The 57,671-nt window shown below is 69.8% G+C and carries 50 protein-coding genes (2 of these 50 running past the window's edge); 35 read left to right on the top strand and 15 right to left on the bottom strand.

Annotated elements, in window-relative coordinates:
• On the top strand, positions 1-768 hold the 3' portion of the coding sequence (locus tag ABKA17_RS31300) for an ABC transporter permease (RefSeq protein ID WP_353695654.1). The gene continues 303 nt to the left of window position 1, outside the view; the window shows 768 of its 1,071 coding nt (coding positions 304-1,071); its start codon lies beyond the left edge, outside the window; its stop codon occupies positions 766-768.
• A 13-nt stretch (positions 769-781) separates the two neighbouring features.
• Positions 782-1,954 carry an S-methyl-5-thioribose kinase gene (gene mtnK / locus ABKA17_RS31295; protein ID WP_353695653.1) on the top strand — a complete coding sequence of 391 codons (1,173 nt, stop codon included), beginning with the start codon at positions 782-784 and terminating at the stop codon, positions 1,952-1,954.
• Here mtnK and ABKA17_RS31290 read toward each other — a convergent pair.
• The 5 genes from ABKA17_RS31290 to ABKA17_RS31270 form a co-directional block, all read right to left on the bottom strand.
• Positions 1,943-2,512: an SMI1/KNR4 family protein gene (locus tag ABKA17_RS31290; RefSeq protein ID WP_353695652.1), complete on the bottom strand. Its 570-nt coding sequence runs from the start codon at positions 2,510-2,512 to the stop codon at positions 1,943-1,945. The genes mtnK and ABKA17_RS31290 overlap by 12 nt on opposite strands.
• A 117-nt stretch (positions 2,513-2,629) precedes the next feature.
• Complete coding sequence (locus tag ABKA17_RS31285) at positions 2,630-4,246, bottom strand: glycerol-3-phosphate dehydrogenase/oxidase (protein WP_353695651.1); 1,617 nt, start codon at positions 4,244-4,246, stop codon at positions 2,630-2,632.
• 8 nt (positions 4,247-4,254) lie between these two features.
• Positions 4,255-5,793 carry a glycerol kinase GlpK gene (gene glpK / locus ABKA17_RS31280; protein WP_353695650.1) on the bottom strand — a complete coding sequence of 513 codons (1,539 nt, stop codon included), beginning with the start codon at positions 5,791-5,793 and terminating at the stop codon, positions 4,255-4,257.
• A gap of 59 nt (positions 5,794-5,852) precedes the next feature.
• A complete protein-coding gene (locus ABKA17_RS31275; protein ID WP_353695649.1) occupies positions 5,853-6,653 on the bottom strand; it encodes an MIP/aquaporin family protein in 801 nt (266 codons plus the stop codon).
• A gap of 337 nt (positions 6,654-6,990) precedes the next feature.
• Positions 6,991-7,764, bottom strand: coding sequence for an IclR family transcriptional regulator (locus ABKA17_RS31270; RefSeq protein ID WP_353695648.1), 774 nt, complete (start codon positions 7,762-7,764; stop codon positions 6,991-6,993).
• Between the two features lie 306 nt (positions 7,765-8,070).
• Between ABKA17_RS31270 and metH the strand changes: the two genes are divergently transcribed.
• The 4 genes from metH to ABKA17_RS31250 all read left to right on the top strand — a co-directional run bounded on the left by metH (position 8,071) and on the right by ABKA17_RS31250 (position 16,109).
• Positions 8,071-11,586 carry a methionine synthase gene (gene metH / locus ABKA17_RS31265; protein ID WP_353695647.1) on the top strand — a complete coding sequence of 1,172 codons (3,516 nt, stop codon included), beginning with the start codon at positions 8,071-8,073 and terminating at the stop codon, positions 11,584-11,586.
• 149 nt (positions 11,587-11,735) lie between these two features.
• Positions 11,736-12,437 carry an HAD family hydrolase gene (locus tag ABKA17_RS31260; protein ID WP_353695646.1) on the top strand — a complete coding sequence of 234 codons (702 nt, stop codon included), beginning with the start codon at positions 11,736-11,738 and terminating at the stop codon, positions 12,435-12,437.
• Between the two features lie 421 nt (positions 12,438-12,858).
• Complete coding sequence (locus ABKA17_RS31255) at positions 12,859-14,460, top strand: ABC transporter substrate-binding protein (protein WP_353695645.1); 1,602 nt, start codon at positions 12,859-12,861, stop codon at positions 14,458-14,460.
• 68 nt (positions 14,461-14,528) lie between these two features.
• Positions 14,529-16,109 (top strand): ABC transporter substrate-binding protein, encoded by a 1,581-nt coding sequence (locus ABKA17_RS31250; protein WP_353695644.1) that lies wholly within the window; start codon positions 14,529-14,531, stop codon positions 16,107-16,109.
• 121 nt (positions 16,110-16,230) lie between these two features.
• On the opposite strand, the gene ABKA17_RS31245 is transcribed toward ABKA17_RS31250, so the two are convergent.
• A complete protein-coding gene (locus ABKA17_RS31245; RefSeq protein ID WP_046263744.1) occupies positions 16,231-16,902 on the bottom strand; it encodes a response regulator in 672 nt (223 codons plus the stop codon).
• Positions 16,903-16,916: 14 nt separating this feature from the next.
• Positions 16,917-17,951, bottom strand: coding sequence for a RecB family exonuclease (locus ABKA17_RS31240; RefSeq protein ID WP_353695643.1), 1,035 nt, complete (start codon positions 17,949-17,951; stop codon positions 16,917-16,919).
• A 174-nt stretch (positions 17,952-18,125) separates the two neighbouring features.
• On the opposite strand from ABKA17_RS31240, the gene ABKA17_RS31235 reads away from it, so the two are divergent.
• The 3 genes from ABKA17_RS31235 (at position 18,126) to ABKA17_RS31225 (ending at position 21,555) form a co-directional block, all read left to right on the top strand.
• On the top strand, positions 18,126-19,784 hold the full coding sequence (locus tag ABKA17_RS31235) for a site-2 protease family protein (RefSeq protein WP_353695642.1): 1,659 nt from the start codon (positions 18,126-18,128) through the stop codon (positions 19,782-19,784).
• Between the two features lie 77 nt (positions 19,785-19,861).
• Positions 19,862-20,764, top strand: coding sequence for a tRNA (adenine-N1)-methyltransferase (locus ABKA17_RS31230; RefSeq protein ID WP_353695641.1), 903 nt, complete (start codon positions 19,862-19,864; stop codon positions 20,762-20,764).
• Between the two features lie 212 nt (positions 20,765-20,976).
• A complete protein-coding gene (locus ABKA17_RS31225) occupies positions 20,977-21,555 on the top strand; it encodes a hypothetical protein (protein ID WP_353695640.1) in 579 nt (192 codons plus the stop codon).
• Positions 21,556-21,581: 26 nt separating this feature from the next.
• Here ABKA17_RS31225 and ABKA17_RS31220 read toward each other — a convergent pair whose 3' ends face one another.
• Entirely contained in the window at positions 21,582-21,887 is a 306-nt protein-coding gene (locus tag ABKA17_RS31220) for a ferredoxin (protein WP_353695639.1), read from the bottom strand.
• Between the two features lie 433 nt (positions 21,888-22,320).
• Between ABKA17_RS31220 and arc the strand changes: the two genes are divergently transcribed.
• The 6 genes from arc to prcA all read left to right on the top strand — a co-directional run bounded on the left by arc (position 22,321) and on the right by prcA (position 28,478).
• On the top strand, positions 22,321-24,087 hold the full coding sequence (gene arc, locus ABKA17_RS31215) for a proteasome ATPase (protein WP_353695638.1): 1,767 nt from the start codon (positions 22,321-22,323) through the stop codon (positions 24,085-24,087).
• 245 nt (positions 24,088-24,332) lie between these two features.
• Positions 24,333-25,844: a depupylase/deamidase Dop gene (gene dop / locus ABKA17_RS31210; RefSeq protein WP_353695637.1), complete on the top strand. Its 1,512-nt coding sequence runs from the start codon at positions 24,333-24,335 to the stop codon at positions 25,842-25,844.
• Positions 25,845-26,033: 189 nt separating this feature from the next.
• Positions 26,034-26,252 carry a ubiquitin-like protein Pup gene (locus ABKA17_RS31205; RefSeq protein ID WP_353695636.1) on the top strand — a complete coding sequence of 73 codons (219 nt, stop codon included), beginning with the start codon at positions 26,034-26,036 and terminating at the stop codon, positions 26,250-26,252.
• 118 nt (positions 26,253-26,370) lie between these two features.
• Positions 26,371-26,883, top strand: coding sequence for an endonuclease VII domain-containing protein (locus ABKA17_RS31200; protein WP_353695635.1), 513 nt, complete (start codon positions 26,371-26,373; stop codon positions 26,881-26,883).
• On the top strand, positions 26,835-27,680 hold the full coding sequence (gene prcB, locus ABKA17_RS31195) for a proteasome subunit beta (RefSeq protein WP_353695634.1): 846 nt from the start codon (positions 26,835-26,837) through the stop codon (positions 27,678-27,680). Before ABKA17_RS31200 ends, prcB begins: the two co-directional genes overlap by 49 nt.
• A 60-nt stretch (positions 27,681-27,740) precedes the next feature.
• Positions 27,741-28,478, top strand: coding sequence for a proteasome subunit alpha (prcA, locus tag ABKA17_RS31190; RefSeq protein WP_353695633.1), 738 nt, complete (start codon positions 27,741-27,743; stop codon positions 28,476-28,478).
• A gap of 64 nt (positions 28,479-28,542) precedes the next feature.
• Here prcA and ABKA17_RS31185 read toward each other — a convergent pair whose 3' ends face one another.
• Entirely contained in the window at positions 28,543-29,559 is a 1,017-nt protein-coding gene (locus tag ABKA17_RS31185) for a LacI family DNA-binding transcriptional regulator (RefSeq protein WP_353695632.1), read from the bottom strand.
• A 119-nt stretch (positions 29,560-29,678) separates the two neighbouring features.
• Here ABKA17_RS31185 and ABKA17_RS31180 point away from each other — a divergent pair, with 119 nt between their 5' ends.
• From ABKA17_RS31180 to ABKA17_RS31125, 12 genes are all read left to right on the top strand, one after another.
• Complete coding sequence (locus ABKA17_RS31180; RefSeq protein WP_353695631.1) at positions 29,679-30,938, top strand: MFS transporter; 1,260 nt, start codon at positions 29,679-29,681, stop codon at positions 30,936-30,938.
• A 9-nt stretch (positions 30,939-30,947) separates the two neighbouring features.
• Positions 30,948-32,309: a Pup--protein ligase gene (gene pafA, locus ABKA17_RS31175; RefSeq protein WP_046261820.1), complete on the top strand. Its 1,362-nt coding sequence runs from the start codon at positions 30,948-30,950 to the stop codon at positions 32,307-32,309.
• 144 nt (positions 32,310-32,453) lie between these two features.
• Entirely contained in the window at positions 32,454-33,434 is a 981-nt protein-coding gene (locus ABKA17_RS31170; RefSeq protein WP_353695630.1) for an FKBP-type peptidyl-prolyl cis-trans isomerase, read from the top strand.
• Positions 33,435-33,490: 56 nt separating this feature from the next.
• A complete protein-coding gene (locus ABKA17_RS31165) occupies positions 33,491-33,862 on the top strand; it encodes an FKBP-type peptidyl-prolyl cis-trans isomerase (RefSeq protein ID WP_353695629.1) in 372 nt (123 codons plus the stop codon).
• A gap of 129 nt (positions 33,863-33,991) precedes the next feature.
• Complete coding sequence (locus tag ABKA17_RS31160) at positions 33,992-34,945, top strand: helix-turn-helix transcriptional regulator (RefSeq protein ID WP_353695628.1); 954 nt, start codon at positions 33,992-33,994, stop codon at positions 34,943-34,945.
• Between the two features lie 19 nt (positions 34,946-34,964).
• The gene (locus ABKA17_RS31155) at positions 34,965-36,017 is read left to right on the top strand and encodes a helix-turn-helix transcriptional regulator (RefSeq protein ID WP_353695627.1); all 1,053 of its coding nucleotides are present in this window, start codon (positions 34,965-34,967) and stop codon (positions 36,015-36,017) included.
• Positions 36,014-36,307, top strand: coding sequence for a hypothetical protein (locus ABKA17_RS31150; protein ID WP_353695626.1), 294 nt, complete (start codon positions 36,014-36,016; stop codon positions 36,305-36,307). Before ABKA17_RS31155 ends, ABKA17_RS31150 begins: the two co-directional genes overlap by 4 nt.
• A 10-nt stretch (positions 36,308-36,317) precedes the next feature.
• Entirely contained in the window at positions 36,318-36,512 is a 195-nt protein-coding gene (locus tag ABKA17_RS31145; RefSeq protein WP_353695625.1) for a hypothetical protein, read from the top strand.
• A 261-nt stretch (positions 36,513-36,773) separates the two neighbouring features.
• On the top strand, positions 36,774-37,064 hold the full coding sequence (gene tatA, locus ABKA17_RS31140; RefSeq protein WP_353695624.1) for a Sec-independent protein translocase subunit TatA: 291 nt from the start codon (positions 36,774-36,776) through the stop codon (positions 37,062-37,064).
• A gap of 47 nt (positions 37,065-37,111) precedes the next feature.
• Positions 37,112-38,065 (top strand): twin-arginine translocase subunit TatC, encoded by a 954-nt coding sequence (gene tatC, locus ABKA17_RS31135; protein WP_353695623.1) that lies wholly within the window; start codon positions 37,112-37,114, stop codon positions 38,063-38,065.
• 31 nt (positions 38,066-38,096) lie between these two features.
• Complete coding sequence (locus ABKA17_RS31130; RefSeq protein ID WP_353695622.1) at positions 38,097-38,987, top strand: diacylglycerol kinase; 891 nt, start codon at positions 38,097-38,099, stop codon at positions 38,985-38,987.
• 40 nt (positions 38,988-39,027) lie between these two features.
• Positions 39,028-41,889: a DEAD/DEAH box helicase gene (locus tag ABKA17_RS31125; RefSeq protein WP_353695621.1), complete on the top strand. Its 2,862-nt coding sequence runs from the start codon at positions 39,028-39,030 to the stop codon at positions 41,887-41,889.
• A 95-nt stretch (positions 41,890-41,984) separates the two neighbouring features.
• Here ABKA17_RS31125 and atzF read toward each other — a convergent pair whose 3' ends face one another.
• Genes atzF through ABKA17_RS31105 form a run of 4 tightly spaced genes read right to left on the bottom strand, consistent with a single transcriptional unit; the run spans position 41,985 to position 48,560 of the window.
• Positions 41,985-43,628, bottom strand: a complete 1,644-nt coding sequence (gene atzF / locus ABKA17_RS31120; RefSeq protein WP_353695620.1) for an allophanate hydrolase — start codon at positions 43,626-43,628, stop codon at positions 41,985-41,987.
• 2 nt (positions 43,629-43,630) lie between these two features.
• Positions 43,631-47,140 carry a 5-oxoprolinase/urea amidolyase family protein gene (locus ABKA17_RS31115; protein WP_353695619.1) on the bottom strand — a complete coding sequence of 1,170 codons (3,510 nt, stop codon included), beginning with the start codon at positions 47,138-47,140 and terminating at the stop codon, positions 43,631-43,633.
• Complete coding sequence (locus tag ABKA17_RS31110; protein ID WP_353695618.1) at positions 47,137-47,739, bottom strand: urea amidolyase associated protein UAAP2; 603 nt, start codon at positions 47,737-47,739, stop codon at positions 47,137-47,139. Before ABKA17_RS31110 ends, ABKA17_RS31115 begins: the two co-directional genes overlap by 4 nt.
• Positions 47,736-48,560: an urea amidolyase associated protein UAAP1 gene (locus tag ABKA17_RS31105; RefSeq protein ID WP_353695617.1), complete on the bottom strand. Its 825-nt coding sequence runs from the start codon at positions 48,558-48,560 to the stop codon at positions 47,736-47,738. The genes ABKA17_RS31110 and ABKA17_RS31105 overlap by 4 nt, the downstream gene beginning before the upstream one ends.
• A gap of 199 nt (positions 48,561-48,759) precedes the next feature.
• Here ABKA17_RS31105 and ABKA17_RS31100 point away from each other — a divergent pair, with 199 nt between their 5' ends.
• From ABKA17_RS31100 to ABKA17_RS31075, 6 genes are all read left to right on the top strand, one after another.
• Complete coding sequence (locus ABKA17_RS31100; RefSeq protein ID WP_353695616.1) at positions 48,760-49,386, top strand: TetR/AcrR family transcriptional regulator; 627 nt, start codon at positions 48,760-48,762, stop codon at positions 49,384-49,386.
• A gap of 283 nt (positions 49,387-49,669) precedes the next feature.
• The gene (locus ABKA17_RS31095) at positions 49,670-51,253 is read left to right on the top strand and encodes a sensor histidine kinase (protein ID WP_353695615.1); all 1,584 of its coding nucleotides are present in this window, start codon (positions 49,670-49,672) and stop codon (positions 51,251-51,253) included.
• Positions 51,250-51,657, top strand: coding sequence for a roadblock/LC7 domain-containing protein (locus tag ABKA17_RS31090; protein WP_353695614.1), 408 nt, complete (start codon positions 51,250-51,252; stop codon positions 51,655-51,657). Before ABKA17_RS31095 ends, ABKA17_RS31090 begins: the two co-directional genes overlap by 4 nt.
• Positions 51,654-52,061 carry a DUF742 domain-containing protein gene (locus tag ABKA17_RS31085; RefSeq protein ID WP_353695613.1) on the top strand — a complete coding sequence of 136 codons (408 nt, stop codon included), beginning with the start codon at positions 51,654-51,656 and terminating at the stop codon, positions 52,059-52,061. The genes ABKA17_RS31090 and ABKA17_RS31085 overlap by 4 nt, the downstream gene beginning before the upstream one ends.
• A complete protein-coding gene (locus ABKA17_RS31080; protein WP_353695612.1) occupies positions 52,042-52,662 on the top strand; it encodes a GTP-binding protein in 621 nt (206 codons plus the stop codon). The genes ABKA17_RS31085 and ABKA17_RS31080 overlap by 20 nt, the downstream gene beginning before the upstream one ends.
• A 42-nt stretch (positions 52,663-52,704) precedes the next feature.
• Positions 52,705-54,204 carry a cytochrome P450 gene (locus ABKA17_RS31075; RefSeq protein WP_353695611.1) on the top strand — a complete coding sequence of 500 codons (1,500 nt, stop codon included), beginning with the start codon at positions 52,705-52,707 and terminating at the stop codon, positions 54,202-54,204.
• Here the strand turns inward: ABKA17_RS31075 and ABKA17_RS31070 are convergent.
• Complete coding sequence (locus tag ABKA17_RS31070) at positions 54,198-55,154, bottom strand: pseudouridine synthase (protein ID WP_353695610.1); 957 nt, start codon at positions 55,152-55,154, stop codon at positions 54,198-54,200. The two genes, ABKA17_RS31075 and ABKA17_RS31070, sit on opposite strands and share 7 nt — an antisense overlap.
• A 47-nt stretch (positions 55,155-55,201) precedes the next feature.
• Here ABKA17_RS31070 and ABKA17_RS31065 point away from each other — a divergent pair, with 47 nt between their 5' ends.
• Positions 55,202-55,783: a GNAT family N-acetyltransferase gene (locus tag ABKA17_RS31065; protein WP_353695609.1), complete on the top strand. Its 582-nt coding sequence runs from the start codon at positions 55,202-55,204 to the stop codon at positions 55,781-55,783.
• Between the two features lies 1 nt (position 55,784).
• Here the strand turns inward: ABKA17_RS31065 and ABKA17_RS31060 are convergent, their stop codons facing one another.
• Positions 55,785-57,311, bottom strand: a complete 1,527-nt coding sequence (locus ABKA17_RS31060; RefSeq protein ID WP_353695608.1) for an amino acid permease — start codon at positions 57,309-57,311, stop codon at positions 55,785-55,787.
• A gap of 211 nt (positions 57,312-57,522) precedes the next feature.
• Between ABKA17_RS31060 and ABKA17_RS31055 the strand changes: the two genes are divergently transcribed.
• On the top strand, positions 57,523-57,671 hold the start of the coding sequence (locus tag ABKA17_RS31055) for a PadR family transcriptional regulator (RefSeq protein ID WP_353695607.1). 442 nt of this gene lie beyond the right edge of the window; 149 of the gene's 591 nt are visible here — the first part of the coding sequence; its start codon is at positions 57,523-57,525; its stop codon lies off the right edge, out of view.

The following is a 57,671-nucleotide window of genomic DNA, read 5'->3' as shown; positions in this document are numbered from 1 at the left end:
CTCGGTGTCTCGGTCGCCGCCCAGACGATGGTGGTCCACAACCAGGTCGGCACGGTCGCGATCCTCGCGGTGCTGGCAGCGGGCGCCCTGGTCGGTCTGCTCAACGCGCTCCTCATCGTCGTCCTGAAGATCCCCGACATGCTGGCCACGCTCGGCACGCTCTTCGTCATCCAGGGCCTCAAGCTCGTCCTGGTCGACGGCCAGTCCATCACCCCCGGCATGACGCTGGAGGACGGCACCACCGCCCCCGGCAAGTTCACCGACGGCTTCCTGAAGATCGACCGCGGCACGGTGCTCGGCATCCCGATCTCCGTGCTGATCTTCGGTGGTCTGACGATCGCCGCCTGGGTCTTCCTCGCCCGCACCCGCTGGGGCCGCGTCCTGTACGCCATCGGCGCCAACCCCGAGGCCTCCCGCCTGGCGGGCATCCGCGTCGGGGCGTACCGCTCCCTGGCGTACGTCCTGTCCGGCGTCCTCGCCTCGATCGGCGGCCTGATCCTGGCCTCCCGCATCGGACAGGGCGATGTGAGCGCCGGAACCTCCCAGCTCCTGGAGGCGGTCGCGGTCGCGCTGGTCGGCACCTCGGTGCTCGGCCGCGGGCGCCCGAACGTCTGGGGCACGGCCCTCGGCGCGGTGCTGATCGGCATCATCACCACCGGCCTCACCATCAAGGGCCTGCCCTACTACACGCAGGACGTCGTCGAGGGCGCGGTCCTCATCCTCGCCCTGGTCTTCAGCTTCACCCTGTCCAAGCGCCGCACCGCATAAGGAAGTTCACGACATGGGCTACCGCATCCTGGAGACCGACGACATCCCGGCGTACCTGCGCGAACGCGGCCACTGGGTCGGCACGGCCGATCCGGCGGTCCGCGAGGTCTCCGACGGCAACATGAACCGCGTCTTCCTCGCCTCCGCCACCGACGGCACCCGCAGCCTCGCGGTGAAGCAGGCCCTGCCCTGGGTGCGGGTCGCGGGCCCCTCCTGGCCGATGAACCCGGACCGCGCCGACGCGGAGGCCCGGGCCTACGAGCAGCTCGCCCGGGTCGCCCCGGACAAGATCCCGGCGGTCCACGGCTACGACCCCGAGAACTACGCCCTCGTCATGGAGGACATGTCCGACCTGGAGGTGCTGCGGACCCTGCTCAACGAAGGCGCCTCGTACGGCCCGGACACCTCGGCGCGGATCGGCGAGTTCGTCGCCCAGTTCTCCTTCGCGACCAGCGACTTCGGCATGCCGTCCGCCGACCGCAAGGCGCTGATCGCGGCCTCGGTGAGCCCGGAGCTCTGCAAGATCACGGAGGATGTCGTCCTGTCCGAGCCGTACCTCGAGCACGAGCACAACCACTGGCACGAGGGCCTGGACGACCTGGCGACCGAGTTCCGCGCGGACACCCGCCTGCGCACCGAGGTGGCCGACCTCCGCCACACCTTCATGACCAGCGCCCAGGCACTCCTCCACGGCGACCTGCACACCGGCAGCGTCATGGTCGGCGCACGCGAAGGCACGCCCGTGGTGCGGGTCTTCGACCCGGAGTTCTCCTTCGTCGGCCCGATCGGCTACGACCTCGGCCTGTACTGGGCCAACGTGCTGGTGTCGGAGGAGCGGGCACGCGCGCTCGGCACCCTGTCCGACCACGCCGGGCAACTCGGCCTGTCCTGGGAGGCGTTCGAGAGGGAGTTCCGCCGGCTGTGGCCGACCCGGGTGGACACCTTCTTCGACGACGCCTACCTGGACCGCTTCCTGCGCCGGATATGGACGGAGTCGGTGGGCTACGCCGGCACGGAGATCATCCGCCGCATCATCGGCTTCGCCCATCTGACCGACCTCACGACCCTGCCCGACCCGGTCCCGGCCTCCCGACGGGCACTGCTGCTCGGCCGCGAACTGATCGTGCGGCGCGAGGAGCTGCCCTCCCCGCACGCGGTACGCGAGGTCGTCGCCTCACTGCGCTGACTCGGCGTCGAACCACTCCTTGCCGGCGCCCCAGTGCGCGACCCAGCCGGCGAAGCCGGGCGCGGAGGTCGTATGACCGAACTCCGCGCCGAACGGCATGGCACCCACGTCGGTGACGTGCCATATGTGCCCTCGGTGCGGGCCGGTCACGACCAGGTGCCAGTTCATCGCGCACCCGTCCGTGCCGAGCACGATCGAACCGTGGCGCAGCACCTGGTCGACAACGGCCTCGGGGTCCTCGTAGGGGCTCTCGCCCTCTTCCCAGACCCAGGCCTCGGTCAGCGGGAACGGCTTGCTCAAGTCCCGGTCCGAACCGTCGCCGCCCCAGTCCGACGGCAGCTCGGCCAGCCCCACCAGCCCGAACTCCGGCGGCCCCTGGAACGATCCGTCGGTCAACTCCGCCACGAACGTCCGATACGGCTCCGGCAGCACCACGCCGTGCTCCGCCTCGAAGGCCCGCACCGCCTCCCAGCCGAGGGCCGACGCACCGTCGTCGTCCACGCCGAAAGCCTCCCGCAGGGCCGCCAGATCCTTCGGAGTGGCCTGATCAAGTTCCATGCGTTCATGAAAGCACCCGGCACTGACAAGCCCGCCGACCGCCAGCCAGGGCAGGTGAAAGGGGCGGCTCCATCGGCGTGGAGCCGCCCCTTTCACGTCGTGACAGACCCGTGAGGCCTACTTCTTGTCGAGCAGGTCCTGCACCTTCGCGCGGACGTCGTCCGTGGCCAGGCCGCGGATCGTCAGCGTCGTACGGCGGCGCAGCACGTCGTCCTGGGTCTCTGCCCACTCGTTGTCCCGGGCGTAGACGACCTGCGCCCAGATCTCCGGGGCGTCCGGGTGGACGCGCTCGCCCAGCTCCGGGTTCTCGTTCGCCAGACGCGCGATGTCGAAGGCGAGCGAACCGTAGTGCGTGGCAAGGTGCCTGGCCGTGTCGGCCGCCATCCGCGGACCCGGCGCCGGGTTGTCGACCAGCAACCGGTGCGCCACCGCGCGCGGGTTGGCGACACCCGGCAGCGGGAGCTTCTTCGGCAGGGACGAGATGGGCTCGAAGTCGTCGCCCAGCGGGTGGCCCGGCAGCGCCTCCAGCTTCTGCATGACCGTACGGCCGATGTGGCGGAACGTCGTCCACTTGCCGCCGGCCACCGACAGCATGCCGCCCCGGCCCTCCGTCACGACCGTCTCGCGCTTGGCCTTCGCCGTGTCGCCGGGGCCACCCGGCAGCACCCTGAGGCCCGCGAAGGCGTACGTGATGAGGTCACGGTCGAGCTGCTGGTCGCGGATGGAGAACGCGGCCTCGTCGAGTATCTGGGCCGTGTCCTTCTCGGTGACCGAGACATCCGCCGGGTCGCCCTCGAACTCCTCGTCCGTGGTGCCGAGCAGCAGCATGTCCTCCCAGGGCAGGGCGAACGTGATGCGGTACTTGTCGATCGGGGTCGCCAGCGCGGCCTTCCACGGCGCCGTCCGCTTCAGGACCAGGTGCGCGCCCTTGGAGAGCCGGATGGACGGGGCCGCGTTCGGGTCCTCCATCTTGCGCAGGTGGTCGACCCACGGCCCGGTCGCGTTGAGCACGAGACGGGCGTTCACCCCGAACTCGTCGCCGGACTGGCGGTCACGCAGCTCTGCACCCGTGACCCGGCCCTTGGTGAACCGCAGCCCGGTCACCTCGGCGTGGTTCAGGACCACCGCGCCCGCCTCGACGGCCGCCCGGACCGTCATCAGCGCCATACGCGCGTCGTTCATCTGGTCGTCGCCGTAGACGGCGACGGCCTTGAGGTTGTCGGTACGCAGCTCGGGCACGTCCTGCGCCGCCTTCGCGGGGGACAGGAGGTGACCGACACCGTCACCGAACGCGGAGAGCGCGGAGTAGGCGAAGACGCCCGCCCCGAGCTTCGCGGCGCCGTGCGGCCCGCCCTTGTACACGGGGAGGTAGAACGTGAGCGGGTTCGCCAGGTGGGGAGCCACCTGGCGGGAGACCGCACGGCGCTCGAAGTGGTTCTCCGCCACCAGCTTCACCGCGCCGGTCTGCAGATAGCGCAGACCGCCGTGGAGCAGCTTGGACGAGGCGGAGGAGGTGGCACCGGCGAAGTCGCCGGAGTCGACCAGAGCCACCCTGAGGCCGGACTGCGCGGCGTGCCAGGCGGTGGAGATGCCCAGGATGCCGCCGCCGATCACGAGAAGGTCGTACGACGCCTTGGAGAGCTGCTCCCGGGTCTCGGCGCGGCTCGGGTTGGAGGCGGAGGCCGGGCGCGTACCGAGGGCAGGCACGGACTGCAGGGTGGACTGACTGGTCATGCGGTTTCTTACTCCTCGTCCTCGAGCCAGCCCATGGTCCGCTCGACGGCCTTGAGCCAGCTCTTGTACTCACGGTCGCGGGTGTCCGCGTCCATGCGGGGGGTCCACTCGGCGGCCCGGCGCCAGTTGGCACGCAGGTCGTCGGTGCTGGTCCAGAAGCCGACGGCGAGACCGGCGGCGTAGGCGGCGCCGAGGCAGGTCGTCTCGGCGACCATCGGGCGCACCACGGGCGCGTCGACGAAGTCGGAGAGGGTCTGCATCAGCAGGTTGTTGGAGGTCATGCCACCGTCGACCTTGAGGGCCGCGAGCTCGACGCCCGAGTCCTTGGTCATGGCGTCCGTGATCTCACGGGTCTGCCAGGCGGTGGCCTCCAGGACGGCACGCGCCAGGTGCGCCTTGGTGACGTACCGGGTCAGACCGGCGATCACACCGCGGGCGTCGGAGCGCCAGTACGGGGCGAACAGACCGGAGAAGGCCGGCACGAAGTAGGCGCCGCCGTTGTCCTCGACCGAGAGCGCGAGCGTCTCGATCTCGGCGGCGGTGGAGATCAGGCCCATCTGGTCGCGCATCCACTGCACCAGCGAACCGGTGACCGCGATCGAACCCTCGAGGGCGTAGACCGGGGCCTCGTCGCCGATGCGGTAGCCGACGGTGGTGAGCAGACCGGAGTACGAGTTGATGATCTTCTCGCCGGTGTTCATCAGCATGAACGTGCCGGTGCCGTACGTCGACTTCGCCTCGCCCTCGGCGAAACAGGTCTGGCCGAACAGGGCCGCCTGCTGGTCACCGAGCGCCGAGGCGACCGGGATGCCGCCGAGCAGCTCGCCCAGCTTGCCGCCCGTGACCTCGCCGTAGACCTCGGCGGAGGAGCGGATCTCCGGGAGCATCGACAGCGGCACGCCGATGGACTCGGCGATCTTCTCGTCCCACTCCAGCGTGTGGAGGTTCATCAGCATGGTGCGGGAGGCGTTGGTGACGTCGGTGTAGTGCTTGCCGCCGTTGACGCCACCGGTCAGGTTCCAGATGACCCAGGTGTCCATGGTGCCGAAGAGGATGTCGCCGGCCTCGGCGCGCTCGCGCAGGCCATCGACGTTGTCCAGCAGCCAGCGGGCCTTGGGACCGGCGAAGTACGACGCGAGCGGCAGGCCGGTCTCGCGGCGGAAGCGGTCCTGGCCGACGTTGCGGCCGAGCTCCTTGCAGAGCGCGTCGGTGCGGGTGTCCTGCCAGACGATGGCGTTGTGGACGGGCTCACCGGTGTTCTTGTCCCACAGCAGCGTGGTCTCACGCTGGTTGGTGATGCCGATGGCCTTGATGTCGTCGCGGGTGATGCCGGCCTTCTGGATGGCTCCGGCGACGACTTCCTGGACGTTGGTCCAGATCTCGTTGGCGTTGTGCTCGACCCAGCCCGGCTTCGGGAAGATCTGCTCGTGCTCCTTCTGGTCGACGGAGACGATACGCCCGTCGCGGTCGAAGACGATGCAGCGGCTCGAGGTGGTGCCCTGATCGATGGCGGCGATGAAGGGGCCGGCGGTGTGCGCGTCGGTCACTGTGTGCTCCTGGTTCCGTAAGTAAGGGGACTGTCTACGACTGCTTGCTACGGCTGCTTCTAAGCGAAAGCGACGTTGTAGATGCCCGCAGCGATCGCGGCGCCGATCAGGGGACCGACGACCGGGACCCAGGCGTAGCTCCAGTCGGAGCCACCCTTGTTGGGCAGGGGCAGGAGGGCGTGCACGATACGCGGACCGAGGTCACGGGCCGGGTTGATGGCGTAACCGGTCGGGCCACCGAGGGACAGACCGATCGAGACGACGACCAGGGCGGTGATCAGGGCGCCCAGGGTGCCCAGGCCGTTGCCACCGTCGTTGAGACCCTGCGTGAGAACCGCGAGCACCAGCACGATGGTGCCGATGACCTCCGTGGCGACGTTCTGCCAGGCGACCCGGATCTCGGGGCCGGTGGAGAAGATGCCCAGGACCGGGCCCGCGCCCTTCTCCTGCGCCTCGACGGCCTTGGCCGTGGTGGCCTGTGCGCCGGGCGCGCCGACGATCTCCTTGTCGGTCAGGTGCGCGAGGAACTGGCCGTAGTAGGCGATCCAGACCAGGGCCGCGCCGATCATGGCGCCGAGCAGCTGCCCGCCCCAGTAGATCGGGACGTCACTCCAGGAGATGCCGTCCTTCTTGAGCGCGAGCGCGAGGGTGACGGCCGGGTTCAGGTGCGCGCCGGAGAGCGGCGCGGAGGTGTAGACGGCCGTCAGTACGGCGAAACCCCACCCGAAGGTGATGGCCAGCCAGCCGGCGTTGCGGGCCTTGGAGGCCTTCAGCGTGACGGCCGCGCAGACGCCGCCGCCGAGCAGGATGAGTATGGCGGTACCGATGGTCTCGCCGATGAAGATGTCGGAGCTGGACACCCGCGACTCCTTTGTCCTTCGTCCAGGGGACCGAACCCCGGGTCCCTCCGGAGGTTCGAGCTGCTCTCGGATGAGAGCGATACCGGCCCTTGGCGTTGTCACACTCTAGCGCGTATTGCCGGTAGGTGTTCGACAATGTCGACCGATGGACGGGAGTCTCGCTCCGGCGTTACACGTGCGTCAAGGGTTCTGTTGTCGAAAACACGATCGTTATTGACTGCTGTGAGTTGTCGATCTTCGGGTGGGGCGCCAGTGGGGACTCGCCCGATATGTCCACATCAGGGTATGGCGAAGACCGGAACGCCGTCGCAGCGTCCCGGCCTGCTCTTACCCAGTTCTAGAACCGCCCGGCGCCCAGATCCCGCGACACCGCGCGGGCACAGTCCCGTACTGCCGCGATCAGCTCGGGACGCAGCGCACCCTCTTCGTCGGGCCGGCACAGCCGCTCCACGGCCCCGGTGATGCACACCGCGCCCACCGGCATCCGCCGCCGGTCGTGGATGGGCGCGGCCACCCCGGCGACGCCCTCCCAGGTCTCCTCCACGTCCGCGGCGTAACCACGCGCGCGGGTGATGTCGAGGATGTTCTCGAAGGCGTCCAGCTCACACACCGTGCGGTCGGTGAAAGCCTTGCGGTCCGCCTCGATCGCCTCACTGTGGGCCACCGGGTCGTACGCCGACAGCACCTTGCCCAGAGCGGTGGAGTGCAGCGGCTGCATGGCCCCGATCTCCAGCACCTGCCGGCTGTCGTCCGGCCTGAAGACGTGGTGCACGATCAGCACGCCCTGCTGGTGCAGGACCCCCAGATAGACGCTCTCGCCGCTGGAACGGGCCAGATCGTCGGTCCACACCAGCGCGCGTGCCCGCAGCTCGTGCACGTCCAGATAGGTCGTGCCCAGGCGCAGCAACTCGGCGCCCAGCTGGTAGCGCCCGGAGGCCTCGTCCTGCTCGACGAACCCCTCCAGCTGGAGGGTGCGCAGGATGCCGTGCGCGGTGCCCTTGGCGAGGCCCAGGGCCGAGGCGATGTCCGACAGGCCGAGCCGACGCTCGCCGCCCGCGAGCAGCCGCAGCATCGCGGCCGCCCGTTCGAGCGACTGGATGTTCCGTGCCATCGCCGTCCTGCCTCCGTCCCCTTCGACCGTCGACCCGCGACGTCGCTGCCGCTGTTCGGCAATGTCGAACACTACTAGCCCATGCCGACCGACCGCCAATGGTCGTACGACACCTTTGCGTCACTCGTGATCCGCACGCGCGTCACTCGTATCCCGCAAGCGACCCGCCCGTCATCCTCGTCCGTCCCGTGGACGCCCTGACCGTCCGGGGCTGGTCCCGGCTACCCTGACGGCGTGCGCCCGCTGTGGGAAGTCCCACGGCAGGAAGCAAAGCCGACAGCCGTCGCACCCAAAGGGAGCCCTTTCATGGCCTCGTTGCCACCGACCCCTTCCGCCGACAGCCGGACCCGTGCGTCCGCGCTCCGTGAGGCCCTCGCCACCCGGGTGGTGGTCGCCGACGGGGCGATGGGCACCATGCTCCAGGCGCAGGACCCCACCTTGGAGGACTTCCAGCAGCTCGAGGGCTGCAACGAGATCCTCAACGTGACCCGCCCCGACATCGTGCGCTCGGTGCACGCCGAGTACTTCGACGCGGGCGTCGACTGCGTCGAGACCAACACCTTCGGCGCCAACCTCACCGCCCTCGGCGAGTACGACATCCCCGAACGCATCGTCGAGCTGTCCGAGGCCGGCGCCCGTATCGCCCGCGAGACGGCCGACGAGTACGCCGCCCGCGACGGCCGGCAGCGCTGGGTCCTCGGTTCCGTGGGCCCCGGCACCAAACTGCCCACGCTCGGACACACCACCTTCGGCGCCATCCGTGACGCCTACCAGCAGAACGCCGAGGGCCTCCTCGCCGGCGGCGCCGACGCGCTCCTGGTGGAGACCACCCAGGACCTGCTCCAGACCAAGGCCTCCGTCATCGCCGCCCGCCGGGCCATGGAAACGGCCGGCTACGACGTCCCCCTGATCGTCTCCGTGACGGTGGAGACGACCGGCACGATGCTCCTCGGTTCCGAGATCGGCGCCGCGCTCACCGCGCTGGAGCCGCTCGGCATCGACATGATCGGCCTGAACTGCGCGACCGGTCCGGCCGAGATGAGCGAGCACCTGCGCTACCTGGCCCGCCACTCCCGCATCCAGCTGTCCTGCATGCCCAACGCAGGCCTCCCGGTCCTCACCAAGGACGGCGCCCACTACCCCCTGACCGCGCCGGAGCTCGCCGACGCGCAGGAGAACTTCGTCCGCGACTACGGCCTCTCCCTCATCGGCGGCTGCTGCGGCACCACCCCCGAACACCTCCGCCAGGTCGTCGAGCGCGTCCGCGACCTCGCGCCCACCGAGCGCGACCCGCGCCCCGAGCCGGGCGCCGCCTCCCTCTACCAGACCGTGCCCTTCCGGCAGGACACGTCGTACATGGCGATCGGTGAGCGGACGAACGCCAACGGGTCGAAGAAGTTCCGTGAGGCCATGCTGGAGGCCCGCTGGGACGACTGTGTGGAGATGGCCCGGGACCAGATCCGCGAGGGCGCGCACATGCTCGACCTGTGCGTGGACTACGTCGGCCGCGACGGCGTCGCCGACATGGAGGAACTGGCCGGCCGCTTCGCCACCGCCTCCACCCTGCCGATCGTGCTGGACTCCACCGAGGTCGACGTCATCAAGGCCGGCCTGGAGAAGCTCGGCGGCCGTGCGGTCATCAACTCGGTCAACTACGAGGACGGCGACGGCCCCGAGTCCCGCTTCGCGAAGGTCACCCGGCTCGCCCAGGAACACGGCGCCGCGCTGATCGCGCTGACCATCGACGAGGAGGGCCAGGCCCGGACCCCGGAGCACAAGGTCGCCATCGCCGAGCGGCTCATCGACGACCTGACCGGCAACTGGGGCATCCACGAGTCGGACATCCTCATCGACACCCTGACCTTCACCATCTGCACCGGTCAGGAGGAGTCGCGCAAGGACGGCATCGCCACCATCGAGGCGATCCGTGAGCTCAAGCGCCGCCACCCGGACGTGCAGACCACCCTCGGCCTGTCGAACATCTCCTTCGGACTGAACCCGGCCGCCCGGATCCTGCTGAACTCGGTCTTCCTGGACGAGTGCGTGAAGGCGGGCCTGGACTCGGCGATCGTGCACGCCTCGAAGATCCTGCCCATCGCCCGGTTCAGCGAGGAAGAGGTGCAGACGGCCCTCGACCTCGTCTACGACCGGCGTGCCGAGGGCTACGACCCGTTGCAGAAGCTGATGGCGCTGTTCGAGGGCGCCACGACGAAGTCGCTGAAGGCCGGCAAGGCCGAGGAGCTCGCCGCCCTCCCGCTGGAGGAGCGCCTCAAGCGCCGCATCATCGACGGCGAGAAGAACGGCCTGGAGGCCGACCTCGACGAGGCCCTCCAGACCACGCCCGCCCTGGACATCGTCAACGACACGCTGCTGGACGGCATGAAGGTCGTCGGTGAGCTGTTCGGCTCCGGGCAGATGCAGCTGCCGTTCGTCCTCCAGTCCGCCGAGGTCATGAAGACCGCGGTGGCCCATCTCGAGCCGCACATGGAGAAGTCGGACGCCGAGGGCAAGGGCACGATCGTGCTCGCGACCGTGCGTGGGGACGTGCACGACATCGGCAAGAACCTCGTCGACATCATCCTGTCCAACAACGGCTACAACGTGGTCAACCTGGGCATCAAGCAGCCCGTCTCCGCGATCCTGGAAGCCGCCGCGGAGCACCGCGCCGACGTCATCGGGATGTCCGGGCTGCTGGTGAAGTCCACGGTGATCATGAAGGAGAACCTCGAGGAGCTCAACCAGCGCGGGCTGGCGGCCGACTTCCCGGTGATCCTCGGCGGAGCCGCCCTCACCCGGGCGTACGTCGAACAGGACCTGCACGAGATCTACGAGGGAGAAGTCCGCTACGCCCGCGACGCCTTCGAGGGCCTGCGCCTCATGGACGCCCTGATCGGCGTCAAGCGCGGCGTGCCCGGGGTGAAGCTCCCCGAGCTGAAGCAGCGAAGGGTGCGTGCGACCGCCGCCGTCGAGGTCGAGGAACGCCCGGAGGAGGGCCACGTCCGTTCCGACGTCGCCGTCGACAACCCCCTGCCCACGCCGCCGTTCTGGGACACCCGCGTCATCAAGGGCATCCAGCTCAAGGAGTACGCGACCTGGCTCGACGAGGGCGCCCTCTTCAAGGGGCAGTGGGGCCTCAAGCAGGCCCGCACCGGTGAGGGCCCCACGTACGAGGAGCTCGTCGAGACCGAGGGGCGGCCCCGGCTGCGCGGTCTGCTGGACAAGCTCCAGACGGAGAACCTGCTGGAAGCGGCCGTCGTCTACGGCTACTTCCCGTGTGTGTCCAAGGACGACGACCTGATCATCCTCGACGACCAGGGCAACGAGCGCACCCGCTTCACCTTCCCGCGCCAGCGCCGCGGCCGCCGACTGTGCCTCGCGGACTACTTCCGCCCGGAGGAGTCGGGGGAGACGGACGTCGTCGGCCTCCAGGTCGTCACCGTGGGCTCCCGGATCGGGGAGGAGACCGCGAAGCTGTTCGAGGCGAACGCCTACCGCGACTACCTCGAACTGCACGGACTGTCCGTGCAGTTGGCCGAAGCCCTCGCCGAGTACTGGCACGCGCGCGTGCGTTCGGAGCTGGGCTTCGCGGGCGAGGACCCGAGCGACATCGAGGACATGTTCGCCCTGAAGTACCGGGGCGCCCGCTTCTCCCTCGGCTACGGCGCCTGCCCGAACCTGGAGGACCGCGCCAAGATCGCCGACCTGCTCCAGCCGGAGCGCATCGGCGTCCACCTGTCCGAGGAGTTCCAGCTGCACCCCGAGCAGTCCACGGACGCGATCGTGATCCACCACCCCGAGGCGAAGTACTTCAACGCACGCTGAAGCGCCCCTCGACCGTGACTCCGGTGTGCCCCGGGGCACATGGGTTAAACAAGGCATGTCGTCGTACCGCGACGTACACTGGTCGGTCCACCGCAGGCCGGTTCCCACGTGGGAACCGGCCTGATCGTCCCTCAAGGAGGTGCGCCAGGATGACCAGCACGGTCCCCGCGCCAGCAACCCGTACGGCCGAAGGCTCAGCCCTTCAGGCGGTGCTCCTCGACATGGACGGCACCCTCGTGGACACCGAGGGTTTCTGGTGGGACGTCGAGGTCGAGATCTTCGCCGCCCTCGGGCACACCCTGGACGAGTCCTGGCGCCATGTCGTGGTCGGCGGCCCCATGACCCGCAGCGCGGGCTTCCTCATCGAGGCCACCGGCGCCGACATCACCTTCGCCGAGCTGTCGGTCCTGCTCAACCAGGGGTTCGAGGACCGTATCGGCCGCGCCCTGCCGATGATGCCGGGCGCCGCCCGGCTGCTGGCCGAGCTCTCCGAGTACGAGATCCCGACGGCCCTGGTCTCCGCCTCGCACCGGCGCATCATCGACCGGGTGCTCACTTCGCTCGGCCCCCAGCACTTCGCGCTCACGGTGGCGGGCGACGAGGTGGCCCGGACCAAGCCGTACCCCGACCCGTATCTCTTCGCCGCCGCGGGTCTCGGCGTGGATCCGGCCAGATGCGCGGTCGTCGAGGACACCGCGACCGGTGTCGCGGCCGCGGAGGCCGCCGGCTGCCATGTCGTGGCCGTGCCCTCGGTGGCCCCCATCGCCCCGGCCGACCGGCGCACCGTCGTGACCTCGCTCGAGGAGGTCGACCTGGCTTTTCTGCGCGGCCTGATGACGGAAATGCGCTGACCGTTCACCCAGCGTGCGACGCCGATAGCGGCCGCATTTCCCGGGCCCGTACGCAAAGGAATTCGAACCCTGCTGGATGGCCGAATTCCGGTACGGGTGCATAGCGTTGACGGTGTGACGTTCCCCACGCGGCAGGGGATCGACAGTCGATGAGGTGTGTGCTTCGACGTCCGGTTCGGGGGACTTGGGCGTGCCCTTGTGTCCCGATTGATGGGACCCTGCACGAATCCTTCCCCTGTCGGGTTTTCAATGCGTCCGCACCCGGTTTCGCTGCGTGATGGCGGCCCAACTCCGGTGGCCGTCAACGGGCCTGCAGGTGCGGACTAATCTCGACGCGAGAACATCGCCGTACCCCCCGTGATCCGCCGCACCACCCATGCATGCCGGGTACACGGACCAACAGCTCTGGAGAAACTCGAGCATGAACCGCAAGACTTTGGTGCTGTCGGCCGTCATCGGTCTGCTCGCGCCGGTACTCGCCGCGTGCGGCGGGACCGACAGCGGCAGTGGCGGAGACGCGATCGTCGTCGGCACCACGGACCGGTTCACCGCCTCGAAGGAGGCTCCGGCGCCCCTCGACCCGGCGTACGCCTACGACGTCGGCACCTGGAACATCCTGCGCCAGACCGTGCAGACCCTGATGATCCAGCCGCGCGGCGAGGGCGAACCCGTGCCCGAGGCCGCCGAGAGCTGCCGCTTCACCGACACCGGCAACGAGCGCTACGCCTGCACCCTGCGCAAGGACATGAAGTTCGCCAACGGCGACGCCGTCACCGCCGAGGACGTCAAGTACTCCATCGACCGCGCCCGTTCCCTCAAGGCCGACAGCGGTGTCTTCGCCCTGCTGTCCACCATCGACACCGTCGAGACCAAGGGCGACCGCGAGGTGATCTTCCACCTCAAGACGGCCGACGCCACGTTCCCGTACAAGCTGTCGACCCCGGTCGCCGGCATCGTCAACCCCGACGACTACCAGCGCAACAGCCTGCGCGACGGCTTCGACGTCGACGGCTCCGGCCCGTACACCATGTCGGCCGAGGTCAAGGACAACGAGCTGGTCGACGCCGTGTTCACCAAGAACCCCAACTACAAGGGGACGCTGAAGGTGAACAACGACAAGGTCGAGCTGCGCTCCTTCGAGGACGCCGACGCCATGGGCACCGCCATCAACGACGGTGACATCGACGTCATGTCCCGCACCATGTCGCCGGAGCAGATCGAGAAGCTCTCCGTCTCCTCGGGCGGCGAGGTCGACCTCGTCGAGATGCCCGGCCTGGAGATCCGCTACCTCGCCTTCAACACCGACGCCGCGACCGTGAAGACCAAGGCCGTGCGCCAGGCGATGGCCCAGCTCATCAACCGCAGCGAACTGGTCTCCAAGGTCTACGGCTCCGAGGCCGAGCCGCTGTTCTCGCTGGTCCCGGCGAGCATCACCGGCCACTCCAACGCGTTCTTCAACAAGTACGGCGACCCCAGCGTCGCCAAGGCGAAGGCCCTGCTGGCGAAGGCGAGCATCACCGCCCCGGTCAAGCTGACCCTGCACTACACGACCGACCACTACGGCGCGGCCACCAAGCAGGAGTTCGAGCAGCTCCAGAAGCAGCTCAACGACAGCGGCCTCTTCGACGTCGACATCAAGGGCACGCCCTGGTCGACCTTCCGGCCCGCCGAGCAGAAGGGCGAGTACGACGTCTACGGCATGGGCTGGTTCCCCGACTTCCCGGACGCCGACAACTACCTCGCGCCCTTCCTCGACAAGGACAACTTCCTCGGCTCGCCGTACGTCAACAGCGAGATCCGCAACACCCTGATCCCGGAGTCCCGCCGCGAGGCCGACCGGCTGTCCGCCTCCACCAGCCTGACGGACATCCAGGACATCGTCGCCGACGACGTCCCGGTGCTGCCGCTGTGGCAGGGCAAGCAGTACGTCGCCGCCCGCGACGACGTCACCGGCACCGCCTACGCCCTCAACTCCTCCTCCACCCTTCAGCTGTGGGAGCTCAGCCGTGGCGTGAGCGGCTGATCCGTCCCCTGCCCGGGGCCTGGGACGAGGGCCCCGGGAACTCACCACCGACGACAAGGCACTCGCACGTGAATATGCGTAACCAGTGGCCAGTCCTGCCCCTCGTGGCGGGGCTGGCCTCCGGCCTGCTGACCGGCTGCGGTACCGAGGGCGGCGATTCCGGGGGCAGCGGCTCCAGCGTGGTCATGGGGATGTCCGACGACGTCCTGGCCACCGACCCCGCCTCCGGCTACGACCCCGGGTCCTGGCTGTTGTTCAACAACGTGTTCCAGTCGCTGCTGAGCTTCCCCAAGGGCGGCACGGAGCCGGAGCCCGAGGCCGCCGAGAGCTGCGAGTTCAGCGACACCGCGACCAAGGTCTACAAGTGCACGCTCAAGGACGGCCTGAAGTTCAGCAACGGTGACTCGCTCACCTCGGAGGACGTCAAGTTCTCCTTCGACCGCATGCTGAAGATCAACGACGACGCCGGCCCCGCGATCATGTTCCCCATGCTCGACAAGGTCGAGACGCCGGACGAGAAGACGGTCGTCTTCCGGCTGAACACGCCCGACGCCACCTTCCCCAGCAAGATCGCCTCCGGCGCCGGCTCCATCGTGGACCACCGGCAGTACGACGCGAAGGGGCTGCGCGAGGATGGCGAGGCGGTCGGCTCCGGCCCCTACAAGCTCGACTCGTTCAGCGAGGACGAGGCCGTCTTCTCCGTCAACGAGAACTACGAGGGCACCGCCGACGTAAAGAACTCCGGCGTCACCCTGAAGTTCTTCCACGGTGACCAGGACGAGCTGAAGCGGTCGCTGACCGACAACGAGATCGACATCGCCTACCGAGGGCTCAGCGCCGGCGACATCGCCGACATCGAGGCCGCCGGCACCGACGCCGGCGTCGAGCTCGTCGAGGGCACCAGCGCCGAGGTCCAGCACCTGGTCTTCAACATGAACGACCCGGTCGCCGGACAGCTCGGGGTACGCAAGGCCATCGCCTACCTGCTCGACCGCGACGCCCTCATCAAGGACGTCTACCAGGGCACGGCCACCTCGCTGTACTCGATCGTCCCGGCCGGCATCACCGCCCACAACACGGCCTTCTTCGACACCTACGGCGCCCGCCCGTCCAAGGCCAAGGCCGCCGCGGCCCTGGACGCCGACGGCATCACCGGCAAGGTGAAGCTGACCCTGTGGTCGACGCCCACCCGCTACGGCCCGGCCACCGACCAGGAGCTCCAGGCGATCGCCGGACAGCTCAACAAGAGCGGTCTGTTCGACGCCGACGTCAAGTCCGTCGACTTCAAGCAGTACGAGAAGGACATAGCCGCCGGCAAGTACGGCGTCTACGTGAAGGGCTGGGTGCCCGACTACCCGGACCCCGACAACTTCACCGCCCCGTTCTTCGGCAAGGGCAACGTGCTGAACAACAACTACGACAACAGCACGATCACCGGCACCCTCATCCCGCGCACGGCCGCCCAGAGCGACCGCTCCGCGACCGACGACGACTACGGCCGCCTCCAGGACACCGTCGCCGCCGAGGTCCCGGTCATCCCGGTCTGGCAGGCCAAGCAGTACGCGGTCGTCCACGAGGACGTCTACGGCCTGGAGTACTGCCTCGACGCCTCGACCGTCTTCCGCTTCTGGGAGATCAGCAAGGGCTGAGGTCGGCGAGCTGAGGTCTGACGCTTGCAGCATGGCGCCTGAGGCCTGGCGTCTGGCGACGCGACCGAGGGCGCCCCTTCCCGAGAAGGGGCGCCCTCGTCGTCGTACTCCCGCCGCCGCGTCACTGCGCGCCGGGGCGCACCAGACCGCTCTCGTACGCGTACACCGCGGCCTGCACCCGGTCGCGCAGCCCCAGCTTCGTCAGGACGTGACCCACGTGCGTCTTCACGGTGGTCTCGCTGACGAACAGGTCCGCGGCGATCTCGGCGTTGGACAGCCCGCGCGCCACGAGCTTCAGCACCTCGACCTCACGGTCGGTGAGCGTGTGCAGGGTGTCCGGCACGGGGTCGTCGCCGGACGGCAGATGCGTGGCGTACTTGTCGAGCAGCCGACGGGTGATGCTCGGCGCGAGCATCGCCTCACCGGCGGCCACCACCCGGATGGCCTGGACGAGCTCGTTGGCCGGGGCGTCCTTCAGCAGGAAGCCGCTGGCCCCCGCCCGCAGCGCCTCCACCACGTACTCGTCGAGGTCGAAGGTGGTCAGCACCAGGACCTTCGCCGGGCCGTCCCGCCCGGGACCGGTGATCTGCCGGGTCGCCTCCACTCCGTCCATCCGCGGCATGCGGATGTCCATCAGGACCACGTCGGGCTGCAACGCCCGCACCTGATCGAGCGCCTGGAGCCCGTCGCCGGCCTCGCCGACGACAGCGATGTCCTGCTCCGCCTCCAGAATCATCCGGAAGCCGGTGCGCAGCAGCGGCTGGTCGTCGACCAGTAGGACGCGGATGGCCACGTAAGTCTCCTTCGCTAGTCCGGCCCCATTCTGCCCTGCGACGCCTCGCCGGACTCGGCCGCCCTCACCGGCAGCGGATACGGCGGGGGAGTGCCGCCGAACTCCGGGCAGTGGGCCTGGTGGTCGCACCAGCCGCACAGCTTGGTGGGACGGGGGCGCCACTCGCCCGTCTCCGTCGCCAGCCGGATCGCCTCCCACAGTGCGAGGAGCTTGCGCTCGACGCGCTCCAGATCGGCGAGGACCGGGTCGTACGTCAGGACGTCGCCACTGCCGAGGTAGACCAGCTGGAGACGGCGCGGGATCACGTTCTTCAGCCGCCACACCACCAGGGCGTAGAACTTCATCTGGAACAGGGCGCCCTCGGCGTACTCCGGCCGGGGGGCCTTGCCCGTCTTGTAGTCGACGATACGGACCTCACCCGTCGGCGCCACGTCCACCCGGTCGATGATCCCGCGCAGCTTCAGCCCCGAGTCCAGCTCGGCCTCCACGAACAGCTCGCGCTCGGCGGGCTCCAGCCGGGTCGGGTCCTCCAGACCGAACCACCGCTCGACGAGCCGCTCGGCCTCACCCAGCCAGCGCGTCAGCCGCTCGCCCTCCGGGTCGTCCGCGAACAGCTCCACGACCTCCGGCCGGGTCTCCCGCAACCGGTCCCACTGACCGGGGACCAGCGACTTGGCCCGCGGCGGCGTCCGCTCGGCCGCCGGGGCGTCGAACAGCCGCTCGAGCACCGCGTGCACCAGGGTCCCCCGGGTCGCCGCCTCACTCGGCTTCTCCGGCAACCGGTCGATCACCCGGAACCGGTAGAGCAAAGGGCACTGCATGAAGTCACTGGCACGCGAGGGCGACAGCGAGGCGGGCGCCGTGGCGACGGGCGCGACGGGGACAGGGGCTACGGGGACAGAGGCTGCGGGGACAGGAGCTATGGCTGCGGGCGCCTCCGCGACGGTCGCCGGGTCCGGTGTCGTCGCCTGCTCGTCCGTGACCGGCGGATCCACTTCCGCGATCCCGCCGCCGGGTGCCTCGGCCGCGCCCTCTGTGCTCGTCTCCATGACCCCAGACCTTACGGCCCACCACTGACAGTGACCCAGTCGCGGCCAAGACCCCTGCGACAACAGAGAAAACAGAGGGGGTGCCGGGGCGGAACGCGTGACGACCGCCGCATACCATCGTCCCGAGACCCTTCCGCCGGCAGGCGCGGAAGACGCTTCGAACGAGGGGACACCGTGGACGAGAGCGGCGGGAGCGGGCAGCCGCGGTCCGGCAACGACGAGCCGGCCCAGCACCACGCGGACCCGGCGGCTCCGACTCCCGACCCCGCACCCTCCGACGGGGACATCCCTACGTCCGCCCGCTCCGAGTCCGAGTCCAAGTCCGTGTCCGCGTCCGAGGAAGTCCCCGCGGAAACGAACGCGCAGGACACCGACGCCCCGGCGACCCCCCGTCCCGAGAGCGACGCCACGCAGGCCCCGCAAGCCGACACCGCTCCCGAGACCACGGACACCACCCCCGCAGCGGACGCCACCACCGAGCAGGCGGCCGACACAGACCCGCCCGCGCAGAAACCCGGCCCGGTCCAAACTCCGGCCCCCGCAGACGCCCAGGACGCCCAGCACCCCGCAGACGCCCGGACCGCCCCGCCCTTCGCCGACCCCCAGGACGACCGCACCCCCGACGACCGCACCCTCGCCCACGCCGGCACGACCAAGGGCCGCCCCCCGCGGCGCCCCAAGGACCCCGGCGGCGGGCTGCTCATGGGGCGCCCCTTCGGCGTGCCCGTGTACGTCGCGCCCAGCTGGTTCCTCGTCGCGGCGCTGATCACCTGGGTGTTCGGCGGCCAGCTCGACCGGGTGCTCCCCGAACTCGGAGCCGCCCGATACCTCGTGTCGCTCTTCTTCGCGGTCGCCTTCTACGCCTCCGTACTCGTGCACGAGCTGGCCCACACCGTCGCCGCCCTGCGCTTCAAACTGCCCGTGCGCCGCATCCAGCTCCAGTTCTTCGGCGGCGTCTCCGAGATCGAGAAGGAGGCGGAGACCCCGGGCCGCGAGTTCTGGCTGGCCTTCGTCGGCCCCCTCCTCTCCCTCGTCCTCGCCGGCCTCTTCTACGTCGCCATGCAGCCCGTCGAACCCGGCACCGTCCCCGGCGTCCTGCTGGCCGGCCTGATGATCTCCAACCTCATCGTGGCCGCCTTCAACCTCCTGCCCGGCCTCCCCCTCGACGGCGGCCGGATGCTCCGCGCGGTCGTCTGGAAGATCACCGGCAAGCCCATGAGCGGCACCATCGCCGCCGCCTGGGTCGGCCGCGCCCTCGCCGTCTCCGTCCTGATCGGGCTCCCGCTGCTCACCCAGTCCGGCGCCCTCGGCTCCAACGCCGAGGACAACGTCGGCATGGACACCGTCATGGACGCCCTGCTCGCCGCGATCCTCGCCGCGATCATCTGGACCGGCGCCGGCAACAGCCTCCGCATGGCCCGCCTGCGCGAACACCTCCCCGAACTGCGCGCCCGCAACCTCACCCGCCGCGCCGTCCCCGTCGAGACCGACACCCCGCTCTCCGAGGCCCTGCGCCGCGCCAACGAGGCCGGCGCCCGCGCCCTGGTCGTCGTCGACGCCGACGGCGAACCCCTCTCCCTCGTCCGCGAGGCCGCCATCGTCGGCGTACCCGAACACCGCCGCCCCTGGGTCGCCGTCAGCGGCCTCGCCCAGGACCTCACCGACGGCATGCGCATCTCCGCCGAACTCGCCGGCGAGGACCTCCTGGACACCCTGCGCGCCACCCCCGCCACCGAGTACCTGGTCGTCGAGGACAGCGGCGAGATCTACGGCGTCCTGTCCGCCGCAGACGTGGAACGAGCCTTCGTGAAGGCCATGGCCCGCCCCAACTGAAAGCACCGCTCTCCCAAAGAGGTGCTCCACCCTTCCCCGTGGTCGGAGGGCTCCACAAACCCCGGTAGTCTGTTCACATGTCCGAACCGACCGGTGCCGCCCGCAGGCGCGGGCCCTTCAAGGTCGGGGACCAGGTTCAGCTGACCGACCCCAAGGGCCGCCACTACACGTTCACGCTCGAGGCCGGGAAGAACTTCCACACCCACAAGGGTTCCTTCCCCCACGACGAACTGATCGGTGCTCCCGAGGGCAGCGTTGTCCGCACCACCGGGAACGTCGCCTACCTCGCGCTGCGCCCCCTGCTCCCCGACTACGTCCTGTCCATGCCCCGCGGCGCCGCCGTGGTCTACCCCAAGGACGCGGGGCAGATCCTGGCCTTCGCCGACATCTTCCCCGGCGCACGCGTCGTCGAAGCGGGCGTCGGCTCCGGCTCGCTCAGCAGCTTCCTGCTGCGCGCCATCGGCGACCAGGGCATGCTGCACAGCTACGAGCGCCGCGAGGACTTCGCGGAGATCGCCCAGCAGAACGTCGAGCGCTACTTCGGCGGCCCGCACCCCGCCTGGCAGCTCACCGTCGGCGACCTCCAGGACAACCTGTCCGACGCCGACGTCGACCGCGTCATCCTCGACATGCTCGCCCCCTGGGAATGTTTGGAGGCCGTCTCCAAGGCCCTCGTCCCCGGCGGCATCCTCTGCTGCTACGTCGCCACCACCACCCAGCTCGCCCGGACCGTCGAGTCCATCCGCGAGATCGGCTGCTTCAACGAGCCGACCGCCTGGGAATCGATGATCCGCAACTGGCACATCGAGGGCCTCGCCGTCCGCCCCGACCACCGGATGATCGGCCACACCGGCTTCCTCCTCACCGCCCGCCGCCTCGCGGACGGCGTCGAGCCGCCCATGCGCCGCCGCCGCCCCGCCAAGGGCGCCTACGGCGAGGACTACGCCGGCCCCAACGCCGACGGAGGCTCCGGCCGCTGAGGCGGCCCCGTGCCGCGTACAACGCAACCACGCCGTGGCCGAGTTCCCGACACCGATCCGGAACTCGGCCACGGCGCCTTTTCATTGACACGACACCAGAAAACGCAAGGCCGGGAGCCGACAACCACCGACCCCGCCGTTCCGTCCCACTGTGACGTGTGGCACCATGCTGGCCACCCCCACCGCCACAGCCCTCTCGGGAGTCACCCCTAGTGCAGCAATCCGCGGTCCCGGAACTCGCTCACACCCACACCCGCCCCATCCACTGGGTCGCCACCGCCACAGCCGTCGCCGGCGTCGTGGCGCTCTCCTCGGTCCTCCAGCCCAACCCGGCCACCGCAGCCCAGGCCGCGGGACCCCAGTCGCACAGCGCCCCCACGGCCGCCACCGCACCGGACCCCGCCCACGTCGACTTCCCGATCGAGTGCGGCCCAGTCAAGGCGCTCGTGGTGAAAAAAACCTCCGGAGACCTCGACGGCGACGACCGACCGGAGACCGTGGTGGCCGTCCACTGCGACGCCCCCATGGGCACCCCGCCCGACGGCGTCTACGTCCTCACGCAGGCCGCCGACGCCACAACGCCCCGCGTCGTGGCGACCCTCGTCGACCCGAAGGACCGCATCACCGTCAAGACCCTCACGGTCACCGACGGGACCGTGAACGCCGACATGCTCGGCTACTCCTCGGACTCCGTGCCCAGTTGCTGCCCCGACGTCACGACGAGCGCCAAGTGGCAGTGGAAGAACGGCGCGTTCGTCCGTTCCACGCCCGCGGGCGCCCACAGCGTCTGAAGATACGCACGCGGGCGCCCGGCGACTCAGTCCGCGTCGGGCCCGTAGACCTCGACCAGGTCCGACACCCGGCGCACATGGATGCAGTCGCCCGGACACTCCTTCGCCGAGTCCACCACATCCGTCAGCAGCGTCAGCGGGACCGGCGTCGTGGCGCCCTTGTCCTGCAGCAGTTCGTCGTCCGAGCCCTTCACATACGCCAGCCCGTCGATGTCCAGCTCGAACACCTCAGGCGCGTACTGCACACAGATCCCGTCGCCGGTACAGAGATCCTGATCGATCCAGACCTCCAGCGCCTCACCGTCGGCCACGGCCTCCTGCTGCACGCTCATCTCTCCTGCCGTCTCGGGTCCCGAACTCAACCCGACCCTACCTCCGGGCCCCCGCGACCGACGGCCCGCCGAGAGCACCGCGACCGTGACGCGATCCGCCCGTTCGTACACGCTCCGTCAACGAACTGGAGCCGTGATCGACGCGCGCTGGAGCCCGACTGGAGCGGGCCGGACCAGGCCGACGCGCCCTTTCGCGGGCCCCCGACCGGCGACGCTGTGGGCAACTCGGCCCCGCCGTGGAAGATTTCGAGCACTCCGACCTTGGAACAGTCCGCTTCTGAAGCACGTTCACTGGGTATCCACACGGCGTAGAGGGATGGCGCAGGGTGACCGACGACACACCTTGACACTCATAGTGATCTAGGGGTTTCAATCGACACCCACCCAGGTAGGGTCTGGAAGCGTCCAGCTCCCCTTGGAGGAGGTGAGGACCGTGGCAGCCCACGACGACGACATGAACCGCGGCATCCGCCCGGGACGAGGGTCCGACGACCCGGCCGGGCAGATTGCCTACCTTGAGCAGGAGATCGCCGTCCTGCGACGCAAGCTCGCCGACTCTCCGCGGCACACGAGGATTCTCGAAGAGCGGATCGTCGAACTGCAGACCAACCTGGCCGGCGTGTCCGCCCAGAACGAGCGACTCGCCAACACACTCCGCGAGGCCCGCGACCAGATCGTGGCCCTCAAGGAGGAAGTCGACCGGCTCGCACAGCCCCCGGCCGGCTTCGGTGTCTTCCTGCAGGCCAACGAGGACGGCACCGCCGACATCTTCACCGGAGGACGCAAACTCCGGGTGAACGTCAGCCCCAGCGTCGAGCTCGAAGAGCTCCGACGCGGCCAGGAACTGATGCTCAACGAAGCGCTCAACGTGGTCGAGGCCATGGAGTTCGAGAGCGTCGGTGACATCGTCACCCTCAAGGAGATCCTCGAGGACGGCGAACGCGCACTGGTGCAGGGCCACACCGACGAGGAAAGGGTGGTGCGGCTCGCCGAGCCGCTGCTGGACATCACCATCCGCCCCGGCGACGCCCTCCTGCTCGAACCCCGCTCCGGCTATGTCTACGAAGTCGTTCCCAAGAGCGAGGTCGAAGAACTCGTCCTCGAAGAAGTCCCCGACATCGGCTACGAACAGATCGGCGGTCTCGGCGGCCAGATCGAGGCCATCCGCGACGCGGTCGAGCTTCCCTATCTCTACCCCGACCTCTTCAAGGAGCACGAACTCAGGCCGCCCAAGGGCGTCCTGCTGTACGGGCCCCCCGGATGCGGCAAGACGCTCATCGCCAAGGCCGTCGCCAACTCGCTGGCCAAAAAGGTCGCCGAAGTCACCGGCCAGGCCCAGGGCAAGAGCTTCTTCCTCAACATCAAGGGCCCCGAGCTCCTCAACAAGTACGTCGGCGAGACCGAGCGGCAGATCCGCCTCGTCTTCCAGCGTGCACGCGAGAAGGCCTCCGAGGGCACACCCGTCATCGTCTTCTTCGACGAGATGGAATCCCTCTTCCGCACCCGCGGCTCCGGAGTCAGCTCGGACGTGGAGAACACCATCGTCCCGCAGCTCCTCGCCGAGATCGACGGTGTGGAAGGCCTGCAGAACGTGGTCGTGATCGGCGCCTCCAACCGCGAGGACATGATCGACCCCGCCATCCTGCGCCCCGGCCGCCTGGACGTGAAGATCAAGATCGAGCGTCCCGACGCCGAGGCCGCCAAGGACATCTTCGGTAAATACCTCACCGAACGCCTCCCGCTGCACTCCGACGACGTCGGCGAGCACGGCGGCAGCAAGACCACCACGGTCCAGAGCATGATCCAGACCGCCGTGGAACACATGTACGCGGAATCCGAGGAAAACCGCTTCCTGGAGGTCACCTACGCCAACGGTGACAAGGAAGTCCTCTACTTCAAGGACTTCAACTCCGGCGCCATGATCGAAAACATCGTCGGCCGCGCCAAGAAGATGGCGATCAAGGACTTCCTCGACCACAACGCCAAGGGCCTTCGCGTCTCCCACCTCCTCCAGGCATGCGTGGACGAGTTCAAGGAGAACGAGGACCTGCCGAACACCACCAACCCGGACGACTGGGCCCGCATCTCCGGAAAGAAGGGCGAACGGATCGTCTACATCCGTACCCTCATCACCGGAAAGCAGGGCGCCGACACCGGACGCTCCATCGACACGGTGGCGAACACCGGTCAGTACCTGTAAAAACAGGGCGGCTGCGGGTGCCCTCACCGGGTACCCGCAGCCGACTGTTTTTCAGGCAACCAACCGGAACCAGAGGCGTGCAAGGCAATGACGCAAATGATCTCCCCACCAGCGCAAAGCCGTTCTAGGCTCTTCGGTACCGCCGAGTCGCGCAGTGCGGGGACGGGCACCGCACACGCACCGGAGCGCCAGCGGTACTTGAGCGCCGCCCCCGACCGAGGGCGCCGCCGGGCAAGGAGGGCCGCATGACCGTACGGCGAGTAATGGGCATCGAGACGGAGTACGGGATCTCCGTCCCCGGACACCCCAACGCCAATGCCATGCTCACCTCGTCCCAGATCGTCAACGCCTACGCGGCGGCGATGCACCGGGCCCGCCGGGCCCGCTGGGACTTCGAGGAGGAGAACCCGCTGCGGGACGCGCGGGGCTTCGACCTCGCCCGCGAGGTCGCCGACTCCAGCCAGCTCACCGACGAGGACATCGGCCTGGCCAACGTCATCCTCACCAACGGCGCACGCCTCTACGTCGACCACGCACACCCCGAATACAGCGCCCCCGAGGTCACCAACCCCCGCGATGCCGTCCTCTGGGACAAGGCCGGCGAACGCATCATGGCAGAGGCCGCCGAACGCGCCGCCCAGCTCCCCGGCGCCCAGCCGATCCACCTCTACAAGAACAACACCGACAACAAGGGCGCCTCCTACGGCACGCACGAGAACTACCTGATGAAGCGGGAAACCCCCTTCTCGGACATCGTGCGCCACCTCACGCCCTTCTTCATCTCCCGCCAGGTCTTCGCCGGAGCCGGCCGCGTCGGCATCGGCCAGGACGGCCACGAACACGGCTTCCAGATCAGCCAGCGCGCCGACTACTTCGAGGTCGAGGTCGGCCTGGAGACCACCCTCAAGCGCCCCATCATCAACACCCGCGACGAACCGCACGCGGACGCCGAGAAGTACCGCCGACTGCACGTCATCATCGGCGACGCCAACCTCTCGGAGATCTCCACCTACCTCAAGCTCGGCACCACGGCCCTGGTGCTGTCCATGATCGAGGACGGCTTCATCGCCGTCGACCTGGCGGTGGACCAGCCCGTACGCACCCTCCACCAGGTCTCCCACGACCCGACCCTCCAGCGCCTGGTCACGCTCCGCAGCGGCCGGACACTCACCGCGGTCCAGTTGCAGATGGAGTACTTCGAGCTCTCCCGCAAGTACGTCGAGGAGCGGTTCGGCGCCGACGTCGACGAACAGACCAAGGACGTCCTGTCCCGCTGGGAAGACACCCTCAACCGGCTCGAGAACGACCCCATGAGCCTCGCGGGCGAACTGGACTGGGTCGCCAAGCGCGAACTCATGGAGGGCTACCGGCGCCGCGACGGCCTCGACTGGGACGCCGCCAAGCTCCACCTCCTCGACCTCCAGTACGCCGACGTACGGGCCGAGAAGGGCCTCTACAACCGCCTCGCGGCCCGGGGCCGCATGAAGCGCCTGCTGGACGAGGCCGACGTCCAGCGGGCCCGTACGAAGCCGCCGGAGGACACCCGCGCGTACTTCCGGGGCCGCTGCCTGGAGCAGTACGCCGACGACGTCGCCGCGGCCTCCTGGGACTCGGTCATCTTCGACCTGCCGGGCCGCGACTCCCTCCAGCGCGTTCCAACCCTGGAACCACTTCGCGGAACGCGTAATCACGTCAAGGAGCTCCTGGACCGCTGCCGAACCGCGGAAGACCTGGTCAAGGTCCTGTCCGGCGGCTGAGCGGGTACTCGGACCAAGAGCGCCGGGCGGGGTGGAAACGCCGGTGTCCGGGAATCATCGAGGTGGCCCCCGTACGTTGAGGAAACTGCGGGGCCGATGTCAGACCTGGCTTGTAGGGTCTGATCATCACCGATCGGCGGATAAGCCGACCTGGCGACCATGTCGGGCGAAACGAGCGGGGTGAGGGTTATGGCAACCAAGGACACCGGCGGCGGCCAGCAGAAGGCCACGCGTTCCACCGAGGAAGTCGAGGAAACGGCACCGGAAGCGGCAGCCACCGAGGACCTCAAGGAGCGCCAGGAGAAGCTGAGCGACGACGTGGACTCGGTTCTGGACGAGATCGACGATGTCCTAGAGGAGAACGCCGAGGACTTCGTGCGGTCCTTCGTTCAGAAGGGTGGACAGTAGGTTTACCTTCGAATCGAAGGTTTCGGGGGAGTTGAGATTGGAAAGCGCAGAAGGTGTGAGGCGTTGCTCGCGGTGTAAGGAGTACAAGCCGCGAGCAGCGTTCGCGCGAAACAAGGCGATGCGTGACGGGTTGCAGGCCTATTGCCGTGAGTGCGCGGCGGCCTACCACCAGCAGCGGCAGGTGGCGAAGGGGCGCAACGTTCGACCGAGGGTAGATGTGCCTGCCGGGCACAAGCTCTGCCGGACCTGTGGCGAGGTCAAGCCGCACAGTGAATGGCATCGCAACGCGACTGCTTCGGACGGTTTGGTGACACGCTGCAAAGCGTGCCGGGCTGAGCGCGGGCGAGAAGATCACCTAAAGCGTCAGTACGGCATGACGGAGGCCGAGCGCGACGAGTTGATCGCCTCTCAAGGGGGCGTCTGCTGCATATGTTTGGCGGCTGTGCCCGAGCATGTGGATCACTGCCACAAGACGGGTAGGGTCCGAGGCGTACTGTGCTTCAGCTGCAATGCCGCACTGGGGCAGTTCAAGGATCGGCCCGATGCCATAAGGCGGGCTGCTGCTTACGTGGAAGGAATCGCGTGGAAGCCAACACTCGTAGCACCGGGCGTCTACCAGCTGCCTTCCTGACGCCTGGGTCGTCCTCGTTCATGGACTTTCTCTCCGAGCACCAGCCGGAGATCCTGCCGGGCAACCGTCAACTGCCGCCGACCCAGGGCGTGATCGAGGCGCCGCACGGCACCACGATCGTCGCCGTGACCTTCCCGGGCGGGGTGGTGCTCGCCGGTGACCGGCGGGCGACGATGGGGAATGTCATCGCGCAGCGGGACATCGAGAAGGTGTTTCCGGCGGACGAGTACTCGGCCGTCGGTATCGCCGGCACGGCCGGTCTGGCAGTGGAGATGGTGAAGCTGTTCCAGCTGGAGCTGGAGCACTTCGAGAAGGTCGAGGGTGCTCAGCTGTCCCTGGAGGGCAAGGCGAACCGTCTGTCGACCATGATCCGGTCGAACCTCGGGATGGCCATGCAGGGTCTGGCCGTGGTTCCGCTCTTCGCGGGCTTCGACGTGGACCGGGAGAGGGGTCGCATCTTCTCCTACGACGTCACGGGCGGTCGTTCGGAGGAGCACAACTACGCGGCCACCGGCTCCGGCTCGCTCTTCGCGCGCGGTGCCATGAAGAAGCTCTTCCGTGACGACCTGACCGAGGAGCAGGCCACCACGCTGGTGGTGCAGGCCCTCTATGACGCGGCTGACGACGACTCGGCGACCGGTGGTCCCGATGTCGCCCGCCGGATCTACCCGATCGTCACCGTGATCACCGAGGACGGCTTCCGTCGGCTCACGGACGCGGAGTCGTCCGAGATCGCCCGCTCGATCCTGGAGCGGCGTCTGGAGCAGCCGGACGGTCCGCGGGCCGCGCTGCTGTAGCGGCGTGCCGGTTCTTGCAAGGTGATCGCAGTGACTTCGACAGAAAGGGACGGATAACCGGTGTCGACGCCGTTCTATGTCTCCCCCCAGCAGGCCATGGCCGACCGGGCGGAGTACGCCCGTAAGGGCATCGCTCGCGGTCGCAGCCTGGTTGTGCTGCAGTATGCCGACGGCATTGTGTTCGTCGGTGAGAACCCGTCCCGTGCGCTGCACAAGTTCAGCGAGATCTATGACCGGATCGGTTTCGCGGCCGCCGGTAAGTACAACGAGTACGAGAACCTGCGGATCGGCGGTGTGCGGTACGCCGATCTTCGTGGGTACACGTACGACCGTGATGATGTGACCGCCCGTGGTCTGGCGAATGTGTACGCCCAGACGCTGGGCACGATCTTCTCCTCGGCGGCTGAGAAGCCGTACGAGGTGGAGTTGGTCGTGGCCGAGGTCGGGGAGACGCCCGACGGGGATCAGATCTACCGGTTGCCGCATGACGGTTCGATCGTGGACGAGCACGGCTCGGTCGCGGTGGGTGGTAATGCCGAGCAGATCAGTGGCTATCTGGATCAGCGTCATCAGGACGGTATGAGTCTCGCGGAGGCTCTGAAGCTGGCTGTCCAGGCCTTGTCCCGGGACACCAACGGCACGGAGCGGGAGATTCCCGCGGAGCGGCTGGAGGTCGCGGTGCTGGACCGTACGCGTCCGCAGCAGCGCAAGTTCAAGCGGATCGTGGGCCGTCAGCTCGACCGGCTGCTGGAGGCCGGTGGCGCGTCGACCGAGGCGGAGAGCTCCGAGGAGGAGTAGTTTCGCGCCTCACCCCCGTCCCACTGTGTGCCCCGGCCGACGATTCGGCCGGGGCACAGTGCGTTCAGGGGGCGGCGGGCGGGGCGGTGGAGCCTCGTAGGACGAGTTCGACGGGGATGTCCCCGGCGTCGGGTGTCCGGCCGTCCAGGACGGCCAGGAGGGCTCTCATGCCGTGTTCGCCGAAGAGCTCGGCGTCCAGTCGTACGGTGGTCAGTTCTGGGTCGAGGGCGGCGGCGAGGGCGATGTCGTCGACGCCCGTGACGGAGACGTCGTCGGGGATGCGCAGTCCTCGGCGGCGCAGGGCTTTGTAGACGCCTGCCGCGAGTTTGTCGTCGTCGCAGACCACGGCGGTGGGTGTCGGGCCGGGTGTGTCCAGGGCCGCTTCCATGGCGGCCAGGGCGCCTTCGATGGACAGAGCGGTGGGTGCTGTCCGCAGTGAGGCTCCGGGTGTCGCGTCGATGCGGGCGGCGAGTTCGCGTGCGCGTACCTCGAAGGTCCAGGAGGGGATGTCGGCGGCCAGGTGCAGGAAGTGTCGGTGGCCGAGGTTCAGCAGGTGGTCGGCGATCTGGCGGGTGCCGTCGGCGATGTCGAGGTTGACGGTGGCGGCGCCCAGGCTGCCGTCGGGGTCGCTGTCGAGCATCACGAGGGGGAGTTGGTCGCCGCGGATGGCGGTGAGGGCGTCGGCGGCCATGGAGGAGGCGATGACGCCGTCGAGGGCGGCCTGGGCGGAGGCGAAGGGGTTCCGGGCGGGGCCGACGCCTTCGGGGGAGGGGTAGAGGACCACGCCGAAGCCGTGTGCGGCGGCGACGCGTGCGGCGCCGGTGTAGACGCCGGCGAAGAATTCCGTGGTCAGGGCGGGGACGACGAGGAGGACGGTGCGGGTGCGGCCCAGGCGGAGGTTGCGGGCGGCGAGGTTGGGTCGGTAGCCGAGTTCGCGGGCGGCCTGGCGTACGCGTTCCGCGGTGGTTTCGGAGACCCGGCCGCGCCATTTGTCACCGAGGACGAGGGAGACCGCGGCCTGGGAGACGCCTGCGGCCTGGGCGACGTCCCGGCTGGTGGGGCGGGTGCTGCCTCGTGCCACCGGCTGCCTGCTCTTTCGTCTGGACTCCTCAACAGCGCACATGGTACGTATGACGGACGACGTTATACGTAAAACCTCATGCGTCGCAGGCACACGTCACGGCAGGGGAAGGGTGGAAGATGGCCGCGGGATACCTGGAGATCCTCCGGGCGAGGCATGCGACCAGGCTGCTCGTCGGCACGCTGGTGGGCCGGCTGCCGAACGCCACCGCGGCGATCGCGATCGTGCTGTTCGTGCGCGCCGAGGGCGGCTCCTACAGCCTCGCCGGGGCGCTGGCGGCGGTCTACGGCGTCGCCAACGCCGTCGGTCAGCCGGTGCTGGGCCGGCTGGTGGACCTGCACGGCCAGCCGCGGGTCCAGCTGCCCGCGGCGATCGCCTCCGCCCTGGCGATGGCGGCCTTCGCCTTCACCGGCCCGGACCTGCTCGCCCTCGCCTATGTCTCGGTGGCCGCCGCCGGACTCTTCACGCCGCCGCTGGAGGGTGGTCTGCGGGCGCTGTGGCCGAACGTGCTGCGCGGGGAGGGGCAGGTGCACTCGGCGTACGCCATGGACGCCGTGGCGCAGGAAGTCATGTTCACCCTCGGGCCTTTGCTGGTGACGCTGTGCACGGCGGTGTGGTCGGCCCAGGCGGCCCTGCTGGTGCTGAACGTGATCGGGGTGCTCGGCGCGCTCTCCGTGGTCGTCTCGCCGCCCTCGCGCGCGTGGCGCTCGGCGCCGCGCGAGGCGCACTGGCTCGGCGCGCTGCGTTCGCCCGGGCTGCTGGCGTTGCTCGGCGCGTTCCTGTTCGTGGGTATGGCGCTCGGTTCCATCACGGTGGCCTCGGTGCCGTACGCCGACGACCACGGGGGCGACGCGGTGTACGGGTGGCTGATGGCGGCGATCGGGCTGGGCGCGCTCGTGGGTGGCACGGTGTACGGGGCGCCGCGGTGGACCGGGGAGCCCGGGCGTCGACTCCAGGTGCTGGTGGCCTTGCTGGCGGTGTGTTACCTGCCGTTGATGCTGATGCCCGGTGTGGTTGCGATGGTGTTGCTCACCGTGGTGGCCGGGGTGTTCCTCGCGCCCGCCATCGCCTGTGCCTTCGTGCTGGTCGACCAGCACGCGCCGCGCGGGACGGTCACCGAGGCTTTCTCGTGGCTTGTGACGACGTTCACCGTCGGCGCGTCGGTCGGAACGGGCGTCGCGGGGCCGGTCGTAGAGGCCGGGGGAGCGCTGTGGGGGTTCGCTGTGCCGGGTGTCGCCGGGGGTGTGTCGCTGCTGGTTCTGCTGGCCACCGGGCGGGTCCTCGCAGCTCCCGGTGGGCGGGGGGTGGTTGCGGCTTCATCGGAAAATGATCCAAACCGTGCTGTCGAACCCCGTTTCAGCACAGGGGATCGGGCGTAATGTTCAGTCATGGACCGCCGCATTTTCGGGCTGGAGAACGAGTACGGCGTCACATGTACGTTCAGGGGACAGCGCCGCCTGTCTCCCGACGAGGTGGCGCGGTACCTCTTCCGCCGTGTCGTGTCATGGGGCCGCAGCAGCAATGTCTTTCTGCGAAACGGCGCCCGCCTCTATCTCGACGTCGGGTCACATCCGGAATACGCGACACCCGAATGTGACAACGTGACGGAACTGGTCACGCACGACAAAGCAGGCGAGCGCATTCTCGAAGGACTCCTGGTGGACGCCGAACGACGCCTGCACGAGGAAGGAATCGCGGGCGACGTCTACCTTTTCAAGAACAACACGGACTCGGCCGGTAACTCCTACGGCTGCCACGAGAACTATCTCGTCGCGCGCCACGGGGAGTTCTCCCGGCTCGCGGACATCCTCATTCCCTTCCTTGTCACCCGTCAGCTGCTGTGCGGCGCGGGCAAGGTTCTGCAGACCCCGCGGGGCGCCGTGTACTGCGTCAGTCAGCGGGCCGAGCACATCTGGGAGGGCGTCTCCTCGGCGACGACCCGATCGAGGCCGATCATCAACACCCGCGACGAACCGCACGCGGACGCCGAGCGTTACCGTCGTCTCCACGTCATCGTGGGCGACTCGAACATGTCCGAGACGACCATGCTCCTCAAGGTCGGCGCCACCGACCTGGTGCTGCGCATGATCGAGGCGGGCACCGTGATGCGCGACCTCACCCTGGAGAACCCGATCCGGGCGATCCGCGAGGTCAGCCATGACATCACCGGTCGGCGCAAGGTGCGTCTGGCCAGCGGCCGGGAGGCCTCCGCGCTGGAGGTGCAGCGCGAGTACTACGAGAAGGCCGTGGACTTCGTCGAGCGCCGGGGTATCCGTACCGGCACCGTGGAGCAGGTCCTGGAGCTGTGGGGCCGGGTGCTGGACTCGATCGAGGCCGAGGACCTCGACCGGATCGGTACCGAGATCGACTGGGTCATGAAGTACAAGCTCATCGAGCGGTACCGGGCCAAGCACAACATGACCATGTCCCACCCGCGGGTGGCGCAGATAGACCTCGCGTATCACGACATCCACCGTCGTCGTGGTCTCTACTACCTGCTGGAGAGGAAGGGCCAGGCCGCCCGTATCTGCAACGACTTGAAGATCTTCGAGGGCAAGTCGGTGCCCCCGCAGACCACTCGGGCCCGTCTTCGCGGTGACTTCATCCGCCGGGCCCAGGAGCAGCGGCGGGACTTCACCGTCGACTGGGTCCACCTCAAGCTCAACGACCAGGCGCAGCGCACGGTGTTGTGCAAGGACCCGTTCCGTTCGGTGGACGACCGGGTGGAGAAGCTGATCGCCGGTATGTGAGTCCTCGCGGTTCGCATCCGTGGTGAACGTCGCCCGGGCCGGATTCCGGCCCGGGCGACGGCGTGTCTTGCGGTGATCGGTCTCGGCGGCGCCTTCGTCGTAGAGTGGCGGCCACTGCCTTCGCCCCCGAGCCCAGTTGGACTGATGAACTACAACACGAAACGAAGCGTCGCGGCGCTGCTGGCCGTTCCCGCTCTGTTGTTCACCGCCGCGTGCGGATCGGACGACGGGGACGACGGTGCTGCGGCGGAAGCCGTCGCCCAGGTCAAGGGGAAGGTCGGGGCGAAGCCCGAGATCTCCGTACCCAAGGACGCCGAGCCGTCCGAGAAGACCGTGACCAAGACGCTCTCGGAGGGCAGTGGGAGCGCGATCAAGGCCTCCGACTTCGTGCGGCTGGACTGGATCGTCGAGAAGTGGGGCGACGACAAGGAGCTGAGCGGGACCTGGACCGCCGCGACGGCGGGCGACAAGACGCCTCGTCGGCAGTCCGTCGAGCAGATCGGCAAGCCGAGCCAGCAGCTGCCCGAGAAGGTGCTCGACGCGGTGAAGGGCAAGAAGCCGGGCAGCCGGATCCTGGTGCAGGGCACCGCGGGTGATCTGCTGGGCCAGAACCTGAACACCGATTCCGGCATCACCGCGAAGGACGTGCTGATCTGGGTGATCGACCCTGTGGGCGCGGCCACCGTCGACGCCAAGGCCGAGGCCGAGGGCGAGCAGGCGGCCCCCGCGGCGGGCATGCCGGAGGTGAAGGCGCCGTCGCAGAAGGCGGCGACCATCACCATCCCCAAGGGCGAGAAGGCCCCCAAGGAGCTTGAGCAGCAGGTGCTGATCAAGGGCAGTGGCAAGAAGGTCGAGGCCGGTCAGGGACTCGTCGCCCAGTACACCGGGGTGAAGTGGGAGGACGGGGAGAAGTTCGACTCGTCCTGGGACCACGGTGGCGCCACCGCCTTCCAGATCGGCAACGGCTCGGTGGTGGAAGGCTGGGACAAGGGGCTCGTCGGCAAGAACGTCGGCGACCGGGTGCTGCTGGTGATCCCGCCCTCCCTCGGCTACGGCGCGAGCCCGAGCAGTGAGCTGGCGAAGAACACGCTGGTCTTCGTGGTGGACATCCTTGGCACCGTCTGACCGCACCGGTCTGTGAGACTGTTCCCGACGTACGTCATGGAACAAGGAGTGATGAAGTGAGCATCGACAAGCCCGAGATCGACTTCCCGGGCGGCGAGCCCCCGGCGGACCTCGAGATCAAGGACATCTGGGAGGGCGACGGCGAGGTGGCCCGGGCGGGCCAGAACGTCACCGTGCACTACGTGGGCGTGGCCTTCAGCACGGGCGAGGAGTTCGACGCCAGCTGGAACCGCGGTACGCCCTTCAAGTTCCCGCTCGGTGGCGGCCGCGTCATCAAGGGCTGGGACCAGGGCGTGCAGGGCATGAAGGTCGGCGGCCGTCGCCAGCTGACCATCCCCGCGCACCTCGCCTACGGCAACCAGAGCCCGACCCCGGCCATCAAGCCGGGCGAGACGCTGATCTTCGTCGTCGACCTGGTCGCCGTCTGATCGTCGTACGATCACTGTCGATCACCTGGGGTCCATGCCTGTCCGGGCATGGGCCCTCGGCTTTTGCCGCGCCACCGCGGGGCGGTACGGTCAACGTCGTCAAGCACCATAGGGAGGCGAAGGGCGTCGATGGCCATTGCCAAGGCCGAGCGGCTGATGAACCTGGCGCTGTGTCTGCTGGGGACGCGCAGGCCGCTGAGCAAGCGTGAGCTGCGTGAGTCCATCGAGGCCTATCTGGAAGCGAATTCGGACGACAGCTTCAACCGTATGTTCGAGCGCGACAAGGACGATCTGCGCGAACTCGGGCTCGTCATCGAGACCGTGGAGAACCTCGACGGCGAGGTCGGCTATCTCGCCCGCCGCGACAGCAACCGGCTGCCGCCCATCACTCTGGACGCCGAGGAGGCCGCCGCCCTCGGGCTCGCCGCCAAGGTGTGGCAGCAGGCCCGCCTCGCCGGCGCGGCCAGTGGCGCCCTGCAGAAGCTGCGCGCGGCCGGGCTGCCCGAGGACGTGGACCCCTACGAGGCCCATGGCGCGCTGGAACCGCGGATCCCCGTGCACGAGGCCGCGTTCGAGCCGCTGATGCTCGCCTGCCGGGACCGCCGTCCGGTGGTCTTCGAGTACCGCAAGGCCACCGCCGCCCACCCCGAGACCCGGCATGTGGAGCCGTGGGCGCTGGAGTGCTGGCGCGGCCACTGGTACCTGGCGGGCTGGGACCGCGACCGGGGTGCCGAGCGGGTGTTCCGGCTGTCCCGGATCACCGGCAAGGTGCGCTCGCGCGGCGCCCGCTTCACCGCCGAGGTGCCCGATGTCGTCACCGTCCGCGAGACGGTGGCGAGCTGGGCGGGGGAGACCGCCGACCGCAGCGCGCTGATCCGGCTGCGCGCGGACGCGGGCTACCCGCTGCGGGCGAAGGCCACGGCGGTGCGGGAACTGGGCGACGGCTGGGACGAGTTGGAGATCCCGTACGGCCATGGCCTGGACGCCTGGCTGGTGGAGTTCGGGCCCGACGTGGTGGTCCTGGAGCCCGCGGAGCTGCGGGCCGACGTGGTGGACCGGCTGCGTGCCGTGGCCAAGGGCTGAGGGGGAGCGGAAGAGAACTGTGGCAGGCAAACCGGTCAGGCCCGTCAACGCCATCGACCAGACCCGGCGGATGCTCTCCCTGGTGACGTATCTGAAGGAGCGGCCCGGCGCCCGGGTCGAGGACGTCGCCCGTGCCTTCGGGATCACCGAGGACGAGCTGGTCTCCGACCTCGATGTGCTGCCCATGTGCGGCACCAGCTTTCGCGGTGGCGACCTCCTCGACATCGACACCGACGGTGAGCGCATCTGGTGGCACAACCCGGCCGCGCTCGGTGAGGAGACGGCCGAGCCGCTGCGGCTGGCCGCCGACGAGGCCACCGCGCTGCTCGTCGCCGCCCGGGCCGTCTCGACGCTGCCCGGCCTGCGCGAGGGCGACCGGCAGGCGCTGCTGCGGGCCACGGCCAAGGTGGAGGCCGCGGCCGGGGAGCAGGCGGGTGCCAGCTCCCGGCTGTCGGTGACCTTCGAGTCCGAGGGCGGGGTCTTCGCGGACGTCGACCGCGCGATCTCCGAGCGGCGCCGACTGTGGATCCGCTACTACTCGCCCGCGCGCGACGAGGTCACCGAGCGCGAGATCGACCCGATCCGGCTGGTCAGCGTCGGTCACACCTACGTGGAGGCCTGGTGCCGGCGCTCCGAGGCGCGCCGCACGTTCCGGCTCGACCGGGTCGCCGAGATCAAGATCCTCGACGAGCCGTCCGCGCCGCCCGAGATCGAGCTGCGGGACCTGTCGGAGGCGTTGGTGCAGCCGGCCGCCGAGGACCCGGAGGTCGTGGTCGAGGTGGGTCCGGGCGGGCGCTGGGTCGCCGAGTACTACCCGCACGACAGTGCGGATGAGCTGGTCGACGGTGGGCTGCGTATTACCCTGCGGACCCCCGACCCGACGTCCCTGCGGCGCCTGGCGCTGCGGCTCGGCCGCGACGGCCGTATCGTCTCGCCGCGCGAGCTGGCCGACAGCGCCCGGCAGGCGGCCCGTGAGGCGCTGGCGGCGTACGACGGGGTCGAGGCGCAGGGTTCACACCGAACTCATACGAACGACGACGGGCAGTACGACAGGCAGGAGCAGGAGCTTTGAGCGAGTCGGCGGCGCCTGAGGTGCGGGAGATGTCGGTGGCGGCCGCGTTCGCCGGGATGCGGAGCGTGGCGCCGATGGTGTTCCGGGCGGGCTGCCCGGACTGCCGGGGCCGGTTCGAGCTCGCGGCGAGCGCCCTGCGGCTGGCCATCGGGGCCACCAGCAAGACCACGTTCTACTCCTTCACCTGCCCCGACTGCGGTGCCTCCGTCCGCAAGCCGGCCGGGGAGCGGATCGTGGAGCTGCTGACCGGCGGCGGGGTCAGGACCCTGCGGCTGCACTCCACCCTCTAGGCTCGGCACCATGTTCTGGCCGATGTTCGCGATCGCTGTGGGTTTCCTGGGTCTCACCGTCCTCGGTGTGCTCGCCGTGCGGGTGTTCGTGGAGGCGCAGCGGCTCGGACGCCAGGTCTCGGACTCCGCGCAGCGCATCGGCAGGGCCGCCGAGGACCTGGAACGGGCCGCGGTGAGCACCGCCCGCTCTGTGGACGCGCTGTGAGTCCCGCTGTGCACCGCATGTGAGTCCCGCGCCGGAAGCGTTTTGGGTCACTTCGGCCTGTCACCCCGGGGGCCCGGCCAGGTACGCTGCTGGTCGCGGACCGGAGAACGAGGCCCGGGCCGCGGACCGGGAGTACGCACGGGGATTGCCTCACGTTCACCCCTGAGCGTTACGATCGCTGTCAACACGATCGTTCGGACACCTGTCCGACCGGTCGGACAGCACCCCACCCCAGCCGCCTCGGTGAGAAGGTAAAGACTTATGTTCGGAAGGCTCGGCGCCCCCGAGATCATTCTCATCCTCGTCGTCATCATCCTGCTGTTCGGCGCGAAGAAGCTTCCCGACATGGCGCGCTCGCTCGGCAAGTCCGCCCGCATCCTCAAGAGCGAGGCGAAGGCGATGAAGTCGGAGGGCCAGGACAACGCGTCCGCCCCGTCCGCTCCGCCGCAGGACGACCAGCAGCCCCAGGTCCAGCGCACCATCCAGGCCGCCCCCGGCGACGTGACCAGCTCCCGCCCGGTCACCGAGCCGACGGACACGACCAAGCGCTGACGCAGGGCCGGTGACCTCCGGCCCGCTGCACGAGATGGGAACGTGGGTTGCTGAAGTCTGCCCGCAATGAGGAGAAGGATCCCGAGGGGCGGATGCCCCTTGCGGATCACCTTCGTGAGCTCCGCAACCGGCTCGCCAAGGCGCTGCTGGCCATCGTCATCGTGACGGTCGTCGCGGCCTTCTTCTACAACGACATCATCAACTTCTTGACGAAGCCGATCCTGGATTCGATCGGCTGCGACAAGAGCTTCGCGGAACTCGCCAAGTCGTCCGAGACCACTGACAAGTGCGCCCGGATCACGATCAACGGTCTGCTCGCGCCCTTCACACTGGCTCTGCAGGTCTCGCTGACCGCCGGCATCGTGCTGGCCTCGCCGATCTGGCTCTACCAGCTCTGGGCGTTCGTCGCCCCGGGCCTGCACCGGCACGAGAAGAAGTACGCCTACGCCTTCGTCTTCACCGGCGCCCCGCTGTTCATGGGCGGTGCCTACTTCGCGTACTCGGTGCTCCCCACCACCGCCAAGGTGCTGATCGACTTCACACCGAGCGGCAGCATCGACAACCTGCTGCCCCTCGACGATCTGCTCCAGCTCGTCACGCGCATGGTGATCGTCTTCGGCCTCTCCTTCGAGCTGCCGTTGCTGCTGGTCATGCTGAACCTCACCGGGATGATCACCGGTAAGCGGATGCTCGGCTGGTGGCGCGGGATGATCATGGGCATCACGGTGTTCGCCGCCGTGGCGACGCCGAGCACGGACCCGCTGAGCATGCTCGCGCTGGCCGGCCCCATCTGGGTGCTGTACTTCGTCGCGACGCTCTTCTCCCTGGTCAACGACAGGCGCCGGCGCCGTAAGGACGCCGAGGGCCCTGACGACGACGAGGCCTCCGACCTGGACCTCACCCCCGAGGACATCGGCGAGGTCGAGACCGTCTCCGCCTCCCGGGCGCTGCCCGAGCAGTCGTCGACGGACCGGGTCAACGGTTATGACGACGTGACCTGAAGATCGGGAAGCGACTCGTAGGGTCAGTGACGTGACCAGCGAGATCACCCTCTTCGTCAACCCCACCGCGGGTCGCGGCCGGGGCGCCCACGCGGCGCAGCCGGCCGCTTCCGCGTTGCGGGCGGCCGGTTTCTCCGTGCGCACGGTCCTCGGCGAGAACGCCGAGGACGCCCTCACGCGCGCGCGGGCCGCCGTCGCGGACGGCACCGGCGCCCTGGTCGCCGTCGGCGGCGACGGCATGGCGCACCTGGCCCTCCAGGCCGTCGCCGGCACCCGCACCCCGCTCGGCCTGGTCGCCGCCGGCACCGGCAACGACCTCGCCCGCGCCCTGGGCCTGCCGGTGCGCGACCCGGCCGCCGCGGGCCGCCGTATCGCCGAGTCCCTCAAGGACGGCACCCCGCGCGACATCGACCTCGGGCAGGCGGGCGACCGCTGGTTCGGCACCGTCCTCGCCTCCGGCTTCGACTCCCGCGTCAACGACCGCGGCAACCGCATGAGATGGCCCACCGGACGCTTCAAGTACGACCTGGCGATGATCGCCGAACTCGCCGCCTTCAAGCCCTTCCCGTACCGCATCAGGCTCGACGACGGCGAGGTCCGGGAGATCGAGGCGACCCTCGTCGCGGTCGGCAACGGATCGTCGTACGGCGGCGGCATGCGGATCTGTCCCGGCGCCGACCTCACCGACGGGCTGTTCGACATCACCGTGGTCGGCGACTGCAGCCGGGCCACGTTGCTCAGGGTGTTCCCGAGCGTCTACCGGGGCACCCACGTCGACCACGCCAAGGTCACCGTGCACCGGGCGGCGAAGGTCGAGATCAGCGCTTGGGGGATCACCGGGTACGCCGACGGGGAGCAGCTCGGGCCGCTGCCGCTGACCGCGCGTTGTGTACCGGGGGCGATCCGCGTCCTGGGGCTCTGAAGTGCACGGACCCGGGGTTTGACAAGTCGGGATCCGGATAATGATCGTCCTGTTGTCAGTGGGGCCCGGTACGCTCGAAAGCACGATGACAGACGATCTCTCACCGGCCGAGCGGTACGCTGCCGCGCGCAGGCGCGCTGCCGAGCAGGCCACCGCGCTCGCCGACTTCCGCGAGATGTACGACTTCGGCCTCGACCCCTTCCAGATCGAGGCCTGTCAGGCGCTCGAGTCCGGGAAGGGCGTGCTGGTGGCCGCCCCCACCGGCTCGGGCAAGACGATCGTGGGCGAGTTCGCCGTCCACCTCGCCCTCCAGCAGGGCAAGAAGTGCTTCTACACGACACCCATCAAGGCGCTGTCGAACCAGAAGTACGCCGACCTGTCGCGTCGTTACGGCGCGGACAAGGTCGGTCTGCTCACCGGCGACAACAGCGTCAACTCCGAGGCGCCGGTGGTCGTAATGACCACCGAGGTGCTGCGGAACATGCTGTACGCGGGCTCGCAGACCCTGCTCGGCCTCGGATACGTGGTCATGGACGAGGTGCACTACCTCTCCGACCGCTTCCGGGGTGCCGTCTGGGAAGAGGTGATCATCCACCTCCCGGAGTCGGTCACCCTGGTCTCCCTCTCCGCGACCGTGTCCAACGCCGAGGAGTTCGGCGACTGGCTCGACACCGTCCGCGGCGACACCGACGTGATCGTCTCCGAGCACCGGCCCGTGCCGCTGTTCCAGCACGTGCTCGCCGGGCGGCGGATGTACGACCTGTTCGAGGAGGGCGAGGGCAACAAGAAGGCCGTCAACCCCGACCTCACGCGGCTGGCCCGGATGGAGGCCCAGCGGCCCTCGTACCAGGACCGCAGACGCGGTCGCGCGATGCGCGAGGCCGACCGGGAGCGGGAGCGCCGGCAGCGGTCGCGGGTGTGGACGCCGAGCCGGCCCGAGGTCATCGAGCGCCTCGACGCCGAGGGGCTGCTGCCCGCCATCACCTTCATCTTCAGCCGCGCCGCCTGCGAGGCCGCCGTACAGCAGTGTCTGTACGCCGGTCTGCGGCTCAACGACGACGAGGCGCGGGCCAAGGTGCGGGCCCTCGTCGAGGAGCGCACCGCCTCCATCCCCACCGAGGACCTGCACGTCCTGGGGTACTACGAGTGGCTGGAGGGCCTGGAGCGCGGTATCGCGGCCCACCACGCGGGCATGCTGCCGACGTTCAAGGAGGTCGTCGAGGAGCTGTTCGTGCGCGGCCTGGTGAAGGCCGTGTTCGCGACCGAGACGCTCGCCCTGGGTATCAACATGCCCGCCCGGTCGGTGGTGTTGGAGAAGCTCGTCAAGTGGAACGGCGAGCAGCACGCCGACATCACCCCGGGCGAGTACACGCAGTTGACGGGCCGGGCCGGGCGTCGGGGTATCGACGTCGAGGGCCATGCCGTGGTGCTGTGGCAGCGGGGGAGCAGTCCCGAGCATCTGGCCGGGTTGGCCGGTACGCGCACGTATCCGCTGCGGTCCAGCTTCAAGCCGTCGTACAACATGGCGGTCAACCTCGTCGAGCAGTTCGGGCGGCATCGCTCACGCGAGCTGTTGGAGACGTCCTTCGCGCAGTTCCAGGCCGACAAGTCGGTCGTCGGGATCTCGCGGCAGGTGCAGCGCAACGAGGAAGGGCTCGAGGGCTACAAGGAGTCCATGACCTGCCACCTCGGCGACTTCGAGGAGTACGCGCGGCTGCGGCGGGACCTCAAGGACCGGGAGACCGAGCTGGCCCGGCAGGGCGCCACCGAGCGGCGGGCCGAAGCGGCCGTCGCGCTGGAGAAGCTCAAGCCGGGTGACGTCATCCACGTGCCGACGGGCAAGTACGCCGGTCTGGCACTGGTACTGGATCCGGGGCTGCCTGCCGGGCGGTCCAACGGCCACCGCGGCTTCGAGCACCACGACGGGCCACGACCGCTGGTGCTGACCGCCGAGCGGCAGGTCAAGCGGCTCGCGTCGATGGACTTCCCGGTGCCCGTCGAGCCGCTGGAACGAATGCGGATCCCCAAGTCCTTCAACCCGCGCTCCCCGCAGTCCCGTCGGGACCTCGCCTCCGCGTTGCGCACCAAGGCCGGGCACATCCCGCCGGAGCGGGCCCGCAAGAAGCGCTCGCAGGCCGCGGACGACCGTGAGATCGCCCGCTTGCGGACGGCTCTTCGGGCCCATCCGTGCCATGGGTGCGACGAGCGCGAGGACCACGCGCGCTGGGCCGAGCGCTACCACCGGCTGCTGCGGGACACCTCGCAGCTGGAGCGGCGCATCGAGGGCCGCACCAACACCATCGCGCGGACCTTCGACCGGATCGTCGCGCTGCTCACCGAGCTGGACTACCTGCGCGGCGACGAGGTCACCGAGCACGGCAAGCGGCTCGCGCGGCTGTACGGCGAGCTCGACCTGCTGGCGAGCGAATGCCTGCGGGCCGGGGTCTGGGAGGGGCTTTCCCCCGCCGAACTGGCTGCCTGTGTCTCCGCGTTGGTCTACGAGGCGCGGGTCGGCGACGACGCGATGGCGCCCAAGCTGCCCTCGGGCAAGGCGAAGGCCGCGCTCGGGGAGATGGTCCGGATCTGGGGGCGGCTGGATGCGCTCGAGGAGGACTTCCGGATCAACCAGACCGAGGGTGTGGGACAGCGGGAGCCGGATCTCGGGTTCGCCTGGGCCGCGTACATGTGGGCCTCCGACAAGGGGCTCGACGAGGTGCTGCGCGAGGCGGAGATGCCGGCGGGGGACTTCGTACGGTGGTGCAAGCAGGTGATCGATGTGCTGGGGCAGATCTCGGCGGCGGCGCCTGTCTCTGGTGGGCAGGGGTCTACGGTCGCGAAGAACGCGCGTAAGGCGGTTGATCTGTTGCTGCGGGGGGTTGTGGCCTATTCGTCGGTGGGGTGACCTGTTGGGGCGCGGGTGCGGGTGCGTTGTGGCTTGTCGCGCTCACGCGGCGGAGCCGCACATCGATGCAGGCCCGCGCCCCTAGGTTGCTTCCCCTACTCGGCGTTCACATAGGGCCGCCAGCCTCCGTATGAGGTGATGTCTTCGGCATCTGTCAGGGCATCTGGTTCGCAGAGGAAGCCTGGGACTTGGGATCCGTCTGCCAGTTCGATGCTGCCCAGCGTCATCGGCCGGGGGAGCGCGGTCAGCAGGCGGCCCAGGGCCTCAGCCGGTAGTCGCCAGACCTCCGTCTCGATCGCTGCGCCTCCCTCGCCGACGTGGACCAGGCCCGGCTTCGGGGGGTTCGTTCGCAGGGCGTGCAGGCGGTATGCCGGGGCCGTGGTCGTCGTGCGGTCCAAGCGGGCGCCCAGTGCCAGGAGTTGGGGGTTCAGGGGCTGGCCCGTCAGGTGGGCGCCGACCACCGCCACCCTTGTCTCCGGCTGGAGCAGTCCGGCGATCCTGGTCAGGCGTTCGTCCGTGTGGGCCGGGCCGATCAGCATCACGCCGAACGGCAGGCCGTTGACCTCGCCCGCCGGGACTGCGACCGCCGCCTGGTCGAAGAGGTTCGTGGAGTTGGTGAAGCGGCCCAGGCGGGCGTTGGCGCCGAGGGGGTCGGCGGCGACCTCGGTGAGGGTGGGGTGGCCCGGTGTGGTGGGGAGCAGCAGGGCGTCCGCGTCGGCGAGTTCGGCCTCGGCGCGGGTGCGCAGGGCGGCCAGGCGGTCCTGGTCGGCGTAGAGCCGGTGGGCCGGGATGTCGCGGGCGCGGGTGATGATGCCGGCGACGGTGGGGTCCAGGGTCTCCACACCGTCCGCGATCGCCTTGTCGACAAAGCTGCCCACTGCGGTGTAGCGCTCGGCCACGAACGCGCCCTCGTAGAGCATCGCGGCGGCTTCGGTGAAGGGGGTGAGGTCGATCTCCCGTACCCGTGCGCCCGAGGCTCTCAGTTGTGCCACCGCCGCCTCGTACGCCTGCGCCCAGCCTTCGTCCAGCTCCCCGAGTTGTTCCAGTGGCGGGACCGCGATCCGCCAGGGGCCCTGGGGGCGGCCCGGAAGGGCGGGCCGGGTGCCCGTCGCCATGTGGGAGAGGGCCTGCTCGGCCTCCGGGAGGGTGCGGGCGAAGACCGTCACGCAGTCGAGGGAGGCGCAGGCCGGGACGACACCGGCCGTCGGGACCAGACCGCGGGTGGGCTTGAGGCCGACGACGCCGTTGAAGGCGGCCGGGACCCGCCCCGAGCCCGCGGTGTCGGTGCCCAGGGCGAGGTCCACGATGCCGAGGGCCACCGCGACGGCCGAGCCGGAACTGGAGCCGCCGCTGATGTACGCCGGGTCGTGGGCGTTGCGTACCGCGCCGTGCGGTGAGCGCGTGCCGACCAGGCCGGTCGCGAACTGGTCCAGGTTCGTGGTGCCCAGCACGATCGCGCCCGCCGCGCGCAGACCCGCCACAGCCGGTGCGTCGGCCTCGGGCCGGTAGGCGTACGCCGGACAGCCCGCGGTCGTCGGCAGGCCCGCGACGTCGATGTTGCCCTTGACGGCCAGCAGGCGCCCGGCGAGGGGGAGTCGCTCGCCGGCGGTGACGCGCTCGTCCAGGGCCCGTGCCTCGGCCTCGACCTCGGCCCGCGGACGCAGATCGATCCAGATCTCGGGACGATCCACGGCCTCGACGCGCTCGTAGGCGGCACGGACACGCTGTACAGCGGACATCTCTAACTCCTCGGGGCCGGGGCCAGGACGACCAGTGCCGTCCCCGCCTCCACCTGGTCGCCCGGTCTGGCCAGGATCTCCGCCACCACGCCGTCGACCGGCGCGTGCACCCTGGACTCCATCTTCATCGCCTCCAGCGCGAGGAGCGGCTGTCCGGCCGTGACCTCGTCGCCCGGCGACACGTTCAACTGCCATACGGACGCGGCGAACTCGGCCTCGATCAGCCGGCCGCCCGCCGGGACCGTCACCTCGGCGGGCGTGGCGGCCGGTGCCGTGACGGTCTCGGCCCGCGCGAACTCGCCCGCCTCCTCCCAGGCGTCCCGCTCGGCGGCGAAGGCGGCCTGCTGCCGGGCCTCGAACTCCCGTATGGACTCGGCGTTCTCGTCGAGGAACGCCCCGTACTCGGCGAGCGAGAAGGTCCCCTCCTCGATGCGCGGCACGAACCGTCCGGACGTGATGTCGGCCCGTAGCTCCAGAAGTTCGTCGGCGTCGACCGGATACCACTTGATCCGGTCGAAGAACCGCAGCAGCCACGGCGACCCCGGCTCGAACGCGCCGCGTTGCTGCCATCCCGACCAGACCTGGGTCGTACGCCCCACGAACTGGTAGCCGCCCGGTCCCTCCATGCCGTAGACGCAGAGATAGGCGCCGCCGATGCCGACGGAGTTCTCCGCGGTCCAGGTGCGGGCCGGGTTGTACTTGGTGGTGACCAGGCGGTGCCGTGGGTCGAGGGGGGTGGCCACGGGGGCGCCCAGGTAGACGTCGCCGAGGCCCAGGACGAGGTACTCGGCGTCGAAGACCGTGCGGTGGACGTCGTGCACCGACTCCAGGCCGTTGACGCGGCGGATGAACTCGATGTTCCAGGGGCACCAGGGGGCGTCGTCCCGCACGCCCGCCATGTAGCGGGCGATCGCCTCGCGGGTCGCCGGGTCGTCCCAGGACAGGGGGAGGTGGACCGTGCGGGAGGGGACGACCAGTTCGTCGGTCGGGGGGAGTGCCTCGACCATCTCGCGGACCGAGGCCAGGAGTTCGGACTGGGGCAGCCGTCGTGGGTCCGTCTGGATCTGTAGGGAGCGGATGCCGGGGGTGAGGTCGGTGACCCCGTCCAGACAGGATTCGGCCACCGCCTCCATCAGCGCGTGGACGCGCATCCGCAGCGCGAGGTCCAGCTGCATGGGGCCGAACTCGACCAGCAGGTTGTCGTCGCCGCTGCGGCGGTACGTCACGTCGCCGTCCCGGGCCAGGATGCCGCCGTCCACGAGGGCCGGGCGCGGCTCGCCGGACGTGTCCACCGGAACGAAGCGCACCGTGTCGCCCGGCCGCAGCTGGCCCAGCTTCCAGCGCTCGGCGCTGAGCACGGTCGCCGGGCACACGAACCCGCCGAGCGAGGGGCCGTCCGGGCCCAGCAGCACCGGCATGTCGCCCGTGTAGTCGACGGCGCCGACGGAGTAGGGGGTGTCGTGGATGTTGGAGGGGTGCAGCCCCGCCGCTCCGCCGTCGGTGCGCGCCCAGCGCGGCTTGGGGCCGACCAGGCGGACCCCGGTGCGGGCCGAGTTGAAGTGGACCTTCCAGTCGGCGGCGTAGAAGTCGCGGATGTCGTCCTCGGTGAAGAACTCCGGGGCCGCGTGCGGGCCTTCGACGGCGCCGATGTGCCAGGTCGCGGTGAAGGCGGGCCGGTCCGCGACCGGCGTGCCCTCGGCCTCGCCCCCGCCGTGCAGCACGTCCCCGGTCCGCAGCGCCCGTCCGCCGTGCCCGCCGAACCGGCCCAGGGTGAAGGTGCTGGCGCTGCCGAGGAAGGCGGGGACGTCGAGGCCGCCGGCGAACAGGACGTAGGTCCGCAGACCGTGCTCCGCGGGTGCTCCCACGGCGAGCAAGGCACCCGCGGGGACGGTCACCGGCTCCCACTGGGCGACCGGGGCGCCGTCGACGCTGACCGGCGCGGGCGCTCCCGTCACACACACCGTGGTGGTGTGGCTGAACCTCAACGACGGGCCCTGGAGGGTGCATTCGAGCCCCGGAGCGCCCTCGTGGTTGCCGAGGGCACGGTTGCCGATCCGGAAGGACAGGTCGTCCATCGGCCCGGACGGGGGCACGCCGACCTGCCAGTAGCCGGTGCGGCCCGGCCAGTCCTGCACGGTGGTGAGGGTGCCGCCGGCGACGACCTCGATACGGGGGGTCGGGTCGTGGACCTCGGCCAGGGTGCCCGTCGAGTGGGTCGCCGCCGCGAAACGCGGGTTCGCGAGCGCCGCCCTGAGCAGTCCCAGGTTCGTCTCGACCCCGTCCACACGGGTGCGGGCCAGCGCCTCGTCGAGCCTGCGCAGCGCGTGCGCCCGGTCCGAGCCGTACGCGACGATCTTCGCGAGCATCGGGTCGTACGCCGTCGTCACCTCGGTACCGGTCTCCACCCAGCCGTCGACCCGCACCCCCGTCGGATACTCCACCCGGGTCAACAGGCCCGCGCTGGGCCGGTGTTCGCGCGAGGGGTCCTCGGCGTAGATACGGGCCTCGACGGCGTGACCGCGGGGGGCGCCGGGCTCGCGCACGACGTCCGGCTCGCCGAGGGCCAGCCGCAGCATCCAGGCGACCAGGTCGACGCCGTAGATCTCCTCGGTGACCGGATGTTCCACCTGGAGGCGGGTGTTGACCTCCAGGAAGTACGCCTCCTCGCGGGCGGCGTCGTAGACGAACTCGACGGTTCCGGCGGAGCGGTAGCCGACCGAGGCGCACAAGTCCCGGGCGCTCGCGGTGAGTCGGGACCGCACATGCTCGGGCAGGCCCGGTGCCGGGGCCTCCTCCAGCACCTTCTGGTGGCGGCGCTGGAGCGAGCAGTCGCGGTCGCCGAACGTGACGACCCCGCCCCGACCGTCGCCGAAGACCTGCACCTCGACATGGCGGGCGTGCTCGACGAGCCGCTCCAGGAAGACCCCCGCGGAGGAGAAGGAGGCGGCGGCGACGCGCTGCACGCGCTCCCAGGCGTCCGTCAGTTCGTCGTCGGAACGACATGCCGACATGCCGATACCGCCGCCACCGCCGGTGGCCTTGAGCATCACGGGGTAGCCGATCGCCCGGGCGGCCGCCAGCGCGTCCGTCACCGACGCGAGCAACGCCGTCCCCGGGGCCAGTGGCACCCCCGCCGCCTCGGCGGCGGCGCGCGCCGTGTGCTTGGCGCCGAACAGCTCCAGCTGCTCCGGCGTCGGGCCCACGAACACGATGTCGGCCTCCTCGCAGCGCCGCGCGAAGGACGCGTCCTCCGACAGGAAGCCGTACCCGGGGTGAATGGCCCCCGCCCCCGTGTCCTTGGCCGCCTTCAGCACCAGATCGGCGTCCAGGTACGACTCCTTCGCGGGCGCCGGACCCAGCCGTACCGCCTCGTCCGCGAGCCGCACATGGGGTGCCGAGCGGTCCGGGTCGGAGTACACGGCGACCGTGCGCAGGCCCAGTTCGCGTGCCGTGCGGATGATCCGTACCGCGATCTCGCCCCGGTTGGCGACGAGCAGCGTGTCGAAGGTCATGCGCCCGCCCCGGTGATCGTCATCTCCACCGCCGTCGGATCGAAGCCGTTGCAGGGGTTGTTGATCTGGGGGCAGTTGGAGACGAGGACCAGGACATCGCACTCGGCGCGCAGGGTCAGCTTCAGGCCGGGGGCCGAGATGCCGTCGACGATGCCGAGGGTGCCGTCCTTCTCGACCGGGACGTTCATGTACCAGTTGATGTTGGAGACCAGGTCGCGCTTGCCCAGACCGTGCCGCGCGCCCTCCGCCAGGAAGTTGTCCACGCAGGCGTGCTGCGACCAGGTGTGGTGGCCGTAGCGCAGGGTGTTGGACTCCTTGGAGCAGGCGCCGCCGACCGTGTCGTGGCGGCCCACCTCGTCGTCGAGCACGGTCATCAGCGGGGTGTGCTCGTTCGACATCAGCACACTGCCCGTGGTCAGGAAGAGGTTGCCCTGGGCGTGGATGGTGTCGGGCGCGCTGTAGCGGACGGAGGTGTCGTGGGCGTCGTAGACGAGGAAGTCGACGGCCTGGTTGCCGTGCAGGTCGGTCAGGGTCAGCGTCTGGCCGGCGCGGACGACGGACGACCAGGCGGCACGGGCGGGAACGACGGTCGTGCTCATGCGAGCCCCCTCGCGGCAAGGAGTTCGGCGGTGTTGAGGAAGGCGCGGCGGCCCTCGGGGGTGGCGTCCCACAGCGGGTCGCCGGGCGCGGTCGGCGACCCACGCCAGGCCAGGACCTCCAGCGGGGTGCTGACGTAGTCGGGGCGCGGGTCGGCCGGATGCGGCACGTTGGCGATCAGTACGGTGACGTCCTGCTCGGCGCGCAGGGTGACGGCGGCGCCGGGCCCGGCCGAGCCGGTGAAGTCGAGGGCGCCGTCCTCGAGGACGCGCACGCCCTGGAAGAAGGAGAGCGAGGGCGGCAGGTCGCGCGGCTCCAGGCCGTTCTTCGCGGCCGCCAGCTTGAACAGCTCCCGTCCGGCGGGGGAGTCCGACTGCGGGGTGCCGTCGCCGTACCGCTCGGTGTTGCGTACGAGCGTGGAGGTGCCGCACAGCGCGTCGTGGCGGCCGGAGGTGTCGGCGACCAGCGAGGCGAGGACCCGGCCCTGGTCGGACAGGAGCAGCACGCCCTTACCCAGGTAGGCGTTCCACTGCACCTTGACCGTGTCGGCCACGTTCAGCCGCTCCCAGGGCCGGTCCGCGGCGTACAGCAGCAGATGCGCGCAGGCGTCGCCGTGCAGGTCGGTCAGGCGCAGCTCGGTGCCGCGGGCCAGCACCTGGTGCGTGTAGTTGCCGCCCGCCACGGTCTCGGCCCAGACCATGCGCCCCGCGTCGCCGGGTGGCTCCGGCCAGTCGGCCGCCGGGACGACGGGCATCGCCGCGACCCTCGCGCCCTCCTGGGCGCGGGCGTGATCGCGGGCTCCGTACGTGGTCTCTGTCGCCATCGCGGGACCTCCGGCTCCGGTGCGGTGGGTGTCGCGTGCCAATTCCGACGCGTGCTATTTCTGTCGTGCGACAGAAATTAGGAGTGGGGTGGGTCGGGAGGGTTGCCCCGGTGTTGCGGCCCGGTTACCGGCCTCTCACCCCTCCTGACCAGGCGCTCCTGAAGATCACCGGACGGGGTGCTGTGCGAGGATCGAAGGTATGGGAACGACGGGTGGACGGCGGGTCGGCAGGCCGCGCGCCGCGCAGCGGCCGGACAGCGGCCTCGAGCCGCGCGACGAACTGCTGGCGGCCGCCGCCGAGTTGTTCACCACGCGCGGCTACGCGGCCACCACCACCCGGGCGGTCGCCGAGCGCGCGGGCATGCGCCAGGCCTCCATGTACCACTACGTCTCCGGCAAGGAGGAACTGCTCGCCCGGCTCCTGGAGTCCACGGTCGCCCCGTCGCTCGGCTACGCCCGTGAACTCCTCGCCGACGACACGGCTCCGGCCGAGGGCCGGTTGTGGGAGCTGTGCCGCGCGGACGTGGAGCTGCTGTGCGGCGGCCCACACAACCTCGGAGGCCTCTACCTGCTGCCCGAGGTGCGCACAGAGCACTTCGCCGGCTTCCATGCCGTGCGCGCCGAACTCAAGGACGCCTACCGGCAGTTGCTCGCGGCCACCCGCGCCGGCGGCACGCTCGCCAAGAGCGAGCTCGACCTGCGTACGGACCTGGTGTTCGGGCTGATCGAGGGCGTCATCCTGGTGCGCCGCTCCGGCCCCGACCGACCGGTGTCGGCGTTTGCGGAAGCCACCGCGGACGCGGCGCTGCGGATCGCCGGGATCTGATCCGGAGCCGTTCAGGGGCTGTTCCGAGCTGACCTTCACCCGTCACGGTGAGTGGTTTTCGTACATCCATGCGCTGTGACGCAGCGTGTACGAATGGAACCCCTGCGTGTAAATGGAGCTGAGAGTACTCCTGTCGCGGCGGCCATTTCAGGTGCTTGCCGAATATGACACAGCGATGATCCGGTCGGACTAAGCTCGCCCGCAGCGCACCGAGTTGAGATGTATTCGTGCGCTTGTTCCCTATGTATGCGCATCCAAGCCGATTTGTTTCCGAGGGCCTTACATGGTGAGTGTTCAATCCCCACCCGTACGCCGTGAACTTCCCTACGCGCGCGTGCTGTTGCTCCCCGCGATAGTGATGGCCGCGGCCACCGGAGCCGCAGCCGCCGTGGTTCCCGAGCCGGGCCGGACGGCCGTCGCCTGGTGCGGCGCAGTCGCCACGCTCCTGGTGCTCGCGGTGGCCTCCGAAGTGGTGCGCCGCGGCCGGGCCCTGCGTGACCTGCGGGCCGAGCACGCCCGTCACAGTGCGTATCTGGAACGGCGTGTGGCCACCCACGAGGAGGGGATGCTCCGGCTCGCGCACGAGATCGCCCCCGCCGCCATCTACCGGTTGCGATCCGGAAATTCCCCCGCGGAGGTGATTCGCCAACTCGGCGCCATCGACCCCTCCTACGGCGACCTCCCCGAGTCGCAGCTGGTCATCATCCGGACGATGCTCGAGATCATCGACTCCGAGGAGATCCTGCGCGACTCCGCGCAGCGCTCCTTCGTCAGCATCGCCCGCCGCGTCCAGGCGATCGTCCACCAGCAGAACAAGGAACTGCGGGAGATGGAGGAGGACCACGGCCGCAACCCCGAGGTCTTCGACGACCTCCTGCGCATCGACCACGGCACCGCGCTGATCGGCCGGCTCGCCGACTCCATCTCCGTCCTCGGCGGCGGCCGTCCCGGCCGTCAGTGGCCGGACCCCGTCCCGCTGTACAGCGTGCTGCGCGGTGGCATGTCCCGCATCCTGGAGTACCGGCGCATCAAGCTGGACTCCATCGCCCAGGTCAACATCCGCGGCATCTCCGTCGAGCCGGTCATCCACGCCGTCGCCGAACTCCTCGACAACGCCACCCGCTACTCGCCGCCCCAGACCAAGGTCCATGTGACCGCGTCCGAGGTGCAGACCGGTGTCGCCATCGAGATCGAGGACGCAGGCGTCAGCTTCAGCGAGGAGGCCCGCGCCAAGGCCGAAGGCATGCTGGAGCGCGCCAAGGCCGGTGTCGACCTCCAGGACCTCGGCGAGTCCCCGCGCCTCGGTCTGGCCGTAGTCGGCCGCCTGTGCACGCAGTTCGACATGCAGGTCTCGCTGCGCTCCTCGGCGTACGGCGGTGTCCGCGCCGTGCTCGTGGTGCCGCGCGAGATGATGACCAGCGAGCCCGCCCCCGGTCTCGCGCACGGTATCGGCGCCGCAGCGGTGCCGAAGGCCGAAGGTGCGCTCGAAGGTCCCAAGCGCGCACCGAAGAGGCGCCGCCCCACCAGCCCGCGCATCCCCCTGTCCATGTCCATGGAGGACGACGTCCCCGAGGTCACCGAGTGGACCGCGGGCGGGCTGCCGCAGCGCCGTAGTCGGGTCAAGACCCCGCTCGCCCAGCGATACGCCGAACAGGCCGCCATCGACAAGGCCGAGCGGGAGGGCAGGCCGACCATCTGGTCGACGCCCGCGCCCGAGCCCGAGCCGGAAGAGAAGGAACCCGAACCCGGCCTGTGGGTCGAGGCGTTCTGGAACGGACTCAAGGGCGACCCGGACCCGACCGCGTTCACCCAGCCGACCACCGAGCCGGCCCGCATCGAGGCCGACGACGAGAGGGACCACAAGTGATCCAGCAGCGCGCCAACTTCGACTGGATGCTCAAGGATCTCGCCGACGGGGTACCGGGCATCGAGATGATCGTGGTGCTCTCCGCCGACGGCCTGCGCATCGCCCGCTACGGCGGCGACCCGGACGCCGCCGACCGCGTCGCCGCGGCCTGTGCGGGGCTCCAGAGCCTCGCCCACGCCGTCGCCCACGAGATCCCGGGCAGCGACGGCCGGATGAAGATGGTCCTCATCGAGATCAACGGCGGCTACTTCTATCTGATGGCCGCCGGCCCCAACGCCTACCTCGCGGTCCTCTCCGACGTGGTCGCCGAACCGGGCCTGATGAGCAACCGCATGCGCGACCTCGTGGTCAGAATCGGCGCCCATCTCACCAGTCCGCCCCGGCGCAACGGCCAGACCGTATGACTCCTCCGCAACGCCGGCGGCGATACCCCAGTCAGGCACCGGAAGAACCCGAACCGAAACCCGTCGGCGAGGGCAACGGAAAACGCCCCCCGGAGCGGCTCTACGTGGTCGCCGGACCGGACGGGGAGCGGGCCGACCTCGACCTGGTCGCGTTAATCGTGGCGCGCGCCGACCCCCCGCCCTCCGCCACACCCGAGCAGACGGCAATTCTCCGGCTCAGCGCGGCCCCGATCTCGGTCGCCGAGCTCTCGGCCTATCTGAGCCTGCCGTTCAGTGTGATGACCGTCCTGCTCACCGAGATGATGTCGGCCGAGCTGGTGCAGGCGCGCGCCCCGATCGTCCGTCAGGCGCTCCCCGACCGTTCCCTCCTCGAAGCGGTGATGCATGGACTTCAAAGGCTCTGACACCATCCCCGGCCCACGCTCCGAGGATCAACTGCCGCAGACGGCCCAGGCCGCGGTGAAGATCGTGATCGTGGGCGGCTTCGGAGTCGGCAAGACGACCATGGTCGGTGCCGTCAGCGAGATCAGGCCGCTGACCACCGAGGAGACCATGACCCAGGCCGGTATCGGGGTCGACGACAACTACGGCTCCGACACCAAGACCGCCACCACCGTGGCGATGGACTTCGGCCGCATCAGCATCACCGACCAACTGGTGCTCTACCTCTTCGGCACCCCCGGCCAGGAACGCTTCTGGTTCCTGTGGAACGGCCTGTTCGAGGGTGCGCTGGGCGCGGTGGTGCTGGTCGACACCCGCCGGCTGGAAGTCAGCTTCGACGTCATAGGGCGACTGGAGGAGCGCGGCGTGCCCTTCGTCGTCGCCGTCAACTCCTTCCCCGACGGGCCCCGTTACCCCATCGCGGACCTGCGTGCCGCACTCGACCTGAGCGAGGCGATCCCCATCGTGGAGTGCGACGTGCGCCGCCGCGCCTCCAGCCGGGACGTCCTGATGACCCTGATGCGCTTCCTGCACTCGCTCGCACTCACGGGCCAGCTCACCTGACCCCCACCACCCTGCAACCGGATCCACTTCGGAGCGACCACTGTGACGCCTGAACCCCACGCCCTGACCGGCGCCGACCCCACGGCCGGCCCACCCCCGGGCTGCCCCGCCCACGGCCGCGGTCCCGGAGGGCTGCACCGGCTGTACGGCCCCGAGGCGGAGGACCTCGAGAGCCTCTACGAGCAACTCCGCGAGGAACACGGCCCGGTGGCGCCGGTGCTGCTCCACGACGACGTACCCATGTGGATCGTCCTCGGCCACGCCGAGAACCTCCATCTGGTGGGCACGCCCTCGAACTTCTGCCGGGACAGCCGCGGCTGGACCCCCTTCGTCGAGGGCATGGTCAAGCCCGACCACCCGATGATGCCGCACATCGCCTGGGCGCCCATCTGCTCCTACGCCGAGGGCGACGAACACCTGCGGCTGCGCGGCGCCGTCACCGGCGCCATGTCGACGATCGACTACCGCTCCATCCGCCGCCACATCAACCGCCACACCCAGCGGCTGGTCAACGAGTTCTGCGAGCAGGGCGAGGCCGATCTCATCGCCCGCTTCGCCGAACACCTGCCGATGGCCATCATGTGCGAGATCTTCGGCATGCCGGAGGAGTACAGCGACCGGCTCGTACAGGCCACCCGCGACCTCCTCAAGGGCACCGAGACCGCCAACGCCAGCCAGGCGTACGTCATGGGCGTCCTCCAGGGCCTCGCCCAGCGTCGCCGCAAGCAGCCCGAGGAGGACTTCGCCGGCCACCTCGTCCTGCACCCGGCCAAGCTCACCGACGACGAGGTCACCATGCACCTCTGGCTCGTCCTGATGGCGGCCTACGAGGCCACGGTCAACCTCATCGGCAACGTCCTGCGCGCCGTACTGACCAACCCCGGCTTCCGCGCCCAGCTCAACGGCGGTCAGATGACCGTGCAGGAGGCCGTCGAGCAGTCCCTGTGGGACGAGCCGCCGTTCAGCACGGTCTTCGCGTACTACGCCAAGCAGGACACCGAGTTGGGCGGCCAGCGCATCCGCAAGGGCGACGGTCTGCTGTTCGGTATCGCGCCGGGCAACGTCGACCCGCGGGTCCGACCCGACCTCGACGCCAACATGCAGGGCAACCGCTCGCACCTCGCCTTCGGTGGCGGCCCGCACGAGTGCCCCGGTCAGGACATCGCCCGTGGCATCGCCGACACCGGTGTCGACGCGCTGCTGATGCGGCTGCCCGACGTCCAGCTCGACTGCGACGAGGACGAGTTGGAGTGGCGGCAGTCGATCTCCTCGCGCCACCTCGTGGAGCTGCCCGTCCGGTTCGAGCCGAAGCCGCAGCAGGACATCATGCAGAAGCCGGGCCATGCCCCGGTCCCCAAGCAGCGACCCACCTGGCAGGTCGGCACGGACAAGCCGCAGCAGTCGGCGCCGGCGGCGACGGAACCCCGGCCGCAGCCCGCCGCACCCCAGCCCGCCGCCGTACCGGAGCCCGCCCCGACGCCGGAACCGGCCCGACCGATGGGTGCCTGGCGGCGCTTGGTGCGCTGGTGGCGCGGTTACTGACCGGCCCCGTCGGCCCACTCGCCGTAGGAGGACCAGGCGCCGAGCGTCCGGGTGCTCCGGAACCGGTGTGCCGTCCCCGTGACCGGGTCGGTGAACTCCAGTGACCGCGCCAGCAGTTGGAGCGGCCGCCGGAAGTCACCGGCCGGTACGGGCGGGGCGACCACGGGATACAGCGGATCGCCGAGGATCGGCACTCCGAGCGCGTTCATGTGGACGCGCAGCTGATGAGTCTGCCCGGTCGTGGGGGTGAGCCGATATCTGCCCAACTCCTCGAGCCGCTCCACGAGTTCGACACGGCTGACGGCGTTGGGTTCACCCGCCACCTCGTAGGCGGCCAGCACGCCGCGCTCCTTGACGATCCGGCTCCGCACGGTCCGGGGCAGGGCGAGCGACGGGTCGTAGGGCGCGACGGCCTCGTACTCCTTGCGTACCCGCCGGTCCCGGAACAGCGTCTGGTAGGCGCCCCGTTCCTCGGGTCGTACCGTGAACAGCACCAGCCCCGCGGTGAGCCGGTCGAGCCGGTGCGCGGCGCCGAGCTCCGGGACACCGAGTTCCCGGCGCAGTCGCGCCACCGTGGTCTCGGTGACATGGCTGCCGCGCGGGGTGGTGGCGAGGAAGTGCGGCTTGTCCACGACGACGATGTGCTCGTCGCGGTGCACGACCTCCAGCGGGAACGGCACGGGTACTTCCGGGGGCGGATCCCGGTGGAACCACACGTACATGCCGGGCACATACGCGGCGTCGGCCGCCACGGACGCCCCGTCCGCCCCGACCACCAGCCCGCGGGCGAGCATGTCGTCCACGACGCCCGGGCCCGCACCGGTGAGCCGTGCCACCAGGTGCTCGCGCACGGTGGCCCAGTCCCCTTGGCCCGGCAGACGCACGCGCACGGGATCCACCCCGTCGCGCTGCGGCAGCGGGGAGGGCGGGGGAGTTGCACGGCGTCTCATCGGGATCAAGCCTACGGCGGCCCCACGGCGCTGACAGGATGGGGATCATGCCGCACCTCATCGGGCCCGTGGTGCCCGCCGGAACCCTGTCCGGCACCCCGCAGCCGGCCCTCCCCACCGGCGACGGGCTGGTCCTGCGCCCGTGGCGGCCCGAGGACGCGCCCGCCGTGCACACGGCCTTCCAGGACCCGCTCCTGCACCAGTGGCACGCCCGCAGGGCCGGCTCCGTCGAGGAGGCCGCCGAGTGGATCGAGGAGTGGCGCGAGGTCTGGCAGGGCGAGCGAGCCGCTCAGTGGGCCGTCGCCGACGCGGAGACCGACCGGCTGCTGGGGCGGGTGGGGCTGCGCGCCATCGAACTCGGCGAGGGCGTGGCCGAGCTCGCGTACTGGACCACCGCCGCGGCCCGCGGGCGGGGCGTCGCCGTCCGCGCCACGGCCGCCCTCACCCGCTGGGCCTTCGACGAGATCGGCTTCCACCGCCTGGAGCTGATGCACGCCACCGCCAACCAGGCCTCCTGCCGCGTAGCGCACAAGGCGGGCTTCGCCCTGGAGGGCACCAAACGCAGCGCGGTCCTCCACCCCGACGGCTGGCACGACATGCACCTCCACGCGCGCGTGCGCGGCGATTGAGCTACGCCGACCCGCTCACCGTCCGTTTCCGGTACAGCCGGTAGCCCGCGCCCACCACCAGCGTCACGCCCAGGAAGAGCACCGTGAACCACTGGAACCACCAGTGCCCGCCCGCCGGGTCGTACACCGCCGCCCGCGGCCAGGCCAGGTTGACCGTCATGAACAGGCCGTAGAGCAGAGCGAGGGCGTTGACCGGGATGCCCCAGCGGCCCAGGGAGAAGAGCGGGGCGCCTGTCTCGTCGGTGCCCTCGGAGCTGAAGCGGCCGCGGAGACGGGCGATCAGGAGGGGGCCGGTGACCATCGCGTACGCCAAATACAGCATCACGATGCAGGTGGTGCCGATGGCCAGGAACGCCTCCGGCGAGGCGAAGTTGAGCAGCAGCAGGGCCGCGGCGAGCACGCCCACCACCAGGGCGGGGCCGCGGGGCATACCGCTGCGCGGGTGCACGCGCGCGAGGCGCGTCGCGAAGGGGAGTTGGCCGTCGCGCGCCATGGAGAACAGCATCCGGCAGGCCGCCGTCTGGATGGCGAGGGTGGCCACCGCGATCGCCACCACCACGTCGACCAGCAGGGCGCGGCCCACCCCGTCGCCAAGACTGCTCGTGAGGACGTAACTGAGGCCTTCGACGCCGAGGCGCCCGTCGGTGAGGCTGGGGGCGGCGAGCAGGCCGCCCAGGATGATCAGCCCGCCGAGCAGGCCCGCCGAGGCGAGCGCGGTGAGGATCGTGCGGGGCGCGGTCCGCCGGGGATGACGTGTCTCCTCGCTCATCTCGCCCGCGCTGTCGAAGCCGATCATGACGTACGCCGCCGTGAACGACCCCACCAGCAGCGCCCCGAACAGGCCCGACTCCAGGGCCGTTCCGGTGTGGAAGGTGATGCCGGGAGTGCGCTCGGAGTGCGTCAGCAGCAGCACGATGATCAGGACCGCGCCGATGATCTCAGCGGTCACGCCGATCCGGTTGATCAGGGACATCACCCGGTTGTCGATCAGGTTCACGAAGGTCGTCAGGGCCAGCAGGAGCACGCCGAGGATCGCCGCGTTGGCCGCGCCGCTCGCCGAGGTCGGCGCCGGGTCGTCGCCGACCAGCTGGAACCCGGACCAGATCGCCGGCATGACCACCTGGAGCGCCAGGGCCGCCGCGGCGACCACCACGATCTGCCCGATCACCATGATCCAGCCCGCGAACCACCCGAAGGCGGGGTTCGACAGCCGTGACGACCACTGGTAGATCGCGCCCGAGAGCGGATAGCGCGCCGCCAGTTCCGCGAAGCAGGCCGCCACCAGCAACTGCCCGGCCAGCACCGCCGGCCAGGCCCAGAAGAAGACGGGGCCGCCGAACGCGTACCCGAAGGCGAAGAACTGGAAGACCGTCGTCAGGACGGAGATGAAGGAGAACCCGGCCGCGAACGACGCGTACCGGCCCAGGCTGCGGTGGAGCTCCTGGCGGTAGCCGAACTCCGCCAGGGAGCGATCGCCGGAGGGGTCCGGGGGATCGGGGCGTACGTCGGACGGGGTGGTGGTCGTCACGGAGGCACCTGCCTTCGACGTGGAATTCCTGTCGGGCGACAGAAATTAGGGAGGGCCTGTTTCGCCCGCGTGACGCGGTCATGTCCAAGGCGGGCCTAAGTCCTCACGCCCTTGCACGCTTCCCTCAAACGCGATACATCGTGTCTATTGACGGGTGGTCGTAGATCGCGATATGTTCGGCCACGGATATTCGGATGCGAGGTGAAATCGAATGCAGCGCCGCAAGCTCCGCAACCCCTTGGCGCTCGCCGTGCTGGCGACGCTGTGGCAGAAGCCGATGCATCCCTACGAGATCGCCCAGACCCTGCGCCGCCAGGGCAAGGACTCCAGCACGAAGATCAACTACGGCTCGCTCTACAC

The sequence above is a fragment of the Streptomyces sp. RG80 genome (assembly GCF_040446465.1).
Classification (GTDB): Bacteria; Actinomycetota; Actinomycetes; order Streptomycetales; family Streptomycetaceae; genus Streptomyces.
This window is presented reverse-complemented; position numbering and strand designations above follow the sequence as displayed.

Bases quoted from the DNA above. Each gene is read 5' to 3' on its own strand.
- ABKA17_RS31290 (WP_353695652.1), bottom strand. From the start codon at position 2,512: ATGGAACTTGATCAGGCCACTCCGAAGGATCTGGCGGCCCTGCGGGAG.
- ABKA17_RS31200 (WP_353695635.1), top strand. From the start codon at position 26,371: ATGCGTGACGGGTTGCAGGCCTATTGCCGTGAGTGCGCGGCGGCCTAC.
- ABKA17_RS31080 (WP_353695612.1), top strand. From the start codon at position 52,042: ATGGACTTCAAAGGCTCTGACACCATCCCCGGCCCACGCTCCGAGGAT.
- ABKA17_RS31160 (WP_353695628.1), top strand. From the start codon at position 33,992: ATGGCCATTGCCAAGGCCGAGCGGCTGATGAACCTGGCGCTGTGTCTG.
- ABKA17_RS31105 (WP_353695617.1), bottom strand. From the start codon at position 48,560: ATGGCGACAGAGACCACGTACGGAGCCCGCGATCACGCCCGCGCCCAG.
- atzF (WP_353695620.1), bottom strand. From the start codon at position 43,628: ATGTCCGCTGTACAGCGTGTCCGTGCCGCCTACGAGCGCGTCGAGGCC.
- dop (WP_353695637.1), top strand. From the start codon at position 24,333: ATGACCGTACGGCGAGTAATGGGCATCGAGACGGAGTACGGGATCTCC.
- ABKA17_RS31255 (WP_353695645.1), top strand. From the start codon at position 12,859: ATGAACCGCAAGACTTTGGTGCTGTCGGCCGTCATCGGTCTGCTCGCG.
- ABKA17_RS31085 (WP_353695613.1), top strand. From the start codon at position 51,654: ATGACTCCTCCGCAACGCCGGCGGCGATACCCCAGTCAGGCACCGGAA.
- ABKA17_RS31110 (WP_353695618.1), bottom strand. From the start codon at position 47,739: ATGAGCACGACCGTCGTTCCCGCCCGTGCCGCCTGGTCGTCCGTCGTC.
- ABKA17_RS31285 (WP_353695651.1), bottom strand. From the start codon at position 4,246: ATGACCAGTCAGTCCACCCTGCAGTCCGTGCCTGCCCTCGGTACGCGC.
- ABKA17_RS31125 (WP_353695621.1), top strand. From the start codon at position 39,028: ATGATCGTCCTGTTGTCAGTGGGGCCCGGTACGCTCGAAAGCACGATG.
- metH (WP_353695647.1), top strand. From the start codon at position 8,071: ATGGCCTCGTTGCCACCGACCCCTTCCGCCGACAGCCGGACCCGTGCG.
- ABKA17_RS31270 (WP_353695648.1), bottom strand. From the start codon at position 7,764: ATGGCACGGAACATCCAGTCGCTCGAACGGGCGGCCGCGATGCTGCGG.
- ABKA17_RS31070 (WP_353695610.1), bottom strand. From the start codon at position 55,154: ATGAGACGCCGTGCAACTCCCCCGCCCTCCCCGCTGCCGCAGCGCGAC.
- ABKA17_RS31145 (WP_353695625.1), top strand. From the start codon at position 36,318: ATGTTCTGGCCGATGTTCGCGATCGCTGTGGGTTTCCTGGGTCTCACC.
- ABKA17_RS31170 (WP_353695630.1), top strand. From the start codon at position 32,454: ATGAACTACAACACGAAACGAAGCGTCGCGGCGCTGCTGGCCGTTCCC.
- mtnK (WP_353695653.1), top strand. From the start codon at position 782: ATGGGCTACCGCATCCTGGAGACCGACGACATCCCGGCGTACCTGCGC.
- ABKA17_RS31100 (WP_353695616.1), top strand. From the start codon at position 48,760: ATGGGAACGACGGGTGGACGGCGGGTCGGCAGGCCGCGCGCCGCGCAG.
- tatA (WP_353695624.1), top strand. From the start codon at position 36,774: ATGTTCGGAAGGCTCGGCGCCCCCGAGATCATTCTCATCCTCGTCGTC.
- ABKA17_RS31180 (WP_353695631.1), top strand. From the start codon at position 29,679: ATGGCCGCGGGATACCTGGAGATCCTCCGGGCGAGGCATGCGACCAGG.
- ABKA17_RS31220 (WP_353695639.1), bottom strand. From the start codon at position 21,887: ATGAGCGTGCAGCAGGAGGCCGTGGCCGACGGTGAGGCGCTGGAGGTC.
- pafA (WP_046261820.1), top strand. From the start codon at position 30,948: ATGGACCGCCGCATTTTCGGGCTGGAGAACGAGTACGGCGTCACATGT.
- ABKA17_RS31205 (WP_353695636.1), top strand. From the start codon at position 26,034: ATGGCAACCAAGGACACCGGCGGCGGCCAGCAGAAGGCCACGCGTTCC.
- ABKA17_RS31260 (WP_353695646.1), top strand. From the start codon at position 11,736: ATGACCAGCACGGTCCCCGCGCCAGCAACCCGTACGGCCGAAGGCTCA.
- ABKA17_RS31240 (WP_353695643.1), bottom strand. From the start codon at position 17,951: ATGGAGACGAGCACAGAGGGCGCGGCCGAGGCACCCGGCGGCGGGATC.
- ABKA17_RS31230 (WP_353695641.1), top strand. From the start codon at position 19,862: ATGTCCGAACCGACCGGTGCCGCCCGCAGGCGCGGGCCCTTCAAGGTC.
- ABKA17_RS31095 (WP_353695615.1), top strand. From the start codon at position 49,670: ATGGTGAGTGTTCAATCCCCACCCGTACGCCGTGAACTTCCCTACGCG.
- ABKA17_RS31115 (WP_353695619.1), bottom strand. From the start codon at position 47,140: ATGACCTTCGACACGCTGCTCGTCGCCAACCGGGGCGAGATCGCGGTA.
- ABKA17_RS31065 (WP_353695609.1), top strand. From the start codon at position 55,202: ATGCCGCACCTCATCGGGCCCGTGGTGCCCGCCGGAACCCTGTCCGGC.